Here is a 57671-nt window from a genome sequence, read left to right as displayed (position 1 = left end):
ACTCCAACCGGAACGGCGCTTCAACGGGCACGTCCTCGGCCTCGGCACGCAGCAACAGCTCCAACGAGGCGTCCGCGGCCTCGAACGACCAACCCTCGGCCTCCAGCGCCTTCACCTTCTTCAACACACTGGAAGCCGCCTCGGGCTTGCCCGCGAGGTCCACCCCGAGTTGTGCGCCCTTGAGTTCGAGACTCGCCCGGCCCGCCATCTCGGTGACCAGCACGCGCATGTCATTGCCCACCACGGCAGGGTCGATGTGGTTGTACAGCAACGGATCGACCTTGATGGCGCTGGCGTGCAACCCCGCCTTGTGCGCGAACGCGGACGCCCCCACATAGGCCTGGTGCGTGTCGGGCGCGATGTTGGCGATCTCGGCGAGCGCGTGCGCGGTGCGGGTCAGCGCGGCGGCACCGCCTTCCGGGAGCACCGGCATCCCGAGCTTGGCCACCAGATTCCCCGCCACCACGAACAGGTCCGCATTGCCCGCACGCTCGCCGTAACCGTTGGCCGTGCATTGCACGTGTGTCGCTCCGGCCTGCACGGCCGCGATGCTGTTGGCCACCGCGCAGCCCGTGTCGTCCTGGCAGTGGATGCCGAGCCGCAACCCGGTGCGATCGGCCACCTCGCGGACAGTCTCCGCGATTCCCAGCGGAAGCTGGCCGCCGTTGGTGTCACACAGCACCACCACGTCGGCACCCGCCTGCCCCGCCGCGTCGAGGATCCGCAACGCCGTGTCCGGGTCGTACGCGTAGCCGTCGAAGAAGTGCTCGGCGTCCACGAAGACCCGCCGCCCCTCCGAGACGAGGAACGACACCGTGTCCCGCACCATCGCGCACGCCTCGTCGACGTCCACGCGCAACGCGCGCTCGATGTGCCGCACGTCCGATTTCGCCACCAGTGTCACCACCGGGGCCTGCGAGTCCAACAGAGCCCGAACCTGTGGGTCCTCGGTGACGGCCAGGCCCGCGCGCCGAGTGGAACCGAACGCCACCAACACCGCGTGCCGCAACGTCAGCTCCCCCGCGGCCGCACGCGCGAAGAACTCGGTGTCCTTCGGCATCGCGCCCGGCCACCCGCCTTCGATGAACCCGACACCGAGATCGTCCAACAGCCGGGCCACGGCGAACTTGTCGGCGATGGAATACGAAATACCCTCGCGCTGGGCGCCGTCACGCAGCGTCGTGTCGTACAGATGGAATTGATCGCCGAGCGGGGTACCTGCAGGTTCCGTGCGACTCACGGTGTCTCCTTGTGACGATGAACGGACCAACAAAAAAGACCCCTCGCGGCATGCGAGAGGTCTGCGCGTCGGGTACTGGCCTTGGCAGTACTACCCGACGCGCCTGCCGATAATGATCACGCGAGAGGTGGTCACGTCCGTCATCCTGCCACAGACACTCTCTGCCACGGCATCAAGGCCGTCCGTGGTCCCGAGGTTCGTCGCTTCGCCCGGTGCTGCGCCGTTCCGCCCCGGTCTCCTCGGCGTAACCGAGGTCCTGGCCCTCGACTCGACCGACGAACGTGCCGCTGTGTCCGGGACCGGTGGACGACGGGTTGTCGCCACGCTCGTCACCGGGCCTGCCGCCTGTGGCGCGCGCTCGCGACACGGCGGGATCGTCGGCGGCGTCGGCTTCCGGCGCACTGGAGGACACCGGTTCCCGACGCCCCAGCAGTTTCTTCAACCAGGTGCGCATACGCCCCGGGTACCACTGGAGGCCGTGCCCGAAAACAGTGGACACGGCCTTCTCCGGTGAGCGGTCAGCTCACCTGGCGGGTGTTGGAGGAGACGAGCGCGGCGAGCCGGTCGCCGATCGCCTGAGTGCTGCCCGGCGAGTTCTGGTCCCGGGTCGCGAGGTCGAACGCCACCGACGCCTCGATGCGGCGCGCGGCTTCCCTCTCTCCGAGGTGGTCGAGCAGCAGCGAGACGGAGAGCACGGCCGCGGTGGGATCGGCGAGGTTCTGTCCCGCGATGTCGGGAGCGCTGCCGTGCACGGGCTCGAACATGCTCGGGTTGCGGCGCGTGATGTCGAGGTTGCCGCTGGCCGCCAGGCCGATACCACCGGTGACGGCGGCGACGAGGTCGGTGATGATGTCGCCGAACAGGTTGTCGGTGACGATGACGTCGAACCGGCTGGGGTCGGTCACGAGGTGGATCGTCGCGGCGTCCACGTGCGAGTACGCCACAGTCACGTCGGGGTGCTTCAGCGACTCCTCCTCGACGATCCGCGACCACAGCGAACCGGCGTGTTCGAGGACGTTCGTCTTGTGCACCAGGGTGAGGTGTTTGCGCGGACGTCGCTCAGCGCGTTCGAAGGCGTCGGCCACCACTCGGCGGATACCGAATGCCGTGTTGACACTGACCTCGGTGGCGATCTCCTGCTCGGTGTCCTTGCGCAGAAGGCCCCCGTTGCCCGCGTACGGCCCTTCGGTGCCCTCGCGCACCACGACCATGTCCACCTCTCCCGGGGAGGCGAGGGGACCACGCACGCCCGGGTAGAGGCGGCCCGGGCGAAGGTTGACGTGGTGGTCGAGTTCGAAGCGCAGACGCAGCAGCAGACCACGTTCCAAGATGCCGCTGGGCACACTCGGATCACCGACGGCACCCAACAGGATGGCGTCGTGCTGGCGGAGTTCACTCAACACCGACTCGGGCAGCAATTCACCCGTGGCATGCCAACGAGATGCGCCGAGGTCGTACTTGGTGATCTCGGCATTCGGCACGACCTCGGTCAGCACCTTCAGCGCCTCGGTCACGACCTCAGGCCCGATCCCGTCACCGGGGATCACAGCGAGCCGCATCCACACACCTCCGTCAGTCAGGCACCCGGCGCTCCGGAAGCCCATCCGCGATCGAACTCCAGCGACGGCAGGTTACCGTTCGTGGATAGAACGTCGAAGCACGACCACCCATATGCTGCAGTCAAGCCGACATCTCGTCACTCGATCGTGTCACATGGACCACCGAAGCAAGCGCTTGAAAGCAGTGCATTTCACCACGGCGTCTCACCCACCGCTCCGGTCGATCCCGTTGTTCCATAGTGGAGCCCCGAGGACCCTCGGCACCCACATACACATGCGGCCGACCCCACCGGCTCTCACACTCGGGTCGCGATGGGGTCGGCCGCCGACGGACTCACGTCACTCGAAGTTGACCGCGCGGATCATCCTCGCGCCGACGGTGGCACCGATCGGTTCCAACATGTGACTGTTCACGGCGCGGTCGACACGCAGCAGCATCACCGCGTCGGAACGGTCGGTGGTCTGACTGATCTGCGCCGCCTCGATGTTGATCCCCGCCTCGCCGAGGAGCGTGCCGACCCGGCCCATGATGCCCGGGCGGTCCGGGTACTCCAGCAACAGCATGTTGCCCTCGGCGCGGATGTCGAAGTGCCGCCCGTTGACCTCGATCAGCTTGTGCACGTCGTCCTTGCCCGTGACCGCACCCGACACCGAATACGAGCTGCCGTCGGCGTGCACGGTGCGCACGGTGACCTGGCTGCGGTAGTTGGTGCTCTCCGGCTGGGTGGACACGTTCACCTGCACACCGAGCTCCTCGGCCAACCGCGGCGCGTTGACGAACGTGACCTGGTCCTCGACGACGCTCGAGAACACTCCCCGCAAGGCGGCGAGCTGGAGCACGCTGATGTCCTCGCTGGCCAGTTCACCGCTGGCGACCACGGAAACCGACGACGGGGCCTTGGCGCTGAACGCGGAGAGCACCGTGCCGAGCTTCTGGGTGAGCCCCAGGTACGGCCGCACCTCTTCGCTGACGGCCCCGCCGATGACGTTGACGGCGTCGGGCACGAAGTCGCCGCGCAACGCCAACAGGACGGAACGTGCCACGTCGGTGCCCGCCCGGTCCTGCGCCTCCCGCGTGGAGGCGCCGAGGTGCGGTGTGACGACGACGTTGGGCAGTTCGAACAGCGGGCTCGACGTCGTGGGTTCCTCGACGAACACGTCGATACCCGCACCCGCCACGCGGCCCTCACGCAGCGCTTCGGCCAGGGCGTTCTCGTCGACGAGACCACCGCGGGCGGCGTTGACCACGAGCACGCCGGGCTTGACCTTCGATAGCGCCGTGGCGCCGATGAGTCCCTTGGTCTCCGGCGTCTTCGGCAGGTGGATGGTGATGATGTCGGCGCGCTCCAGCAACTCGTCCAGCGACACCAGCTCGGCACCCAGCTGCGCGGCCCGCGCGGCGGAGACGTACGGGTCGTAGGCGAGCAGCTTCGTGTCGAACGCGGCGAGCCGCGAGGCGACGAGCTGGCCGATCTTGCCGAAGCCCACGACACCGACCGTCTTGCCGGACAACTCCGTGCCCGTGAACGCGCTGCGCTTCCACTCACCGCCCCGCAGGCTCTGGTCGGCGGCCGGGATGTTGCGGGCCACCGACAGCAGCAGCGCGACGGCGTGTTCGGCGGCCGACACGATGTTGGAGGTGGGCGCGTTCACCACGAGCACGCCGTGTTCGGTGGCCTCGGCCACGTCGACGTTGTCGAGGCCGACCCCGGCGCGGGCGACGACCTTGAGCTTCGCGGCCTCAGCCAGGACCTCCTTGTCGACCTTCGTGGCGGATCGCACCAGGAGCGCGTCGGCCTCCTTCACCGCTTGCAACAGCGCGGGACGGTCCGTTCCGTCCACGTGCCGGACCTCGACCTCGTCACCGAACACGCTGACTGCGGATGGAGCGAGTTTCTCGGCGAGGAGAACGACGGGCTGGCTGGAATTGCTCACGATGCGCCTTTCGTCTCATAGAAGATTGGGGCCATTGCAGACGCGCTCACTGGCAGGCCACGACACTGTGTCCTCGGGTTTCGAAGTCTAGACCCGAGAAGCCCCTGAATCGCAATGCGTCCATGGAAGGAGTTGGGCACAGCGGTGTGAGCGCTGGGTGATCTTCGCAACGCAACCGCGGTGCAACCGCATCACAGACGCCCGGAGAGAACGTGGCCCTGCGCCTGTGCCCTTTTCAGTTTCGGCGATCGAACTCCCCGTCCCTCACTCCAAGGAGAAAGGCATCCCATTCGGACGGCGTGAAGACCAGGACCGCGCCGTCGGAGCCCGCGCCCTGACGCAACACCGCATAGGTGGTGGTGTCGCTGTGAGTGACGAAGGCGTATTCCAGTGCGCTGCCGGCCCGGTCGTCGCGGGGAGACCCGGGGAGCCGATGCCAGCTCACCGAGGAAAGGTCGAGTTCGTCGCGGACGAGAAATTTGTCGTCGATATCGCGGGGGTCGTTCCTCATGGGGGGCCACGGTAAGACATCCCCGCCGTTTCCGAAGAGCGTGTTCGACAGGAGATCCCCGGGGGCCACTGGCCCCCGGGGATGAGTATTGCCTGGTCAGGCGGTCTCGGTGATCGGCCGGTCCACCCAGGACATCAGGCCGCGGAGCTTACGACCAGTTTCCTCGATCGAGTGCTTCTCACCCGCCTCCTGCAGCTTGGTGAAGTTCGGACGGCCCTTCTCGTCCTCGCCGACCCATTCCTTGGCGAAGGTGCCGTCCTGGACCTCGCGCAGGATCGCCTTCATGTTCTCCTTGACCTCGGGCGTGATGACCCGCGGGCCGCGCGTGAGGTCGCCGTACTCGGCGGTGTCGGAGATCGAGTAACGCATGCGTGCGATGCCGCCCTCGTACATAAGGTCGACGATGAGCTTGAGCTCGTGCAGCACCTCGAAGTACGCGATCTCCGGCGCGTAGCCCGCCTCGGTCAGCACCTCGAAGCCGGTCTGCACGAGAGCGGACGCGCCACCGCACAGCACGGCCTGCTCACCGAACAGGTCCGTCTCGGTCTCCTCGGCGAACGTGGTCTTGATGACGCCGGCACGGGCACCGCCGATGGCCGCTGCGTACGACAGGGCCAGCGCCTGCGCGTTCCCGCTCGGGTCCTGCTCGACCGCGATCAGGCACGGCACACCCTTGCCGTCCACGAACTGCCGGCGTACCAGGTGCCCCGGGCCCTTGGGGGCGACCATGGCGACGTCCACATTGGCGGGAGGCTTGATGAGGCCGTAGCGGATGTTGAAGCCGTGCCCGAAGAACAGAGCGTCGCCGTCCTTGAGGTTCGGCGCGACGTCCTGCTCGTAGATGCTCCGCTGCTTGGTGTCCGGGGCGAGGATCATGATGAGGTCGGCCTCGGCGGCCGCCTCGGCGGTCGTGAGGACACGCAGACCCTCTTCCTCGGCCTTGGCCCGCGACTTCGACCCCTCGGGAAGCCCGATGCGGACGTCGACACCGGAATCACGCAGGCTCAACGCGTGCGCGTGGCCCTGACTTCCATACCCGATCACGGCGACTTTACGGCCCTGAATGATGCCGAGGTCGGCGTCGGCGTCGTAGAAGATTTCGACTGACATGAAGTGTGGTACTTCCTTTCGATTGAAGAACTGGGCAAGCGGAGGGCGTCAGCGGGCCGCCGTCGCCGTGATGGAGCGGGCGCCCCTGCCCACCGCGACCATGCCCGACTGCACAAGTTCACGCACGCCGTAGGGCTCCAGCATGCGCAACAGTGCGTTGATCTTGTCGCTGGTTCCCGTGGCTTCTATCGTCAGCGCCTCCGGGGACACGTCGACGACCTTGGCTCGGAAGAGCTGCACGGTCTCCAGCACCTGACTGCGCACCGTGGCGTCGGCCCTCACCTTCACGAGCAGCAGTTCACGCTGCACCGACTGCGCAGGGCTGAGCTCCACGATCTTGATGACATTGACCAGCTTGTTGAGCTGCTTGGTCACCTGTTCGAGTGGTTGTTCCTCGACGGCGACCACGATCGTCATCCGGGACACCTCGGGGTTCTCCGTGGGCCCGACGGCGAGGGATTCGATGTTGAAACCACGGCGGGAGAACAGACCGGACACCCTGGCGAGCACGCCGGGAACGTTCTCCACCAGGACGCTCAGAGTATGGTGGGTCATGGACGCGCGTGCTCCCTCCGGTCGTTGGTGCTCAGTGTTCGCTCCGTTCGCTTCACGGCACTCATTGCGACACCTCGTCGTCGTCGAACAGAGGCCGGATCCCTCGTGCAGCCATGATCTCGTCGTTGCTCGTTCCCGCCGCCACCATCGGCCAGACCTGTGCGTCCTTGCCGACGACGAAGTCGATCACAACAGGACGGTCGTTGATCTCCATCGCCCTGCGGATGACGTCGTCGACCCCGTCCCTGGTCTCACACCGCAGCCCCGCGCACCCGAGTGCCTCGGCGAGCAACGCGAAGTCCGGGATGCGGTGCTTGTGGGTGCCCAGGTCGGTGTTCGAGTAACGCTCGGAGTAGAACAGGTTCTGCCACTGGCGCACCATGCCGAGGTTGCCGTTGTTGATGACGGCGACCTTGATGGGCAGGCCTTCGATGGCGCACGTGGCCAGTTCCTGGTTGGTCATCTGGAAACAGCCGTCGCCGTCGATGGCCCACACCTGAGTGTCAGGCTGGCCGAGCTTGGCGCCCATCGCGGCCGGGACGGCATAGCCCATCGTGCCGAGACCACCGGAGTTGATCCACGTTCTCGGCTTCTCGTACTTGATGAACTGTGCCGCCCACATCTGGTGCTGCCCGACCCCGGCCGTGTAGATGGCGTCGGGGCCCACGAGCTGTCCGATGCGCTCGATGACGTACTGCGGGGCCAACGTTCCGTCGGACGGCCACTCGTACCCGGCGGGGAACGTCTTCCGCCACGAGTCGAGCTGCGCCCACCATCCGGACAGGTCCTCGGTCTCCCCGTTCGCGGCCTCGACCTTCACCGCCGCGATCAACTCGGTGATGATCTCGGCGCAGTCACCGACGATCGGCACGTCGGCCTTGCGGTTCTTCGAGATCTCCGCCGGGTCGATGTCGGCGTGCACGACCGTAGCCTCGGGGGCGAACGTGTCCAACCTGCCGGTGACCCGGTCGTCGAACCGCGCGCCCAGCGCCACGAGCAGGTCCGCCCGCTGCATGGCCGCGACCGCCGCCACCGAGCCGTGCATGCCCGGCATACCCAGGTGCTGAGGGTGGGAGTCGGGGAACGCACCGCGCGCCATCAGCGTCGTCACCACGGGGATACCGGTGAGCTCGGCCAGCTCCCGCAGCTGCTTCGAGGCCCTGGCTTTGAGCACGCCGCCGCCGACGTAGAGCACCGGGCGCTCAGCCTGCCTGATCAACCGCGCGGCTTCCCTGACCTGCTTGCCGTGAGGGCGCAGTGTCGGCCGGTAACCGGGCAGCCGCACCTCCGGCGGCCACGCGAACGACGTCGTCTCCTGCAACACGTCCTTGGGGATGTCCACCAGGACCGGGCCCGGACGTCCGGTGCTGGCCAGGTGGAACGCCTCGGTGATCACCCTGGGGATGTCGGCCGGGTCGGTGACCAGGAAGTTGTGCTTGGTGATCGGCATGGTGATGCCGCAGATGTCGGCTTCCTGGAACGCGTCACTGCCGATGAGCGCACGGGTCTGCTGCCCCGTGATGGCCACCACGGGAACCGAGTCCATGTAGGCGTCCGCCAGCGGCGTCACAAGGTTGGTCGCACCGGGGCCCGACGTCGCCATGCACACGCCGACCTTGCCGGTGGCCTGCGCATAACCGGTCGCCGCGTGACCCGCGCCCTGCTCGTGCCGCACGAGGACGTGCCGGACCTTCGTGGAGTCGAGCAAGGGATCGTACGCGGGGAGAATCGTGCCACCGGGAATGCCGAAGACCGCCTCTACGCCGATGGCCTCGAGAGACCGCACGAGAGACTGCGCGCCCGTTACCCGAACGGGTGTACCTGTGGGGGGCGCGGGCTTGGGGCGGGGTCCGGAGTGGCCGGGCGACACCGAATTCGGTGTCGACTCGGCGGTGGTGTCCGATCGCGAGGTGGCGCTTGTCATCGGTTCTCGCCTCGTGAGTGTCGGTTTGTGGTTGGTCGGGGTTTTCGGTTGTCTCATCGGTGGCAGAAGAGCACTCGATACGCCGCTTACGCATTAAAAAACCCCCGCCGACCATGAGTGGTCGCACGAGGGTCGCGCGTCGACGCAGAGACTTCCCCTACGCGTCGACGCGCTGGGGAAGTACGAGAGCAATCTGCGGTGTCACGACCACGACGTTAGTCACTTCAGACGAGAAGTGTCAACTCTGCGGGATAGTGATCCCGGATACTGGACTCTCCGACAGTCGGACGGCCCCAGATGGCACCACCTTCGAGCTGCGGTGCACCATCGAAGTGTGGTGGGAGGAAGGCAGGAACCGACTATGACCTCGACGACCCCGACAGCCCCGGCGACTTCGACGCAGACAGCGCAGACAACGCAGACAGCGCAGCGCGACGGCCATGTTCACGGCCCTATCCACGACGGGGACACGGACACCGCTCGGCAAGGGAAGAGGGCCGTGTTCCGCATCCCGGGAACCGCACTGATCGGCGTACTGATGCTCTTCATGTGCATGTTCCCGTTCGCAGCGGGCCTGCCTTACCTACTGGTACTGCTGCTCGTGCCCATCGTGCTGGCCGTGTGGATCATCCGCACCCGCACCGACGCCACGGAGAAGGGTCTCACCGTGCGGACCCTGCGCAGCACCCGCGAGCTGCCGTGGGAGTCGATCAAGGGCTTCACCATCACCCCGAAGTCCACGATCATCGCGGTGCTCGACGACGACACCACCGTGCCGTTGCCCTCCGTGCGTACCCGCCACTTGCCGGTGCTGTCGCTCGTCAGCGGCGGCCGGATCCCCGACCCGTCGGGCGTGCTCGACCGGACCGAAGAGGACGAAGAGGACCCCGCCGGCTCCGACGGCTCCGACACCGAGTCCGCCAAGTCCGACGCCGGCTCGGGCGGAGGCGAGAGCGACCGGAGCACCTCCGGCACCGAGCGGACGGCCGAGTAGCGGGGCGCCGACCGGCGGCGGTACACCGACAAGGCGGGCGTACGCTTGAAATATGCCTGCTCTCCGCTCCCGAACCACGACCCACGGCCGCAACGCCGCGGGAGCTCGCTCCCTGTGGCGTGCCACCGGTATGACCGACAGCGACTTCGGCAAGCCGATCGTCGCCATCGCCAACTCCTACACCCAGTTCGTGCCGGGACACGTACATCTCAAGGACCTCGGTGACGTCGTCGCCGAGGCCGTGCGTGAAGCCGGCGGCGTGCCCCGCGAGTTCCACACCATCGCGGTGGACGACGGCATCGCCATGGGGCACAGCGGAATGCTGTACTCACTGCCCTCCCGCGAGATCATCGCCGACTCGGTCGAGTACATGGTCAACGCTCACCAGGCCGACGCGCTGGTGTGCATCTCGAACTGCGACAAGATCACCCCGGGGATGCTCAACGCCGCCATGCGGATCAACATCCCGACGGTGTTCGTCTCGGGCGGCCCCATGGAGGCCGGTAAGGCCGTGGTCGTCGACGGTGTCGCGCACGCACCGACCGACCTCATCACAGCCATCTCCGCGTCGGCCAACTCCTCGGTCGACGACGAGGGGCTGTCCATCGTCGAACGCTCGGCGTGCCCGACGTGCGGTTCGTGTTCGGGCATGTTCACCGCCAACTCGATGAACTGCCTCACCGAGGCTCTGGGGCTGTCGCTGCCCGGCAACGGGTCCACACTGGCCACCCACGCCGCGCGGAGGGAGTTGTTCACCGACGCCGGACGCACGGTGGTCGAGCTGGCCCGACGCTGGTACGAGAACGACGACGAATCGGCGCTGCCGCGTTCCATCGCGAGCAAACAGGCTTTCGAGAACGCCATGGCGCTCGACATGGCGATGGGCGGTTCCACCAACACCGTGCTGCACATCCTCGCCGCCGCACAGGAAGGCGAGATCGACTTCACTCTCGACGATATCGACCGCATCGGGCGCGAAGTGCCGTGTCTGTCCAAGGTCGCGCCCAACTCCGACTACCACATGGAGGACGTGCACCGTGCGGGCGGCATCCCCGCCATCCTCGGCGAGTTGCACCGCGGCGGGTTCCTCAACGCCGACGTGCACGCCGTGCACGCCTCCTCCTTGGAGGAATGGTTGTCCACGTGGGACATCCGGAGTGGTTCCGCATCGGAGCGCGCTCTCGAACTCTTCCACGCCGCGCCGGGCGGGGTGCGCACCACGGAGGCGTTCTCCACGAACAACCGGTGGTCGTCGCTCGACACCGACGCGGAGAACGGCTGCATCCGCAATGTCGCGCACGCCTACACCGCCAGCGGTGGGCTCACCGTGTTGCGCGGCAACCTCGCCGAGAACGGCGCCGTGATCAAGTCGGCGGGTATCGACGAGGAGCTGTGGCGTTTCTCCGGCCCCGCACGGGTGGTGGAAAGTCAGGAGGAAGCCGTCTCGGCCATCCTCAACAAGGAAGTGCAGCCCGGCGAGGTGATCGTCGTCCGCTACGAGGGTCCGGCCGGCGGCCCGGGCATGCAGGAGATGTTGCATCCGACCGCGTTCCTCAAGGGCGCGGGCCTGGGCAAGGTGTGTGCGCTCATCACCGACGGCCGCTTCTCGGGCGGATCGTCGGGCATCTCGGTGGGGCACATCTCCCCCGAGGCCGCCGCGGGCGGCAACATCGGCCTGGTCGAAAACGGCGACGAGATCCTCATCGACGTGCACGAGCGCAAGCTCGAACTGCTCGTCGACGACGAGGTGCTCGCCGAACGAAGGGCCAAGATGGAGGCATCGGAGCGGCCCTGGCAACCCGCCGAACGGGAGCGGCCGGTGACCGCCGCGCTGCGCGCCTACGCGCGTATGGCCACGTCCGCCGACACCGGCGCCGTGCGTAACCCCGACAAGTGATCAGGTGGGGGGGCGAAAGCCGGTCGTGCTTTCGCCCCCCACCGGTCAACGGAACAACAGGATGGCGGCGGCCGAAGTGGCCGCCGCCAACACCAACGCCGCCAGGCCGAACGGCCACGGCCTGCGGCGCCACGGTGTGTTCTTGTCGATCGCGATCCGACCCGCCCCCGTGAACAGCAACGCGAACGCGGTGAACGCAATGAGCAGGTCGAACTCGAAACCGCCCGTAGCGGCGAAGAACCCGCTGTCGAGCTTGCCGTAGACCGCGTTGGCCATCACGCCGAGCACGGCGGCGGCGCCGAGAGGCGTGAAGAAACCGAGTACCAGCAGCGCGCCGCCACCGACCTCCGCCAGCGCGGTCACCCATGCCAACAACGTGGTGGGGCCGGTGAAGCCCATCGACGTGAGCGCCTGCGCGAACCCATCGGTACCGGGTCCGTCGAACAGGCCGAACTTCTGCAGCCCGTGAGCGATCATCAACCCGCCGAGCGAGATCCGGAGCACGAACAGACCGAAGTCGATCCCGCCGTGCAACTGTTCGGCCGGGCGGTCGCCGTCTGAGCCCGTGCGGGCGCCGAACGGCTCCGCGGCGGTGGAGCCGCCGGTGCCCGACGTGTCGGCGAGGAAAGCCGCTGTAGGGCCGTCGGAACCGTCGTTCGCGTGGTGCGCGCTGTGAACCGTCATGCGCAGTCAGCGTAGAGTAATCACCGATTTCGATCTTCCCGAAACGGGAACCGAAGCCGCGGTCAGCGCGTCACATCTGAAAGCTCGTCGACCGACTGGGGGATGCACCATGCCGAACGGCGGCGGACATCATGTCGAGCCCGCGGAGCTGCGAGGCTGCGCGGACCTGCTGGGCCAGCAGGCGGACCATCTCGCGGCCATCGGCCGCCATGCCACTGAGAAGGGCGGCGACACCAGCGGCTACACCGGACTGCTGGCCCTGCTCGCGCCCGTGGTGACCGGTGTGGTCGGCCTGTACGCCGACACACTGGACTTCGCCAGCGGCAAGATGGGCGAGGTCCGCGACAACCTTCTCACCGCGGCCGACACCTACGAAGCCCGCGACGAGGCGTCGAAGGCCGAGATGGACCGGCTGGGCAGCCTGGTCGACGGCGCCGGTGACGTGACCGTGGGGAGCGCCTGATGACGGCGGCGTACAGCGAAGTCGAGAAGCCGCTGGATCTGCTCGGCGAAGAACCCAAGCCGTCAGGCGGTTCGGTCGAGGACGCGATCAACGACGCCGGAATCCAGGTGCAGGCCGTCAACTGGGTGTGGCAGAAGGTCGTGGGCCAGGACCTCGTGTCCTCGATCATCACGCCGATCACCGGCGACTTCGAGAAGATCGGTCTCGCCGCGGCGCAGTGGGACAACGTACGTAAAGCGCTGCAGGCGGTACGCAAGAACATCAACGCCGGGGCGGAGGAGTTGCAACCGTCCTGGTCGGGCCCGGCCGCGGAGAGTTTCTCCAATCTGATCAGTGTCACCTGGACCGTGGGGCTGGAGGCCGACGCCCAGGCCGCGAGGTTGATCGGCGTAGCGCTGAGCAAGGTGGCCGACGGTTCCAAACGCGCCTGCGATCAGGCACTGAAACTGATCGAGAAGCTGGTCAACAAGCTGATCGAGGCGGCGGCGATGCTGCCGATCCCGGTGGTCGGCTGGGGCCGGGCGGTCAAACTCGTCTTCGACGGCATCCAGATCTACAACGCCATCATGGACTTGATCGAGGGCATCAAGTCCATGATCGAGGGCGCTAGTGAGGTCATCAAAGGCATCGTGGCGACGGGCACCGCACTGTCACAGTTGGGCAGTGCGGACAGCATCAGCGACGTGATGAACGTCGCAACCGACGTGCACGAAGGCGTCACCCAGATCAAGGACGGCGCGAGCCAGGTCAAGGACGGCGCGACACAGGCGTCCAGCGCGGCCGGCGATCTCCGCACCTCGACCTCCAGCGCGTCGGAGAACGCACGTGGGCTCGCCGACGAACGCGCCAGCGCGCGGGAACAGAACACCACCTCCAGCAGCAGCAACACCGACACCTCCACGTCCGGCACCGGCAACGGAAACCGACCCGGCAGAAGTAACGCGCTGCAGAACTCCGGTGGCGACGGCGAGAGCCCAGCACGGCCACAGGATCCGGAGACCACCCGCACACCGGAACAGAACCGGGTCTGCGAGAACGATCCCGTGGACGTGTCCTCCGGTGAGGTCGTGCTGAGCCAGACCGATGTCGAACTCCCCGGTGCCTTGCCGCTGGTGATCAAACGCACGCATGTGTCGTCCTACCGTGCGGGTCGCTTCTACGGCCGTTCCTGGGCGTCGACGTTCGATCAACGGCTGGAGTTCGACGACGACGGCGTCGTTTTCGTCGCCGACGACGGCATGATCCTGGTCTATCCCGAGGTCCCCGAAGACGGCGAAGTACTTCCCGTCACCGGCCCGCGGTGGCCCTTGGCCGCCACGACCGATGGCTGGTGCGTCACCGACCGCACGTCCGGTCAGATACTGCATTTCGCGGCGGGAGACAATCCCGTTCGCCGGTTGACCGCTGTCACCGATCGGAACGGCAACCGCTTCGACCTCGATCGCAATGCCATCGGCTGTGTCACCGCCGTCCGGCACAGCGGCGGTTACCACATCGAGGTCGACACCGAGCGAGACCGCATCACCGAACTGCGGCTTCGCCACAGGGCCGAGGCAGCGGCCACGACCTGTCTGGTCCGCTACCGCTACGACGATGCCGGCCTGTTGACCGAAGTGGTCAACTCGTCCGGACGGTCTTTGCGGTTCTCCTACGACGACCAGTCCCGGCTCGTCCGTTGGACCGATCGAAACGGACACTGGTACCACTACTTCTACGACGACGCCGGCCGTTGCGTCGCCAACCACAGTTCGAGCAAGTACCTCAGCGGCACGTTCGCCTACGACACCGATAACCGGATCACCCGGTTCACCGACGCTCTCGGCCACAGCACCGTTTACCAGCTCGACGCCAAGGGCAACGTCATCGCCGAGACCGACCCGCTCGGACACACCACGACCAGTGAGTGGGACGAACACAACAGACTGGTCTCCCGCACCGATCCGCTGGGCCGCACCGTCAGCTACACCTACGACGACGGCAACCTCACCAGCGTCAGCGGACCGGACGGGACACAGTCGCGCGCCGAGTACAACGAGCTGGGACTGCCCACCGTCGTGGTCGACCCCGACGGTGCGTTGTGGCGACAGTCCTACGACGACCGCGGAAACCGGGTATCGCTCACGGACCCGACCGGTGCGACGACCCGCTACTCCTACGACGAGCGGGGCAACGCGACCGCCGTCACCGACGCGCTCGGCCAGACCCGCCGTATCGACTACAACCCCGCCGGATTGCCGCTCACGGTGACAGACCCCTCGGGGGCGACACGTCGCTTCGAACGGGACCACTTCGGACGCATCACAGCGATCATCGACGAAGTGGGTGCCATCACGCGGTTCGGCTGGACCGTCGAAGGCAAACGGGCGTGGCGGACCCAGCCGGACGGCGCCACCGACCGCTGGGAATACGACGGTGAAGGCAACGAGATCGCGCACGTGGACCCCTCGGGCCTGACGAGGCGGACCAGCTACACCCAGTTCGACCTCCCCGCCTCCGTCACCGACCCGGACGGCAACACCCTCACCTACACCTACGATCCGTTGCTCCGCCTGATCGCGGTCACCAACGCACACGGCCAGACGTGGCGCTACGAACGGGACGCCGCGGGCAACGTGGTGCGCGAGATCGACTACGACGGCCGGGAGATCCGCTACTCCTACGACGAAACCGGGCAGTTGACGAGCAGGGTCAACGGCGCGGGAGAGACGACCACGTTCCGCAGGGACGCCTCCGGCCGGGTCGTCGAACGGCGCGCCCAGGACAGGGTGTCGACCTTCGAGTACGACCCGATGGGCAGGATGCTGTCCGCGACCAGTCCCGACGCCACCGTGCGCTACCAACGAGACGCGCGTGGTCGAGTACTCAGCGAGCAGATCAACGGCCGCACGGTGACGTCTCGTTACGACGCGCTGGGAAGGCGGGTCCACCGCCGCACGCCGGCCGAAATCGAGAGCACGTGGTCCTACGACGCCCGAGGGTGTCCTCGGGAACTCCGGATGGCGGACCGGGTGATCACCTTCGGTTTCGACGGGGCGGGCCGTGAGATCGAACGCCGACTCGACAACGGCGCCACGATCGCACAGCAATGGGATCGCAACGGCCGCCTGATCGACCAATCGATCTCGATCGCCGACGGAGCACCGACAGTGCCCCCGCGCTACCGGTTGCTGCAGCAACGGTTGTACCGCTACGGGCCGGACGGCTCCCCGCAGGCCGTGGACGACAAATCCACCGGCACGGTCCGGCTTCAGCTCGACAGGACCGGGCGCGTGAGGCAGGTGACCGGCCCGGACGGGCAGGAACGGTATTCCTACGACAGCGCGGGCAACATCCGGGACGCGAGCTGGCACACCCCGGGCGGTCACGGCCAACACTCGTATGCCTACGACGGCACCAGGCTGACCGCCGCGGGCAACGTCCGATACACCTACGACCAGCAGGGCCGCGTCATCGCCAAGGTGCGGCACGAAGCGGGTGGTACGGCGCTTCGGTGGCGCTACAGCTGGAACGCCGAGGACCGTCTGGAGGAGGTCGTCACACCGGACGGCTCTCGCTGGCGCTACCTCTACGACGCTCTCGGCAGGCGCGTCGCCAAGCACAAGCTCACCCCCGACGGCTCCACCGTCGTGGAGCGCACGGAGTTCGTCTGGGACGGCGTGCGGCTCGCAGAGCAGATACTCGCGGGCGTCGACGCGACGACGTGGGAATGGCATCCTCGCCGGTTCCGGCCCCTCACCCAGATCCGGCGCCGGTTGTCCCCCTCGCAACAACAGTGGGTCGGCGGCGACTTCCACGCGGTGATCACCGACGGCATCGGCACGTCGACGGAGCTGCTGGACGGCTCCGGCAACCTCGCGTGGCGCAGCCGCACCACGCTCTGGGGGAAAACGGTCATCAAGCACCACGGCACCGCGTCGACGCCGTGGCGTTTCCCCGGCCAGTACAGCGATCCGGAGACCGGGCTCCACTACAACTACCACCGCTACTACGACCCGGACACCGGACGCTACGTCTCCCCGGACCCGCTCGGGCTCAAACCTTCCCCGAATCACTACGCATATGTGGTGAACCCGCTGCGGTGGCTCGATCCGCTCGGGCTCATGAGTTGTGGTGACGACGCGGTGACCCTCTACCGCAATGTCGACGGCAGAGAGTTCGACGCGATCGCCGAAACCGGCCGCTTCGAATCCGGAGGCGGTAGTTCGGAAGGCAAGTGGTTCGCGCTCAACGGTGAACACGCCGACCGGTGGGGGGAAGTGCTCAACCAGGGCGACGGTGTGACGATGGAGACCAACGTCCCGCCGTCCGTGGTCGACGACCTGCACCGTCACCCGGGCGACAACCTGGACGGCATCGGGCCCGCCGTGTACGCCGACGCCGATCAGCTCGAGCAGATCAACCAGCAAAGCGATGGAATCAGAATCTGGGAAGGTAAAGGCGGACATGCTTGAAAACATCGAGAACCCGCTCGCCCTCGCCACCGTGACATGGCTTTCCCCCGAGCAGGGCGGGCGGCGTTCCGGTCCTCCGTCGGCCCCGGTCTATGCGTCGACGACGACGTTTCGGACCGGCGATGCGGTCGAATCGGAGCCGGGTTGGCCCGCCACCGACCCCAGAACCGTCAGCGTTCTGTTGCAACGGGTCGATTCGACGCCGCAGACCACCGAGGTCGCCAAGGTCGGCTTCCTCGCCCCCGACCTGGCTCGGCCGTACCTCCACGAAGGCGCTGAGCTGGTCATCCTGGAGGGGCCGAAGCAGGTCGCCCACGCCGTCATCACCGAGGTACTGATCGAGGACGAGCAAGCATGACGCGACTAGGCACGCGGCGCGCGCATCCTGCGCGGCCTCGCCGCGCAAGCTCAGCGGACCGCCTGTCCAGCACCCGGTGCACGAAGCGATCGCGATGATCTCTCGGACCGAACGGGCCGAGCTGTTCAAGACGGCGGGCATGACTCTGCTCGGCGAGGCGTGGGAGGTCGCGGGCGTGACGCCGGAAAACGCCACCCGTTCGGTCATACACCTGGATGTCCGACCGGACGTCCGAGTCGATCACGAGACGGCGGACAGCGTGGCAAGGACCGAGCGAATCTGGTGGGACATCGCCCGTGACGTCGGCGTGCTCACCGACGACGACGCCTTCTACCTCAGCCCCACCTGCCCGGGCGCGTTCAGGTTGCCGTGGGCCCGGGTCCGCACCGCGGTACACGGCGGGTTCCTCCGCGCGCTGTGGGCGGAATTCGGCTCACTGGAATTCGTCGCCGTCTGTCCCACCGGCTCGGCGGTGGTCGGCGTGTTCGAAGAAGAAGGCGAGAACTGGATCGTCACGTCAAGCAGTCGACCCTGACGCTCACTCGTCCCGGTGTCGACTTCGACTCGTTAGGGGTTCATCATGACCGGTCCCGATCTTTCCCGGAATCCGCAGATCGCCGCGGCGATGGCGCAGCTCGAACAAGCGGAACTCGGACTCGACCGCAGTATCAGCAAGGCCAAACAGCTGGAAACCAAGATCCCGAAGAGCGGGCTGTCTCAGCAGGACATCGAGCAGATCTCCGAACACGCCCGCAGCAAGGACGCTCCCAAGGAGCTGCGTGAGCTCCAGGCCCGGATCGACAAGGGCGATCTGTCCTGGAACGACATCGCCGCCGGCCGTTTCCTCGACGATCCGCAGGTCCGCAAGGCGCTGGAAGGCGGCGTCGAGGGCATGCGCCAGGCGTACGTGATGATCCAGGAGGGTCACGCTCTCGACGACATCATCGAACCAGGCGGCCCGCCGTCGGCGATCACGTCCGAGTCCGACTCGACTCCCAGGCCCACCCGTGAGGGTGGCGACCCGGACGACGACGACTACTTCGACGGGCCGGTGCTGCGCTGACGATCGGGCGATCCGCACGGCCACGGCGACTTCTCCGCCGCAGTCGAGGTCGAGCCGGGGCGGCTTGTCAGTGCCCGGGGCGACGAGTGTCCTGCCGCGCGGATCGCTTCCCACCGCACAGTACCGCAAGCGCCGAGGTCGGGGCGTCACTTCGAATCGACGTTGCTCAGTACTCGCCCCGGACGAGGTTGTTCGGCAACTCGCCCAACACGTACCGTTCGATCTCCGCCGCCGCGACCACATAGGAACGTCGGCGCGCATCGACCACCGCGCCACCGACGTGCGGGGTGATGACCACGTTCGGCAGTTCCCACAGCGGATGGTCGTCCGGCAGCGGCTCGGGGTCCGTGACGTCCAATGCCGCCTTCAGCCGTCCCGACTCCAATTCGGCCAGCAACGCGGCGGTGTCCACCACCGCTCCCCGAGAAGCGTTCACCAGTAAGGCCCCGTCGGGCAGGGCTCCGAGGAACTCCGCGTCGACCAGTCCCCGTGTCCGCGACGTCAGCGGCACCAGCAGCACCACGATGTCGGTGTCGGGCAACAACTCAGGCAGGTCCTCCACGCTGTAGACCTCGCCGCGGGCCGACATTCCCACCATCGTCACCCACGCGTCGAACGGCTCCAGCCTGCACCGCAGCTGGTTGCCGACATCGCCCGCGCCCACGACGAGGACCCGTTTGCCCTGGAGCGTGTCCGCGGTGAGCCGGGACCACCGCCGCGCCCTCTGCGCTTCGGCGAACTCCGGCAGTCGCCGACACCACGACAGCAACACCGCCATCACCCACTCGGCCGTACTGCCGCCGTGTGCGCCACGACAGGTGGACAACAACACACCCTCCGGAAGGGCCTCCGACCAGTCCTCCGCTCCGGCCGACAACAACTGGATCAAGCGCAGCCTGGGCATCGCGTCGAGCAAGGGGAGCACATCAGCGGCTCGGGCACCGGGGATCAGCACCTCTGCCTCGGCGGCCTCCGCGGGCAGCGGCTCGGTGAGGCCGTATCGCACCGGGCGTACCCCGGCCACCTCCGACAACGCGGTCATGCCGTCGTCGTCCGGAACGAGAACAGTGATCGTCACACATCCATAGTGGCCGATTTCTCCCGCCCCGCTTACCGGAGGTTCACGTACGACACCCTAGGCTGAGCAACTGTGCGCAGCGCAGCTCCGAGACGCTCGTGGCCAGTAGCCGTCATGGCCTGTGCCGCGCTGGGACTTGCGGGATGTGCCGAATTCGACGATTCGACCGCCGCCACCGACTGGCGCGCCGCGCCCGAACTGACGGCCGAGGCCGGGCCTCAACCACAACTTCCGGAGGCGGATTCGCCCCCCACGCCCGACGACCCGTCCACGTCGACGACCCCTTTGCCACCGCCCGACGGCTGCACCGACTACGACAAGGCGGTCATCGCCACCTGTCTCGACACCGTGTCGGCCGTGGCGGCGCTGCCCTCGGACGGCTCCAGCATCACCGCGCTCGCCGGTGAACGACGCAGCGGCCGGGTGTTCCTCGTCGGAACCGACGGAGAGCCCCGCGAGTTCGCCACCCTCGACGTCGAGGCCACCGGAGACGGCGGACTGACCGGGCTCGCCCTCTCCCCCACCTACGCCGAGGACGGTCTCGTCTTCGCCTACATCACGACCGCCACCGACAACCGGGTCGTGCGGTTCGCCGAAGGGCAGCCAGCCAAGCCCGTGCTCACCGGCATCCCGAAAGGGGCCGACAACAATAGGGGCGCCCTGTTGGCCGACGAGGACGGTTCCCTGCTGGTCGCCACCGGAGACGCCGGTGACTCCGGCGCCGCGGCCGACAGCGAGTCGCTGGCGGGCAAAGTCCTGCGCATCGACCCCTCGGGAAAGCCCGCCGAGGACAACCCGAAGGCCGGTTCGGCCGTGTACGCCAGCGGCTTGCACGCCCCCGGAGGGATGTGCCGCGCCGCGGACGGCTCCCGGCTGTGGGTCACCGACCAGGCCGAGCGAGAAGACGCGGTGCATCGCCTCGAATCCGGCGCCGAACTGACCACACCGGTATGGACGTGGAAGGACCAGCCGGGGGTCAGTGGCTGCTCGGACTGGACCGACACGCTCGCCGTGTCCACGGAAGAAGCGGGCAACGTCCAGAACCTGCCGCTCACCGAGGACGGCTCGGTCGGGGGCGAACCCCAGATCACGCTGGACGGTGAGAACGGCACCAGCTACGGCCGCATCGGCAGCCTCGATCAGGTGACGCAGGACGTCGCCATCGCGGGCACGGTCAACAAGGTCGGTGGGGAGCCGGTGTCCAGCGACGACCGCGTGGTGCTCATCGTCCGCCAGCCCGCTTCCGGTTCCGGTCGCGACTGACGGCCGCACGCACGTCGAACAAAGCGCCCACGAGCGACGCCAGCACCGCCAGGGCACCGAGATACCGACCGATCGCGGCCTCGAAGGTCACCCCGCTCACGTCGAGGAACGCACGCTGCTCCGCACCGAACTGCCAGTCGACGAACACCCAGGCCAACACCGTCGCGCAGGCGGCCACCCCGGCGGCGATCAACCACAGTTGCGGCAGACCACTCGCCCGTAGCGTGGGCCGCTGCCCGAACACCACGACGCCGATCCCGGACACGGTCACCAACAGCGGCGCCAACCAGCCGAAGAACGTCGCCTTCCACACCGAACGGGAGACGTCCTCGGTGGGCAGCTCCGCCAGCGCGGCACTCACCTCGGGGTTGGCGGAACTCAGCTGCGTCCACGGCAGGAAAAGCGACACGACGGCGAGCAGCCCGGCACCGAGGCCGAGCCACTCCCGCCATGACACCCGAGCGGGCGACCATCCCGACTTCTGGTGGTCGCGCGTCGACACGGTCAGGCGCCGACCCTTTCCAGGACCAGCTCCCGGACGCGCTTGGCGTCGGCCTGGCCTTTCGTCGCCTTCATCACCGCGCCGACGATGGCACCTGCGGCTTGCACCTTGCCGCCGCGGATCTTGTCGGCCACGTCCGGCTGAGCGGCGAGAGCCTCGTCGACGGCGGCGATGAGCGCCGAGTCGTCAGAGACCACCTTGAGACCGCGCTGCTCCACGACCTCGTCGGGTTCGCCCTCGCCGTCCAGCACGCCCTGCACGACTTCACGCGCGAGCTTGTTGGTCAACTCACCGGAGTTGACGAGCTCGATCACACGCGCCACCTGCACGGGGGTGATCGGCAGTTCGCCGAGTTCCACCTCGCGGAGGTTGGCCTGCTGGGTCAGGTACTGCACCCACCAGCTGCGGGCCTCGCCCGGCTTGGCTCCGGCCTCCACCGTCGCCGCCACGAGATCGACGGCACCGGTGTTGAACAGGTCGCGCAGTTCCTCGTCGGTGAGGTTCCACTCCTTCTGGATGCGCTTGCGGCGCTCCCACGGCAGTTCGGGCAGCGTCTTGCGCAGCTCCTCCACCCATTCGCGCGACGGCGCGACGGGCACCAGGTCCGGTTCGGGGAAGTAGCGGTAGTCCTCCGCGGCCTCCTTACGGCGGCCGGACGAGGTAGTGCCGTCAGCCTCCTGGAAGTGGCGGGTCTCCTGCGTCACGGTGCCACCCGCGGCCAACACGCCCGCCTGCCGCATCATCTCGTACCGCACGGCCCGCTCGACGCTACGCAACGAGTTGACGTTCTTCGTCTCGGTGCGGGTCCCGAACTCGGTCGCGCCCTTCGGCTTCAGCGACACGTTGGCGTCACACCGCAGCGAACCCTGGTCCATGCGCACGTCGGAGACGTCCATGGCGCGCAGCAGGTCACGCAACGCCGCCACATACGCCCGCGCGACCTCCGGCGCCCGCTCCCCCATGCCCTCGATGGGCTTGGTGACGATCTCGATGAGCGGCACGCCCGCGCGGTTGTAGTCCAGCAGCGAATGCTCGGCACCGTGGATGCGGCCCGTCGCGCCTCCGACGTGCAGCGACTTGCCGGTGTCCTCCTCCATGTGGGCCCGCTCGATGCCCACACGCACGACCTCGCCGTCGTCGAGCACCACGTCGAGGTAGCCGTCGAACGCGATCGGCTCGTCGTGCTGCGAGGTCTGGAAGTTCTTCGGCATGTCCGGATAGAAGTAGTTCTTCCGGGCGAACCGGCACCACTCGGCGATCTCGCAGTTCAGCGCCAACCCGATCCGGATGGCCGACTCGACCGCCTTGCCGTTGACCACGGGCAGCCCACCGGGAAGCCCGAGGCACGTGGGGCACACGTGCGTGTTCGGCTCGCCGCCGAACTCGTTCGGGCAGCCGCAGAACATCTTGGTCTTCGTGTTGAGCTCGACGTGCACCTCGAGCCCGAGCACCGGGTCGTAGGACTCGACGACCTCGGCATAGTCCATCAGGTCGGCAACAGTCGTCACTTCGCCGCCGCTCCCTTCAGCTCAGGCATCTTGTCCAGCACCGACCCGCGGGCCACCTCGTAGGCCGCGCCGACGCGGTACAGGCGCTCGTCGGCCAGAGCCGGCGCCATGATCTGCAACCCGACCGGCAGACCGTCGTCGGACAGGCCGCTGGGCACGCTCATCGCCGCGTTACCCGCGAGGTTCGCCGGGATGGTGCACAGATCGGCCAGATACATCGCCAGCGGATCGTCCGTGCGCTCCCCCAGACGGAACGCGGTGCTGGGGGTCGTCTGCGAGACCAGCACGTCGACCTGCTCGAAAGCGGCCGTGAAGTCGCGCGCGACCAGCGTGCGCACCTTCTGCGCCGAGCCGTAGTAAGCGTCGTAGTAGCCCGCCGACAACGCGTACGTGCCCAGCATGATGCGGAGCTTGACCTCGGGACCGAACCCGGCCTCGCGCGAAGCCGACATGACCTCTTCGGCACTGCGCTCGCCGTCGTCGGCCACCCGCAACCCGTACCGCATGGCGTCGAACCGGGCGAGGTTCGACGAGCACTCGCTCGGGGCAATCAGGTAGTACGCGGGCAGGCTGTAGGAGAAGTTCGGGCACGAGACCTCGACGACCTCCGCGCCCAGCTCCCGCAACTGCGCCACGGCCGCCTCGAACGACGCCAGCACACCGGCCTGGTAGCCCTCGCCGGACAGCTCACGCACCACACCGACCTTCACACCCGACAGGTCGCCGTTGCCGCCTTCCCTGGCCGCCTGCACCACCGAGGGAACCGGCGCGTCGATCGAGGTGGAGTCGAGCGGGTCGTGACCCGCGATGACCTCGTGCAGCAGAGCCGCGTCGAGCACCGTGCGCGCACACGGGCCGCCCTGATCCAACGACGACGAGAACGCCACCATTCCGTAGCGCGACACCCCGCCGTACGTCGGCTTGACCCCGACCGTGCCGGTGACGGAAGCGGGCTGGCGGATGGAACCACCCGTGTCCGTGCCGATGGCCAACGGCGCCTCGAACGCGGCGAGCGACGCGGCCGACCCACCACCCGAACCGCCGGGGATCCGCTCGCGATCCCACGGGTTACGAGTCGGGCCGAACGCCGAGTTCTCGGTGGACGACCCCATGGCGAACTCGTCCATGTTGGTCTTGCCGAGAATCGGCACACCCGCCTCGCGCAGCTTGCGCGTCACCGTCGCGTCGTACGGGGGAACCCAGTTCTCCAACGTCCGCGAACCGCAGGTCGTCGGCATGTCACGCGTGGTGAAGGCGTCCTTCAACGCCAGCGGCACACCCGCCAACGACGAGTCGGGCCGCTCACCGGCGGCCAGGCCGACGTCCACAGCCCGCGCCGCAGCGAGCGCGCCCTCGGCGTCGACGTGCAGGAACGCGTGGACATCGGAGTCCACCTCGGCGATCCGGTCGAGATGCGCCGTGGTCACCTCCTCGGCGGACACCTCACGCGAATGGATCTTCTCCGCCAGCTCGGCGGCGGACAGCCTCGTCAGATCGGTCACTGCTCTTCCCCAAGAATGCGCGGCACCCGGAACCTGCCGTCCTCCACAGCCGGAGCACCCGACAGCGCTTCCTGCTGGCTCAGCCCCGGCCGCACCTCGTCGTCACGGAAAGTGTTGGTCAACGGAACAGCGTGCGTCATGGGCGGAATGTCGTCGGACGCGACCTCACCGACCTTCGCCACCGCGTCCAGAATCTGGTCGAGCCGACCGGCGAAGACATCCAGTTCTTCCTCGGTGACGGCCATTCTCGCCAGCTTGGCCAAATGCGCGACCTCGTCGCGGGAAATTTTCGACACGCGGGCGACTCCCGGGGTGTTCTCGATTCTCAACTCAGACGTTGCCGATTCGGGTGTTACCCAAGGCAGTCTATGGCCTGCGGAGCCGTTCGCTCGTCTCGGGTCCAGCCCGATGGCGACTACCCACACAAGAGTCCGAACTGTCACAATCATCGGTCGGTGAACGCGCAAGCATGAGAGGTGAGGACGCTGGCCGAGGAAAGGGGTTTACGTTGTCTTTCCTGATCCGGGTCCAACTCCCGGACAGTCCCGGCACTCTCGGCGCCGTGGCCAGCGCCCTGGGCATGGCGGGAGCCGACATTCTCAGTGTCAACGTCGTCGAACGCGGCAACGGTGTCGCGATCGACGATTTCGTGGTCGAGCTTCCCGCCGGTCGATTGCCCGACACGCTCATCACCGCCGCCGAGAGCGTCGACGGGGTCGAAGTCGACGCTGTGCGGCCGTACGCGGGTGTCCTCGACACACACCGGGAACTCGAACTCGTCGAGGCGATCGCCTCCCAGCCCTCGTCCGGGTTGGAGCTGCTGGCCGACGGTGTCCCCCGGATCGTACGAGCCGGGTGGTCGATCGTCGTACAGGCCGGCGACGGTGACAACGGCGACAAAGGCGGCAACGGCATCACCCGCCTGGCGTCCTCCACCGCCGCACCCGAGGCACCGTTGGGTGAGCTGCCGTGGCTGCCGTTGGAGCACGCCACGGTGCTGGACTCCGAGGCGCCCTGGGTGCCGAAGATGTGGCGCGAGCTCGGCACCGAACTCGCCGCCACGCCCGTGGGCAGGCCCGAACGGGCGCTGCTCGTGGGCAGGCCGGGAGGTCCGATGTTCCGTGCCGCCGAGGTCGCCCGACTGGCTCATCTCGCGGGCATCGTGGCGGTGGTCCTACGGGACTGACCACCTCGGCCACGCCGTGTCCGCAGCCTGTGTAGTCGTGTCCGCAGCTCTCGTAGCCGTGTCCGCAGCCTGTGTAGTCGTGTCCCCGACTTGAGACATACCGGTCCGACGGGAAAGAACCGAACGAACGCCGCGTACCGTCATGCGCTGATGCTCCGTACCGACCCGTGCGACGACCGCGCCCGCCAGGTTCAACAGTTCCTGGCCGTTCCCGTGCTGGCCGCCGCGCTCGTGTCCGTACCCGCCGTCTTCCTCGCCACCACACCCGGCCTCACCGGCGTGATCGGCAAAGTACTCAACTGGCTGTCCCTCGCCGTGCTGGTGAGCGAGTCCGCCACGCTGCTGTGGTTCAGCGGCAGCGTGCGACTGTTCGTGCAGCGCTATCGGGCCCAACTACTGATCGTGGCGATCACCGTGCCCGCGGTGGTGTTCGTCGTCGGCCCGACACAGGTGTTGCGGCTTCTGCTGGCACTCGGGGCGTTCCGCATCTTAAGTGTGCGAAGGATTCTGCGTGCGGGCCGCGTGATCGTGCACCGGGCGGACCTCGACGGTCGGCGGGGCCGATGGGTGTTGGCCGGGATGAGCGCCGCGGCGGTGGTGTTCGCCACCATCGTCCTGGCGAACCCCGAATCAGGAAGCCGCAAAGTACTCGCGTGGGTGGTCGATCACCTGGGGGCGGGCGGAACGGCGGTGGCCGGTCTGGGGATAGCGATGATCGTCCTGGTCATCGTCGTACTGCTACGCAAAGACACTCGCGGCTGACCCGCCGTCACAGATCCTTGACGTACGCCATCAACAAAAGGCCCGAATCGGTGTGCCAGTCACGAGAGGGCGCGCGGGTGAACCCGAGCCGTTCGTAGAGCCGGTGCGCCGTCGTCATGCTGGTGAGGCTGCACAACACCATGCGCGACGCGCCGCGTTCGTGGGCGAGGTCGAGCGCCGCTCTGGTCAGCGCCTCCCCCACGCCCCGTCGTCGTGCATGCGGCGCCACCGCCACCATTCGTAACTCGGCCTCGCCGTCCTCGCACATCTCCACCAACGCGGATCCGGGCTCGGCCAGGGTGGCCGTACCCAACAGGGAACCCTCCCCGTCCACGGCGACGAGGAGTTCCGCGTGCTCGGCCCGGCGTGCCGTGTCCCGAAGTGATCGCGAGTACCGTCGGCCGTCCTCGTGATCGAGGTGACCGCTCGCCCGATACGCGGCCACCGTCAGCTCCCCCACCTCGGGAAGTTCCTCGGGACGAGCCGCGCGCACCTGGATATCACTCACGATGTCGTCCTCCCTCGTCCTCGGGCTTCTTGGTTTCCTCGGACATCTCGGTCACCGCTAAGGGCATGGGTGTACGCCGGCTGCGAACACACGTGCACAAAGTGCGGACACGACGACACAGGCTGCGGACACGATGTCAGTCGTCGGTTTTCTCGGCCACCTCCGCGGCGGCCTCCGGGCCGCGCTCCAGCAGCACCCGGAAACCTTCCTCGTCGAGCACGGGGACCTTCAACTGCACGGCCTTGTCGTACTTCGAGCCGGGCGCATCGCCCACCACCACGAACGCCGTCTTCTTGGACACCGAACCGGCCGCCTTGCCGCCGCGCGCCATGATGGCTTCCTTGGCCTCGTCCCGGGAGAACTCGCGCAGCGTACCGGTGACCACGATGGAAAGCCCCTCCAGATTCCGAGGGATCGACGTGTCGCGCTCGGCCTCCATGCGCACTCCCGCACGACGCCACTTCTCCACAACCTCGCGGTGCCAATCGACCGCGAACCACTCGCGAACGGCCTTGGCGATGGTGGGTCCGACACCGTCGACCTCGGCCAGCCGTTCCTCGTCGGCCGCATCGATCGCGTCGATGGAACCGAACTCGCGCGCGAGCGCCTGCGCGGCCGTGGGGCCGACGTGCCGGATCGACAAGCCCACCAACACCTTCCACAGCGGACGGTCCTTGGCGGTGGCGAGGTTGTCCAACAGGCGCCGACCGTTGGCGGACAACTGTCCCGACTTGGTGACGAAGAAGTCGACCCGCAGAAGCTTTTCCTCGTCGAGGTCGAACACATCGCCCTCATCGGTGATCACACCGGACTGCAGCAGGGCGCCCGCCGCTTCGTAACCGAGGACCTCGATGTCGAAAGCGCCGCGTCCGGCGAGATGGAACAACCGCTCCCGCAACTGCGCGGGACACGACCGCGCGTTCGGGCAACGGATGTCGACGTCGCCCTCCTTCTCGTACGCCAGCCGCGTACCGCACTCCGGGCAGTGGGTGGGCATCACGAACTCGCGTTCGGACCCGGTGCGCACGTCCACGACCGGACCGAGCACCTCGGGGATCACGTCCCCGGCCTTGCGGATCACCACCCGGTCACCGATGAGCACGCCTTTGCGTTTCACCTCCTCGGCGTTGTGCAGGGTCGCCATCGCCACCGTGGACCCGGCGACCTTCACCGGCTCCATGACCGCGTACGGCGTGACACGTCCGGTGCGGCCGACATTCACCCGGATGTCGAGCAGTGTCGTGTTGGCCTCCTCCGGCGGGTACTTGTAGGCGACCGACCACCGGGGCGCGCGGGACGTAGTGCCGAGCCTGCGTTGCAACGACACGTCGTCGACCTTGACGACGACGCCGTCGATCTCGTAGCTCGCATCGTGTCGGTGCTCGTCCCAGTAGCGGATGAACTCGATCAGCCGCTCGGTGGAATCGATCACCTTGCTGTACGGCGAGACGGGCAGTCCCCACGCCGCGAGCGCCTCGTACGACTCGGACTGCCGCGCGGGTTCGAAGCCGACGCGCTTGCCCAGCCCGTGACAGACCAACCGCAACGGCCGACTGCGCGTGACCTTGGGGTCCTTCTGCCGCAACGACCCGGCGGCGGCGTTACGCGGGTTGGCGAACGGGGCCTTGCCTGCCTCCACGAGCGCGGCGTTGAGGTCGGCGAACTCCTCCACCCGGAAATACACCTCGCCGCGCACCTCGACCACCTCCGGCACGGGGAAGCGGTCGGTCGCCGTCAGCCGCTCGGGCACGTCCTGCACCGTGCGCACGTTGAGGGTGACGTCCTCGCCCGTCCTGCCGTCGCCCCGGGTGAGGGCGCGGGTGAGTCTGCCGTTCTCGTACAGCAGGTTGACCGCGAGCCCGTCGACCTTCAGCTCGCACAGATACCGCGTGCTGCCGCCGATCTCCCGCTCGACCCGATCGATCCACGTCCTCAACTCGTCGAGGTCGAAGACGTTGTCGAGGCTGAACATGCGCTCCAGGTGGTCGTGTGCGTTGAACTCCGTGGAGAACGTGCCGCCGACGCTCTGGGTGGGTGAGTCGGGCGCAACGAGCGCGGGGTGTTCGGCCTCCAGCCGCTCCAGCTCGCGCACCAACCGGTCGAACTCGCCGTCGGAGATCGTGGGGGCGTCCAGCACGTAGTAACGGAACTGGTGCCCGCGGATCTCCTCGACCAGCGCACCGTGCCGTTCCCGCACTTCCGCGGGAACGTCCTGGATGTCCTCGACGTGTGCGGCCTCCGCCGTCGCCTCTCGGTCGCTCTCGGCGACCGAGGCCAGTTCTTCGCTCGCCGTCAGGTCCTCGCTGCTCACGACGAGCAGCCTAGTCAGCCCCACCGACATCGCCGGTCAGACCGCGCACCAGGTCGCGGAGTTCACCGAGGCTGATGGTGCCCTGTGGCTCGACGGTCGCCGTCTCCACGCGCCGCAGCCGCTCACCCGCGAGCCGCTCACCCAGGGTGGCGTCGAGCGGCAGGAACGTCAGGGCGGTGCGCTCGGACTCGGCGAGGTCGGGGAACTCGGGGTGATACACGGCCACGTCGACGACACCCTCGTCCTCGTCCACCTGGGCGACCACGCGCACGTCGGCGAAGTTCAGCCGACGTGTCCCCAGGTTCACGGTGACCCCCGCCGGATCGGGTACGGGGGGAACGGAGTCGTGGTACTCCCAGATCGCGTCGTCGGGCGGCGCGGCGGCCTTCCACGCGTCGGTGTAGGGACGCAGCGCGGGGTCCTCCTGCCCACTGATCACGAGCGCGTAGAGGGCGCGCCGACCACGTTCGAGGGAGAACTGGAGGTTCGGGTGCACGCGCGCCACCGCGTCGCACAACAGTGTCTCGGCCGCCTGTGGATTGCCTTCACCGAGCGCGGAGCTGACATCGGGCAGCACGTCCTGCCAGTGGCGCCAGAATTCGGCGGCCGCGGTCTCCGGGTCGGACGGCACGGGTTGCTCGGGCCACGGGGTGCGCGGGTCGGGTGAGTCGGGCACCCCCTCGGATGTGCCGGACTCGTTTCCTGTGCGCTGCCGGGGACGTCGGCGGAACAGTCGCATGTTCGCCACTACTACCAGTCTTCGGGCGGGTCGATGAACGCTTTGCCGAGATCCCGGGTCAGCGACAGCGCCTTACGCAACCACTCCCCCGTGGCGCCGGCGAGTCCACACGCGGGAGTGGGCACGACACGTTCGGCGAGGGTGGAACGGGCGAACCCGAGCCTGTCCACGAGGTCGAACGCCGGACGTGCCAGCCGTTTCAACTCGGGCCGCTCGGCGGGGGCGTGGCCGGGGACGAGCCCCAGCAGGAACGTGACCTCGGCGTCGTAGGCCTCGCCGATCTCGTCGAGCAGCTTGCCCGGGGCACCGTCGAGCAGGGTCGCGTCGAACGAGATGGCGTCGGCGCCCGCCGACCGCAGGAGCCCGACGGGAGGGCGGTGGGCACAACAGTGCACGACGACGGGACAGCCCGTGGCGGAACGGGCGGCATCGACGACACCGGCGAGGATCTCCCGTGCCCGCGGCTCGGACACCGCGGCCACGGTGCCGTAACCGGAGGGCGTGGGCAACGACCCGGCCAACACGTCCGGCAGAGTGGGTTCGTCGAGCTGGACCACCACGCGGGCGCCGGTGCGCTCGGCCAGCTCGGCCACGTGGGCGGCCAGACCTTCGGCCAGTGAGTCGGTGAAGTCCCGCAGCGCGCCGTGGTCGGTGAGCACCCGGTGCCCCCGCACCAGTTCGACACCGGCCGCCAGGGTCCACGGCCCGGCGAGCTGTGTCTTCACCACCGAGGGAGCGCTTCGTTCGGCCTCCTCACCGAAAGCGTCGACGTCCCAGCGCAACAGGTCCACGGCACGCCGATGGTGACGTCCCGGCTTCGCGGTGACGCGGTAACCCGACGGCACGACCTCCACGGCGAGATCCACGAGCAGCGCGGCGGTGCGGCCGATCACGTCGGCGCCCACGCCGCGGTCGGGGAGTTCGGGAAGGTGCGGGAATTCGGGGAGTTCACCGAACACGACAGCGGCAGCCTCTCCCGTGTCGGTGCCCGGCATCGAGCCGATCCCCGTGGCCGCGCCTGTCGGCCACGGAAGCCGTGTCCCGTCTGTCTCACCACTGGTCACGCTCTCGATTGTGCCGCCGCCCACCCGCCCGGGCAGTGGCGGGTCCACCCGGTTCACCACCCGAATCGCCGGTCGCCGCGGCGGGTCGGTGTGCCGTACCTTCGAAGTGTCCACGGTGCTTCGCACAAAAACGCGCTGTGCGAAAGGAAGCAGGGGAGGTGAGTCACGTGAGAGTGGCGCTGGCGCAGACCGACTGCCGACTCGGCGACGTGGAGGGCAACCTGGCCGACGCCGAACGCATCGTCAAGGAGGCGGCCGAACAGAAGGCCGACCTGGTCGTGTTCCCGGAGTTGAGTCTCACCGGCTACGCGTTGGGGCAACTCGCCGACGACATCTCGTTGTGGCCGGACGATCCACGTCTTGCCACCTTGTCGCGGCACGGTCCGGACGTGGTGATCGGGCTGCTGGAGGACGGCCGTATCCGCAGGCACAACTCGGCCCTGTACCTGTCCGGCGGCGAACTCGTGCACAACCATCGCAAGCTGTACCTGCCGAACTACCTCGTCTGGGAGGAACGCAAGCACGCCAATCCCGGGCAGCACATGCGAGCGTTCGACACCCGGCACGGCAGGTTCGCCACGCTGGTCTGCAACGACGCCTGGCAGCCGATGTTGCCGTGGCTGGCCGCCCAGGACGGCGCGGAGCTGCTCATCGTCCCGGCCAACAGCGCGGCGAAGCCGACCGGCGGTTCGTTCGAACCGGCCGAGTACTGGCACGACCTGCTCACGTTCACCGCGCGCATGCAGCAGTGCTGGGTGGTGTTCGTCAACAGGGTGGGCCACGAGGCCGGGGTCCGTTTCTGGGGCGGCTCTCGGGTGCTCGACCCGTGGGGGTCCGTGGTCGCCTCCGCCCCCGATTGGGAGGAGTCGCTCACGGTGGTCGACGTGGACCTCGACACGGTGCGCAAGCGGCGTCGCGAGATCCCGTTGCTGGCCGACGCGCGGATGGGTCTGTTGCGGCGCGAGCTGGAACGGCTGATCAACGAGAGCGGCGACGACTGACGGCCGACAAAGGATGAGCAAGCGCTCAGTGAGGTAGCTCTCACCGACCTCCTGTTCACAGCGGGAACCTGGTCTCATCACCGCATGCAACCGCTCGAGGAAGGTGTTCGGCCCTGGACCGAGCCGGGGATCTACCAGGTGGTCCCCGGCGTCTACCGCATCCCGCTGCCGATGCCGAACGACGGCCTGAAAGCGGTCAACGTCTACGCGCTGACCGACGGTGACTCGCTGGTGCTGGTCGACTCGGGCTGGGACCGACCCGAGGCCCACGCCCAGCTGGAAGCCGCGTTGGCCGGCCTCGGCGCGGGACTGGGCGATGTCCGAGAGTTCCTCGTCACGCACGTCCATCAGGACCACTACACGTTGGCGGTGGCTGTGCGTCGGAAACACGGCACGCCGATCGCGCTGGGCGAGCGGGAGAACGCGACGCTGACCGCCCTGACCGAGCCGGGCCGGGTGCCGATGGCCGACCAACTGCCGCTGCTGAGCAGGGCGGGCGGCCGACCCGTGCTCGAGGCGCTGATCGAGGCGTTCGGGTCCGCACCGTCAAACTCGGAGCGGGATCCGTGGGAGGAGCCCGACGAGTGGTTGGCCCCCGGACAACGCGCCGTGCCGGGCGGTCGACACCTCGACGTGGTCCACACCCCCGGGCACACGGCGGGACACGTCGTGTTCGCCGACGCCGAAGCGGGCCTGCTGTTCACCGGTGACCACGTGCTGCCGCACATCACCCCGTCCGTGGGCTTGCACGCGGCGCCCGTCGAGCTGCCCCTGCGGGACTTTCTCGACTCGTTGCGGCTGGTCCGCTCGATGCCGGACGCCCGCATGCTCCCCGCACACGGTCCCGTCTCCCCCAGCGTGCACGCCAGAGTGGACGAGCTGCTGCGCCACCACGACCGGAGGCTCGACGAGATCGCGGCGACCGTGGCCGACGGTGCGCACACAGCGTACGAGGTCGCGCTGCGACTCACCTGGACCCGCCGCGCACGGACTCTGACCGAATTGGACCCCTTCAACCAGGCGCTGGCGGTCCTGGAGGTCGCCACGCACCTGGATCTGCTCGTGACTCGGGAAGCGGTGACCGCCACCGACGAAGACGGTCTACGTCACTACGCCCTCTGAGCCCTCTGAACCCTCTGAACCTTCTGAGTCCTCTGAGTCCTCTGAGCGCCCCTCGGACGGCCGCCCGGCGGGAGCGAATCGTTCCCTCAGTCGCCGCTTGAGGATCTTTCCGGACGCATTGCGCGGCAGCTCGTCGACGAAGTGCACGGCCTTTGGCACCTTGAAGCTCGACAGCGACTTCCTGGCGTGGTCGATCAACTCGTCGGCGTCGACGTCGTCGACGTCGCCTTCGGGGCCCTTGGGAACGACGACGGCGGTGACGGCTTCGATCCACTTGTCGTCGGGCAGACCCACCACCGCCACCTCCGCCACCTTGGGATGCGTGTAGAGGGCGTCTTCGACCTCTCGCGAAGCCACGAGCACACCACCGGTGTTGATGACGTCCTTGATGCGGTCCACGACGTAGAGGTAGCCCTCGGCGTCGATCCGCACCAGATCGCCGGAGTGGAACCAGCCGTCGCGGAACGCCTCCTCGGTCTCCTCGGGCTTGTTCCAATACCCCGTCGCCAACTGCGGCGACCGATACACCACCTCGCCCTGCTCACCGGGTGCCACATCGTTGCCGTCGGGATCCACCACCCGCAGTTCCACGAACAACGCGGGTCTGCCCGCCGAATCGGGGCGCTCGTCGTGTTCCTCGGGGCGGAGTACGGCGGCCAGCGGTGCGATCTCGGACTGCCCGAAACAGTTGTAGAAACCCAACCGCGGCATCGCTTCGCGCAGGCGGTTCAGCACCGGCACCGGCATGATGGACGCGCCGTAGTACGCCTTGCGCAGCGCCGACAGGTCGTAGCTTTCGAAGTCGGCGTGGTTGGCCAACGCCACCCACAGCGTCGGCGCCGCGAAGAACGCGCCATGCCGGTCGGCGGCGAGCCTGCGCAGAACCTCGGTCGGGTCCGGTGTCTCCAACACCGTGTTCGTGGCGCCCACAGCCAGCCAGGGCAGAAGGAACACGTGCATCTGCGCGCTGTGGTACAGCGGCATGACATGCAGTGGCGCGTCGTCGGCCGACAGGTCGAGATCCACGATGCAGGACAGGTACTCGTGCACCAGCGCCCGATGCGTCATCATCGCGCCCTTGGGCCGCGACGTGGTTCCCGAGGTGTAGAGCAACTGGGCCAGGTCGGTGTCGGAGACCTCGACGTCCAGCTCGGACACCTCGTCTTCGCGGCCCTCGCGTGCCGCGTCGAGCAGGCTGTCGTCGGCGTCACGCAACGCCACCACCCGCTCCAGGTCCACTCGTGCGTCGCCGATGGCGTCCGCCAGGCCGGGGTCGGAAAGCGCGATGCGACTACCGGACTGCTCCAGCAGGTATGCCAGTTCGGCACCGGTCAGGTTGTAGTTCACGGGCACGTGGACCAACCCGGCGCGGGCACACGCGAGGAACCCGAGCAGGTAGGCGTCGGAGTTCTTCCCGTAGGCGGCCACCCTGTCACCGTGTCGCAGTCCGAGCGACAACAGGTGCGCGGCCGCGCGGGTCACGGCGGCGTCGAGCTCACCGTAGGTCCACTCCCGATCGCCGAACCGCACGGCGATGCGGCGTGGGTGTCGTGCGGCGCTGCGGCGCACGATGTCGGCGACGGTGCTGGAACGGACAGCGGTCATCGGCGTCCTCCGAGGCGATCATGATGTGGTCGCCATTACACGCGAAGCAGTCGAGGATGTCGAGAGGCGAGCGCCGCGAGCAGCAGTACACAGGAGGCCGCCACGGCGGGCAGCATCGGCCCGGGCAACCAGGTCAGCGCCGCGACCGCCACCACGGTAGTCACGGCCACCAGCCCGCTGCGGGCGAACCAAGCGAGAGCGAGTCCGCCTACGAATAGCAGCGCAGCACCCGAGGGCAACACATCCGAGGCCCCGAGCAACGCGAGCGACGACGCCAGTGCCGCGAACACCACCGCAGCGAGCCACCGACCGTGCCCCTGTCCCAAGTACGCCCAGCCTCCCGCCAGCACGGTGAGGCCGAGACACCACGCCAGGACGGTGAACCAGCCCTCGCCGGATTCCACAGCCATCGCCATGCACGCGATGCTGAATACGAACACGAGGGGAACACCGAGCCCTACCGCCACGACCCGCCACCACGGCTTCTTCTGCCGATACCAGAGCAGCAGCACGAGCCAGCAGACGATCGCCGCGTAAAACCAGTACTCGTTGGAGGTCCCGAGCATGAGCGACGAGTGCTGAGCGGCCGACAGAACCTGCACGCCGGATTCTTCGTGTATGCCGGTGGCACTCATATCCCCGACGTACATGAAGTATCCGTATCCATCCTCCTCGCCGAAGGCGGGCGGTACCGGACCGAAGGCGGGCGGTACCAGGGTGGGCGCGACGAGTAACTCGACCACCGCGCCCAGCATCAAAGCGGCCAGCGCCATCAGCGGAAACCACACACCCCGGCGCGCTTCCGTGGAAGCCGTGCTCCTTCGGGGAAGCCAGGCATGGAGGCGTCGGAATTCCCGCCATAGGCGGAGATGTCGGGAGACGATCGCCGCGCCCAACAGAGCGGCGGCGGAGACCACAACAGGAAGCGTCGGTCCGGGCAACCAGGCCAGCGCCGCGACCGCGCTCGCAACCGACACGCCCGCGAGCACGCTGCGTGTGAACCACACCAGAGCAGCCCCGCAGAAGAACACGACCGAAGCGTCGACGGGCGACACGAACGACACCAAAGGCAGTCCGGCGGACACGAGGAGAGCACCCGAGACCATCCTCCCCAACCACCGACCCCAGCCGGAACTCACCCACGCGTACCCACCGGCCAGCAGCCCCAGGACAAGCACGGAAGTGACGGCGGTGAACCCGGGCAGGTCCACGACCACGAAGACCAAGCCCACGAGGCAGACCAGCGGAGCCGCGACGGCGAGCACGGCGAGCTTCCACCACGGCCACTCCCGGGACTTCCCGCGGCGGGCCCGCCACCCGTACCAAGCGACGACCGCGAACCAGGCGACGGCACCCGCGATCAGCCAGTACCCGTGGGGGGCCCGGGGCACGACTTCGAGCGGGTCGGTGGACAGGAACTGAAAGCCCGACGGAGTCGGGTCCATTCCGAACACCGCCTTGAGCTCCATCACCGGCGGGCTCACGAACCGCTCGGGCAAGCCGGTCGGCACCATGGCGGGCGCGACGAGTGTCGCGACCACACTGCCCAGCACCACGACTCCCAGTGCCGCCAGCGGGAACCACATGTTCCGGCGAACTTCGGTGGAGGTCATGAGAACGAGATCCGATCAGACGGCGCCGTGGCCCCGTCGTGAGTGGCCATGCGGTGCACGTACGTCCACTTTCAACCGGCGACCGACCTCGGTCCGGGATGGCAAGCGACGACGGAAACGGTGTCGCGGTAAGCGGATGACATCGCTGTTCTCCGGTCGGTGGGCAAGGTCGAGCCGATCATGACATGGAACACAAACGGGGACAGAGGGGGGTGATCGTCGCACCCGAGAACCGGTGAAACATGAGAAGACCGCCACGATCTCCGAGTGGAGTGACCACGCCGACAACACCCTGTGGCGAAGACCACCCGAACTGTGTCAGGCCTGTGCCCGCGGGAACGGTGCTCGACGAGGTGCGAGGTTTCCCACGCCAGCGGCGAACACCCTCGATCCCGCTTCCAGGACGCGTCCTCACCGGTCCCCGCACCCCACCGGACCACCGCTTCGAAAACGTGTGGCATCGAACCGTCGTCCGGCCCGCCCGCCGGCACCATCGACGGTCGCTTCCGCGCGGACTGCGTCGAATCCCGCCTCACCGACATCGAGCACCGTCGACGGGAATCGTCTGTCACGGCCGAACCGCCCGCGGCGGGCGTCGGAGAGTCAGGCCGTGGCCGCGATCTTCGCGCTGCCCAGCACGATGTCACCCGCGGCGGCGTCCTCCCGGTACAGCACGACGACCTGTCCCGGCGCCACGCCGCGCAGCGGTTCACGCAACTCCACCACGACCCGGCCGTCCACCACCTCGGCCACCGCGGGGGCGGTGCTGCCGTGTGCACGCACCTGCGCCACACACTCGGTGGGACCCTCCAACGGCTTCCTGCTCGGCCAGATCGGCCGTTCGCCCTCGATGCGGCTCACCGCGAGCCTCTCCCCCGAACCGACCTTCACGGTGCCGGACACGGGCTCCAGCGAGAGCACGTACCGGGGCCTGCCGTTCGGGGCGGGCGCGTCGATGCCCAGGCCCTTGCGCTGCCCCACGGTGAATCCGTGCACCCCCGTGTGCTTGCCGAGCACGGCCCCCGTCTCGGCGTCCACGAGATCGCCGGGCCGCTGACCGAGCCGCTTCTCCAGAAACGACTTGGTGTCACCGTCGGGGATGAAGCAGATGTCGTGGCTGTCCGGCTTCTGGGCCACGGGCAACCCGCGCTCGGCGGCCTCGGCGCGCACGTCCGGCTTGCGCGAGTCACCGAGCGGGAACATCGCATGCCGCAACTGATCCGGCGTCAGCGACGCGAGCACGTACGACTGGTCCTTGTTCTCGTCGGCGCTGCGACGCAGTTCGGGGACACCGTCCACCACGGACAGGCGCGCGTAGTGCCCCGTGCACACGGCGTCGAAGCCCAACGCCACCGCCTTCTCCAGCAACGCCTCGAACTTGATCTTCTCGTTGCAGGTGACGCACGGGTTGGGCGTGCGGCCCGCGGCGTACTCGCCGACGAAGGTCTCCACGACCTCCTCGGTGAACCGCTCGGCGAAGTCCCACACGTAGAACGGGATACCGAGGATGTCGGCAGCGCGCCGCGCATCGTGGGAATCCTCGATGGAACAGCAGCCCCGGGAGCCGTTGCGCAGCGTGCCAGGTTTGGCCGACAGCGCCAGATGCACCCCGACCACATCGTGGCCCGCGTCCACGGCCCTGGCGGCGGCGACCGCCGAGTCCACTCCCCCGCTCATCGCGGCCAATACCCGCACCGCCTACACCTCCTGCTCAGTTCGGGTCTTACGCATGCCGGACAGGCCCGCCTGTCGCGCGCGGGCGACCACGCCGCCGATCTCGGCGGCCAACGCGTCGATGTCGGCCTGGGTGGACGTGTGCCCCAGCGAGAACCGCAGCGAACTGCGGGCCGACGCCGCATCTGCGCCCATCGCGAGCAACACGTGACTCGGCTCGGCCACCCCGGCGGTACAGGCCGAGCCGGTGGAACACTCGATGCCCTTGGCGTCGAGCAGCATCAGCAGGCTGTCCCCCGCGCACCCGGGGAACGTGAGGTGCACGATGCCGGGCAGTCGGTCGGTGGAGTCCTGCGGCGGACCGTTGAGCACCACGTCGGGCACCTCGGCGCGCACGGCCGCGACGAGGTCGTCGCGAAGCTTGGTGAGCCGTTCGACGTGCTCGTTGCGCCGCTGCACGCTGATCCGCACGGCCGTGGCCAACGCGTGGATGCTCGGCACGTCGAGCGTGCCCGAACGGACATCCCGTTCCTGGCCGCCGCCGTGCAACAACGGCACGCACGGGGTCTCCCGTCCCAACAGCAGCACCCCGGCGCCGTACGGGCCGCCGAGCTTGTGCCCGGTGAGAGTCAACGCGCCGACACCGCTGGCACCGAAGTCGATGTCCACCGCGCCCATGGCCTGCACCGCGTCGGTGTGCACGGGTACGTCGTACTCGGCGCACACGGCGGCCAGCGCGGGCAGCGGGTTGATCGTGCCGACCTCGTTGTTGGCCCACATCACCGTGGCGAGCGCCACATCGTCGGGGTTCTCCTCGATCGCGGCCCGCAACACCTCGGGTCGGACCTGGCCGTGTTGGTCGACCTCCAGCCAGGTCACCTCGGCGCCCTCGTGGTCGGCGAGCCATTGCACGGCGTCCAGCACCGCGTGGTGCTCCACCGAACCGGCGAGCACCCGGCGGCGACGCGGATCGCTGCGACGGCGCGCCCAGAACATGCCTTTGACGGCGAGATTGTCACTCTCCGTGCCTCCGGCGGTGAAGATCACTTCCGAGGGACGTGCGCCCGTCGCCTCGGCGACGCACTCACGGGCCTCCTCCACCACGCGCCTGGCTCTGCGCCCCGACGAATGTAACGACGAGGCGTTGCCCAGCGTGGACAGCGCTTCGGTCATGGCCTCGAGGGCCTCGGGGACCATCGGGGTAGTGGCCGCGTGATCGAGATAGGTCATCGGTTCTCAAGGGTAGTCGCGCGACGAAGGCTGTGGCTGCGGCACCTCTTCCGACCCGTCCGCCGACGGAACGGTGTTCGTTCTCAGGCCCCTACCGGCGAGCACGGAACCCAGCACGGCCACCGCCGCGAGCGTGCCGGCCAGCACGGCCACGGCCACCGAGGGTTCCCGAGCGCTTCCCAACACCCCGAGCAACACCCCTCCCGCGCCGATTGCAAGCGCCGAGGTGATCCAATCGCCCAGTTGCATGGCCGAGGTGTTGAACCCTCGTTCCGCCACCGGGGACAGTCGCAGGAGCAACACCGACAGCGATGGCATCCCGAGCCCCATACCCGCGCCCCCGCACGCCGACGCGGCGAACGCCACCCACCCGGGCGCACCACTCCAGGCCACGACGACGAACAGCGCGAGCCCCACGGCCACGAACACGAACGCCGCCTTCAGCAGAGCCGCCCTGCTCCAGTCGGGATTCCTGCCCTGTACCGCCGAGGCGGCCGACCAACTCAACGCGGCGACGGTCAACGGCAGGCCCGCCAGCGCGGGACTGTAGCCGTGCACCTGTGACAACGTCAGCGGCAGATACGACTCGAACCCGGCGAACGCCCCGGCCAGCAATGCGCGGCTGAGCACCACGGTCGGCAGACCGGAACGACCGGTGAGCGTGCCCGTGGGCAGCAGTCGACGCAGCGACACCGCCACGACCACGAAGGCGACGGCGCCGTAGGCGAGGGCGGTCATGGAGGGGTGTTGGGCCGCCCACATCAGGACCGCGGTGGCCACCGCCACCGCCACCGCCGACGGGACACTCGCTCGACGCCCGGCCGGGTCCGGGGTGTGGGCGGGCAGTCCCCGCACCACCGGGACGAGCAGCCCCATGCCCAACAGCAACAACGGTACGAGGCCGAGGAACACCCAACGCCAGCCCACGGTCTCGGTGATCAGGCCCGCGACCGACGGCCCCACGACGGCGGGCAGCACCCACGCCGCCGCGTTCGCCGCGTAGATGACGGGACGCTCCCGGTCGTCGTACACCAGCGCGATGAGCAACGACGTCGCCACCATCAGCGTCCCGGTGCCGAATCCCTGCAGCGCCCGACCCGCCAGCAGCACCGCCATGGTCGGTGCCGCCCCGGCAGCCAGCAGGCCCGCGAGGAAGAACCACGGCCCCACCAGCAACGACAACGTCGGTCCCCGGCGGTCACACACCCTGCCGGACAGCACGGTGGCGGCCACGCTGGCGACGAGGAACGCTGTGAACGGCCACGAGTAGAGGTCACCACCGTCCAGGTCGGCGACCATGGTGGGCATCGCCGTGGCCACGCCCATGTTCTCGAACGCGAGCAACGTGACGACGAGCAGCAGACCGGCCGTGGTGAGCCGGTGTTCGGGGCTCCACAACACGCTACGGCGCCGCCGACGGGTGTGTGTCATGACTGGAGAGTCTGCAACCTCCACCGAACTGGATATCCAGCGCGGTGTGACGCAATCGCTCCGCCGCGTCAGAATGGCGTCGTGGTGAGAACGATCGACTGGGACACCGACGCCGTGGTGATCATCGACCAGACGGCGCTGCCCACGACCTTCCGCACGCTGCGGTTGGAGACGGTGGACGACCTGATCGGGGCGATCCAGCGACTGGCCGTGCGAGGCGCGCCCGCCCTCGGCGCCGCCGGAGCGTTGGGCGTGGCACTGTCCGCCCGCAGGCACGGCACGGAGTCGGAACAGGCTCTGGCCACCGTTCGTGCCGAGGCCGATCGGCTCGCCCACGCCCGCCCCACGGCGGTGAATCTGCGGTACGGCGTGGAGCGGGCGCTGGCCGCCCTACCGCGAGGAGCCGACGTGGTGCTCACCGACGCGCTGGCCGTGCTCGACGAGGACGAGCGCGTCAACTGCGCGGCTTCCCGGCATGCCGCCGACCTCCTGCTGCGCCGATGCCCCGACCGTCCGCTGCGCGTGCTGACCCACTGCAACACCGGGCGCCTGGCCACGGTCGCCTGGGGTACTGCGCTCGGCACCGTCCGGCATCTGCACGCTGACGGCCGGGTGGAACACGTGCTGGTCGACGAGACCCGGCCGCTGTTGCAGGGTGCGCGGCTCACCGCGTGGGAACTCGCCGACGAGGACATCCCCTACCGCGTGTTGCCCGACAGCGCCGCGGCGGCGGCGATGGCCCGCGGCCTGGTGGATTGCGTGGTGGTCGGCGCCGACCGGGTGGCCGCGAACGGCGACACCGCCAACAAGATCGGCACCTACGGACTGGCCGTGGCCGCCGCTCACCACGACATCCCTTTCGTGGTCGTCGCAACGGAGTCCACTCTGGATCGTTCGCTGCCGGACGGCGGGGGCATCGTCGTCGAGGAGCGCGCAGCCGAGGAGATCACGCAAGTCGCGGGTGTGCCCGTGGCGCCCGAAGAGACGCCCGTGTTCAACCCGGCCTTCGACGTCACGCCAGTGGAGCTGCTGACCGCCGTGGTGACCGAGAACGGCGTCCTGGCCACCGACCGGAAATAATCGGTCGAACGCGATCCGGCGCTTTTCTAGGCTGCCGCGCATGACCGCCCCTCCGCTGCGCCCCGTACTCGCCCGGCTGTCCCTCACCGAGCGACCGGTGACGAAATTCGAGACCGGGTCGCTGCCGGTGTATGCCGTGGGCGACGAGCTGGTCCTGAAGTTCTACCCCGCCGAGGACGCCGACGAGGCACGCGTCGAGGCCATCGCACTCGACGTGCTCGGCGGTCGGAGCTCGGGCCGCGCAACTGGAGCGAGTTCGTGCGCACGCGGCGCGAGGCCGTGGTGGACCACCACCGGGAGCAGGAACTCGCGCCGGAATGGCTGGAGCGCATCCCGGACTTCCTCGACTCGGTGGACCTGGCCACGCCGCCGCCGGTGTTGCTGCACACCGAACTGCTGCGCGAGCACGTGCTCGTCCGCCCGCAGGGCGAGCGCTGGACCGTGTCCGGCCTGCTCGACTTCGAACCGTCGATGCTGGGCGCCGCCGAGTACGAGTTCGTGGCCGCGTCGGTGTACCTGGTGGGCGGCGAGGAGACCCTGTGGCGGGGATTCCTACGCGGATACGGTTACGCCGACCACCCCGGCGAGGAGTTCGCGCGCCGCTGCCTGGCCTACACGCTGCTGCACCAGTACTCGTCGTTGCGCCGATACTTCACCTGGATGCCTGAGTCCGGGCAGCGGTCCTTCGACCAATTGGCCCGGCTCTGGTTCGGGTAGTGACGGGAACCGCACCGACCGGGCTCCACGACGTGGGAAGATGGGCGGATGCGACAGATCGACACCGACCGGAACCTCGCGAAGACCATTCTCGGCGAGTTGAGAGGCGCGATCGTCAGCGGGGAACTCGTGCCGGGAACCCTGTACTCGGTGCACGATCTCGCCGCCCGCCTCGGTGTGTCCCGCACACCCGTGCGGGAAGCGCTCATCCAGTTGGCCGAACGGGGCATGGTGCGCTTCGAACGCAACCGGGGCATCCGCGTGTTGCAGACGTCGTTGCACGACCTGGAGGAAGTGTTCGCGATCCGGCTGCTGCTGGAGGTGCCCGCCACGTACCGGGCGACGAGCCAGGGCACACCGGGGTTGGTGACCGACCTTCGCGCCCATCTCGACGCCATGCGGCGAGCCGCCGAGACTCACGACGAGACCGAGTTCATGACAGCGGACCGGCGATTCCACGAGGCCATCAACGTCGCCTCGGGCAACCTGCGCTTGGCCCGCTATGTCGATTCGTTGCGCGACATGGTGTTCCTACGCGGAACGTCCACTGTAGACAGGAGTCGCGGGTTGTCCGACATCCTCGCCGAGCACGAGGAGATCGCCGAACTCGTCGAGCAGGGCAAGCCCTCGGAGGCGGCCGAGGCCATGCGGCGACACCTGCTCACCACCGCCCGGCTCATCATCGCCCAGGAGTCCGCCGAATCCGGTGAGTCCGTGCCCCCGGTGTCCTACGACTGGACCCGGCTATCGGGCTGACAGTTCCCACACCATTCCCGCGAACCATCCCCGCGGCCCCACCTTGACGAGTGGCATGCCACATGCCACTCTCGGGTGCCTGCCGACCGCTCACCGGGGAGGGTCCATGACCGTCTATGTGCATGAAACCGTGTTCACCTGGGGCGCGACCCCACTGAAGTTCGGGGCCGGGGCCGTCGACGAGATCGGTTACGACCTCGCGCGACAGGGCGCCCGACGGGTATTGCTCATCACCGACCCCGGAATCGTGGCCACCGGAGTCCCCCAACGGGTCGCCGACGCCGCCGAGGCCGCGGGCCTCACCGTCGAGATCTACGACGGTGTGCGCGTCGAACCCACCGACGTCAGCGTCCTCGACGCCGTCGAATTCGCCCGTCAGTCCGAATGGGACGGATTCGTCGGGGTGGGCGGTGGTTCGGCCATCGACACGGCCAAGGCGGTCAACCTGCTCACCACCTACCCGGCGGACCTGTTCGACTACGTCAACAAGCCCATCGGCGCCGCGAAGGCCCCACCCGGGCCGCTCAAGCCCCTCGTCGCCGTGCCCACCACCGCCGGAACGGGGTCAGAGACCACGCCGGTGTGCATCATGGACTTCCTCGACCTCAAGGTGAAGTCCGGCATCAGCCATCCCGCGCTGCGGCCGACCATGGCCGTCATCGACCCGCTGCTCACCCTGTCGATGCCGCCCCGTGTCACGGCCGCCAGTGGCATGGACGTGCTCTGCCACGCCCTGGAGTCCTACACCGCCAAACCGTTCCACTCCTTCCCCCGACACACCCCCGAGAACCGGGTCGCCTACAACGGCGCCAACCCCATCTCGGACACCTGGACAGAGAAAGCCCTCCACCTGCTCGCGCGGTCCTTCCGCAAGGCCGTGCTCAACGGCGGCGATTTGGAGGCACGCACGGACATGATGCTGGCCGCCACGTTCGCGGGCATGGGCTTCGGCAACGCGGGCGTGCATATCCCACACGCGTGCGCCTACCCGATCGCGGGCCGGGTGCGCGACTACCGGCCCGCCGACTACCCGCAAAAAGAGCCGCTCGTACCGCACGGTGAGTCGGTGGCGCTGACCGCGCCCGCCGCCTTCCGGTTCACGTTTCCCACCGATCCCGCCAAGCACCTGCACGCCGCGCGCATCCTCGACCCGGCGACGTCCGAGGATCTCGACCCGCGCGAACAGCTGCCATCCGCGTTAGCCTCGCTGATGCGGGACATCGGCTTGCCCAACGGGCTCGGCGGTGTCGGCTACGACACTTCGGACGTGCCCGACCTGGTGGAGGGAGCCATGAAACAACAGCGCCTGCTGGCCGTCGCGCCCCGCGCAGTGCGCGAGCACGACCTCGAAGCGATCCTCCTCGACTCCCTCGAGAACTGGTGATCTCCGTGTCGACGCTCGCCGAGGACCTCGCGCGTGCCGTGTCGGGCGAGGTGGACGACAGCACGGCCGCGCGCGCGATGTTCAGCATGGACGCGTCGAACTACCGGCACGTGCCGTTGGCCGTGGTGTTCCCCCGCACCGCCGAGGACGTGGCGGCCACCCTGCGGGTGTGCCGCGAGCACGGCGTTTCCGTGACGGCACGGGGTGCGGGCACCGGTATCGGTGGCCAGGCCCTCGGCGAGGGGGTCGTCCTCGACTACAGCCGCCACCTCGACAAGGTATTGGAGGTCGACCCCGAACGGCGGATCGCGCGCGTGCAGCCCGGGGTCGTCCTCGACACTCTGCGCGCGGCCGCCGCGGAACACGGGCTGACATTCGGTCCGGACCCCTCCACCCACAGCCGCTGCACCCTGGGCGGCATGCTCGGCAACGACGCGTGCGGCCCGCACTCGGTGGCGTGGGGCCGCACGGCCGACAACGTGGTGTCGTTGGAGGTACTCACCGGCGACGGCACACGGCTCACGGTCGGTCCGAAAGGGGAACTCTCCGGAGAACCCGCCGACCGCGTGGCCCGCATCCGCGACGAGTTGCACGAGCTGGCGCAGAACAATCTCGCCGTGCTGCGCACCGAGTTCCCCGAACTGCCCAGGCGGGTGTCCGGCTACGCGATCGACGCGCTTCTGCCGGAGAACGGTTTCGACGTCGCCCGAGCGCTCGTCGGCACGGAGGGCACGTGTGTCCTGCTGCTCGAAGCCACCGTGCGGCTCGTCCCCGCTCCCGCCGCGCGTGCGCTCGTGGTGGCGGGTTTCGTCGACGACGTCGCCGCCGCCGACGCCGTCCCGTCGGTGCTGCCGCACCGTCCGCTCACCGTGGAGGGCATGGGGGCCGACCTCATCGAGTCCATGCTCGTCCGAGGACGCCGGCCCGCGGCTCTCGACGCGCTTCCCGAAGGGCGCGGCTGGTTGTTCGTCGAAGTCGGGGGCGACGACCCCGCCGACGCCCGACGTAACGCGGAGACCATGGCCCGGACTTTGGCTCGCGAGACCGCCGCCGCCACCTCCGTGGCTGCCGAACCGGGACAGCAACGGCAGCTGTGGTCCATTCGGGAGTCCGCGGCGGGCATCGCCACGCGGATGGCCGACGGCTCCGAGGCGTGGCCGGGCTGGGAGGACGCCGCGGTGGACCCGAAACAGCTCGGCTCCTATTTGCGCGGCTTTCGTGACCTGCTCGCCTCTTACGGTCTGCGTGGCGTGCCGTACGGGCACTTCGGTGAGGGCTGCGTCCACGTGCGCATCGACTTCGACCTCCTCAGCGAGGAGGGTGTCCGCACGTTCCGGCGGTTCCTCATCGACGCCGCGGACCTCGTCGTCGCCCACGGCGGTTCGCTGTCCGGTGAGCACGGCGACGGACAAGCCAGGGCCGAGTTACTGCCGCGCATGTACTCGCAGAAGGTGCTGCGCCTGTTCGAGTCGTTCAAGGCGATCTGGGACCCGGACGACCTGTTGAACCCGGGCAACCTCGTCCGTCCCCGCCCGCTCGACGCGGACCTGCGCTTCTCCGGGCCGACGAGGGACCTGCCGATCACCCTGCGGTATCCACACGATGGCGGCAGCCTCGCCACCGCGACCCGACGCTGCGTGGGCGTGGGCAAGTGCGTCGACACGTCCACCGGGGTCATGTGCCCGAGCTACATGGTCACTCACCGCGAGGAGCACTCCACCCGCGGCCGGGCACGCCTGCTGTTCGAGATGATGCGCGGCGAGACCATCACCGACGGGTGGGACTCGACCGAGGTCCGCGACGCCCTCGATCTGTGCCTGGCGTGCAAGGGCTGTCTGTCGGACTGCCCGGTCAATGTGGACATGGCTTCGTACAAAGCGGAGTTCCTGCACCACCACTACGCGGGCAAGCTGCGGCCGGCCAGTCACTACTCGTTGGGTTTCCTGCCACTGTGGGCACGACTGGCCTCGCTGGCACCGGGCTTGGTCAACGCGGTTCTCCGCTTCCCCGCCGCCGCACCGGCGAAACGACTCGGCGGTATCGCCGAGGAACGCCAACTGCCCACTTTCGCCCGCACCACGCTACGGCGAGCGTGGCGCCGCAAACCTCGGCGCGGCACCAAAGACCGTCCCCGAGTGATGTTGTGGCCGGACACATTCACCACCTACTTCGCTCCCGAGGTCGGCGTGGCGGCCACCCGGGTACTCGAACACGCCGGATTCGACGTCGTCCTGCCCCGTTCGTCGGTGTGTTGCGGGCTGACCTGGATCTCCACGGGCCAACTCGACATCGCTCGACGCGTATTGCGCCGCACCCTGCGGGTGCTGGCGGAACCCATCGAGTCAGGCACACCCATCGTGGGATTGGAACCGAGCTGTCTGGCCGTGTTGCGGCACGACGTGCACGATCTACTCCACACACAACCGGTGCCCGCGTTGACACTGGCCGAGTTCCTCGACCGCCACGCACCGGATGTTGAGTTCGGTGAACTCAACGTTTCCGCCATGACCCAACAGCACTGCCACCAGCATGCGGTGCTCGGGCACGAAGCCGACGAGCGCGTGCTGCGCAGGGTCGGTGTGGACAACCGAACGCTCGACTCGGGCTGTTGTGGACTGGCGGGCAACTTCGGTGTCGAACGTGGACACTACGAGGTGTCGGTGGCGGCCGCCAACCGTGTTCTCGTGCCCGAGGTGGAAGCGGCGAGCCCGGACACACTGGTACTCGCCGACGGGTTCAGCTGCCGCAGTCAGATCGGCGAACTCACCGGGCGCCGGTCGCTGCACCTGGCGCAGGTGCTGGACCGGGCACTGGCCACACGCCCCGAACAGTGACCAAGAGCGATCAAGGCTGTCCTCTTTGTCTATCTCCCGCGCCCGAAAGCGTGAGATCCCACTCACATCTTTGCAACATATGGGTGCCAGAGGGTTGAATTATGGACAAACGGCCGGTACAGGAGCCGGCCGCAGAGGCAAGGAGGCAGGGGTGCCTCAGGGCGGCAACGACACTCAGCACAACGAGATCGAATTGAACCACCGTGAACGCGCCACGCTGCAGGCCGTGGCGGAAGGCGTCGCGGAGATCACCTGCAGTTCTGTACCCGACCTCTTCGTCGACGGCCTGGCGTGCTGCGACCAGGCCACCGCGGGCCGGCTTGCCCAGGCCGGCCTCATCGCACCCGCCTACTCCGGTAGGCCCGACGAACGCGTCCCCGCCGTACTCACCGACGCGGGCAAACGCGCGTTGCAGGACACGCCGGCCCTCGCGGGCCGCTGACGGCGAGTCCTGTCGGGCCATGTCCCACCAGCCCCCTGGAGCGAGAGCGGAAAGCGGGCTAGCAAGACACGGCCCAACCCCGTGAACGTGTCCGCGCCCTGCGAGCGCGCAGCACGCGCGCAGGGCGCGGACACGTGACTCGTGACACAGCAGCACGGCGACACGGCGGACGCCGAGCCGAAAAGGGCCCCCAGCGCCACCCTCCACCGAGGGTTCGAGCCTCGTTACGCTCCGACACCGGACACCGCCGTCAGGAACCGACCCGGAACGCCGGGATACCCGTCACCGCCTGGCCGACCGACAGGGCGTGCATCTCCTCCGTTCCCTCGTAGGTGAGCACGGTCTCCAGGTTGGCGGCGTGCCGCATCACCGGATACTCCAGCGAGATCCCGTTGGCTCCCAGCATCGACCGCGCGGTCCGTGCCACGTCGAGTGCCGCGCGCACGTTCGCGAGCTTGCCGAAACTCACCTGCGTGTGGTGCAGCGCGCCGGAGTCCTTCAACCTGCCGAGCTGCAACGCCACCAAACCAGCCCGATTCACCTCGACCACGAGGTCGGCCAGCTTCCGCTGCGTCAACTGGTACGCCGCCAACGGCTGCCCGAACTGCCGCCGCGTGGTGGTGTACTCCAACGCCGTCTCATAACACGTCCGCGCCGCGCCCACAGCGCCGAAGACGATCCCGAACCGCGCCTCGTTGAGACACGACAGGGGTCCACGCAGCCCCGTCACGCCGGGCAACACGGCGTCGGAGGGCAGCCGCACACCATCAAGCACCAGTTCCGCCGTCAGCGATGCCCGCAGCGACAGCTTCCGCGTGATCTCGTTCGCCGAGAAACCGGGCGTGTCGGTGGGTACGACGAAGCCCCGTACTCCCTCGTCGGTCTGGGCCCACACCACGGCGACGTCCGCGACGGTGCCATTGGTGATCCACATCTTGGTGCCGTCCAACACCCAGTCCTCGCCGTCCCGCCGAGCGTGCGTGCGCATCGACGACGGGTCGCTTCCCGCGTCGGGTTCGGTGAGCCCGAAACAGCCGATCTCCTCCCCCGACGCCAGCGTCGGCAGCCACCGCCGCTTCTGCTCCTCACTGCCGAACCGGTGAATGGCGTACATCGCCAAGGAGCCCTGCACGGACACGAAACTGCGCAGCCCCGAGTCGACGGCCTCCAGCTCCCGGCACGCGATGCCGTACGCCACGGCGGAGGAACCCGCACACCCGTAGCCCGTCAGGTGCATTCCGAGTATGCCCAATCGGCCGAAGCTCTTCGCCAAATCCCGCGCCGGTAGTGTCGCTTTTTCGTACCAATCCGTGACTTTCGGGGCCAGTTCTGTCACCGCGAATCGACGCACGGTGTCGCGGATGTCGCGTTCCTCGTCCGTCAACGCACCGTCGACGTCGAGGAAATCTGCGGGGCGCGAATCTTTCTCAACCATGCCGACAACCCTACCGCTCGACCATTCACGCAGGTCAAAAAGCCAAGCACGGAGGGAAGGCACAGAATCGCACCCGTCGTCAATCCTGTTTTCTGTTATTCATATAACACACCGAAACTATTTGGTTGCACCACCGAGTCGCATTACCGTCGTAAGACCGGCAAACCCGGAATAACCATTCGCGCACCGAATCCGCCAGCGACAGCGTGGGGCGGTTTTACGTGGACCGCGCAATGCTCTACCACCGCACAACGCCGTGTGGTCATCCGATGTGTCTGTGGCCCTCCGCAATGAAGCGGAGCGGCGAAATCGCACTTTCCTGATCCGACCGTCGCGCCTCGGGCCGGCCGGTAGCCCCAGCGCGCCATGTCGCGCCGCACGATTGGCTTCACATGGCCCGGTCGTGCCGAGCAAGAGAAGGGCCACCAGCCGTGACCCATCCCGTACAAGCCGTCGACGGGCCTGTACTACGAGCAATACGAGCACGGCGCCTGTGGCGTGGCCTTCGTCGCCAACGGTGCGCGGCTCATCGTGCTGTCCGACCGGGGTGTGGACGCCGAACACGCGCCGATCCCGTCGCTGCTGCTCACAGGCGCGGTGCACCACCATCTGGTGCGGGAGAAGAGCCGCACACAGGTGAGCCTCGTGGTCGAATCGGGCGATGCGCGCGAGGTGCACCACATCGCGTTGCTCCTCGGCTACGGCGCCGCGGCCGGGGTGGACACCTACCTCACCGGGCGGAACATGCTGCCCGCACCGATCGACTCCACCGATCGGCCGATCGTCTGACACGCGCGGCGGTGGCGGCTGAACGGCGCAAACGTAGAATTTCATCCGCGACCACAGCGCGAATACCCCGATGTCGGCAAGAATGTCCGACCATGATGAACGATCCGAGGCGGCGGGTCACCGAATTCGTGGCCGATCGACTGGAGGTGGGGGCTACGCTTCTGCGTAGCTACGGCCGCCGCGCACGGGGCGGGAGACGGACACTCGTCCTGGGCGGAGTCCGGTCGGGCAAGTCGCGGCACGCCGAACAGCTCATGTCGGGCTACCGCTACGTCACCTACGTGGCGGGTAGCGCTCCCCCGACCGACGACGACCCCGAGTGGGCGGCGAGGGTGGACGCCCACCGCGCACGCAGACCCGCTCACTGGCGCACGGTCGAGACGATCGACATCGCGGCCACGCTCAGGGCGGCGACCGCGCCGACGCTCATCGACTGCCTCGGTACGTGGCTCACCCGCGTGCTGGACGAGGTGGGTGCCTGGGAGCAACGTCCCGGCTGGCAACGCGCGGTGGATGAGCGGTTACAGGATTTCGTGGACGCGTGGCAGAACACGTCCGTGCCCGTGGTGGCGGTGAGTAACGAGGTCGGTTCCGGTGTCGTTCCCGACACCCACGCCGGTCGCGTGTTCCGAGACGTCCTGGGCGCGTTGAACACCGCGGTGGCGGCGGGATCGGATTCGGTGCGGCTCGTCGTGGCGGGCCGGGTCGTGTATCTATAGCTGGGTGAGGGAAACAGTGAGATCGATCGAAATCCCCCTACCCGATGAAGGGGTCGAACGGGAAGCACGTCGGCGACTCGACGGGCTGGTCAAGCCTGTCGGCGCGCTCGGCAGGCTTGAGGAGCTCGCCGCGTGGCTGTGTGCCGCCCACGGCAGTGTGCCGCCGCGTCCCCTGGACGACGTACGAGTGGTGGTGTTCGCGGGCGACCACGGCGTGACCCGCCCGAAACCGGGCGCCCCGGGTGTCTCGGCGTACCCCCGTGAGGTCACCGCGGCCATGCTGCGGACGTTCCTGTCGGGGAAAAGCGGTGTCACCGTGCTGGCCCGCCAGGTCGGCGCACGGGTACGGGTACTCGACATCGCGGTGGACGTCGATCTCGAAGACGTCCCCTCCGAGGTGCGGGCGTTCAAGGTACGGCACGGTTCCGGTTCCATCGACACCGAGGACGCGTTGGAGCCGGGCGAGGCCGAGCGTGCGTTCGCGGCCGGGCGTGCGGTGGCCGACGAGGAGATCGACGCCGGGGCGCAGGTGCTCATCCCCGGTGACATGGGCATCGGCAACAGCACGGTGGCGGCGGCGCTCGTCGCGGCGTCCCTCGGTCTGCCCGCGAACGAGGTCGTGGGCACAGGCACGGGGGTGGACGAGGAAGGTCTCGCGCGGAAGCTGGCGGTGCTCGACGCCGCACTGGCTCGCGTGGGTGACCGCGCCGAGGAACCGATGTCCCTGGTCACCGCCCTCGGCAGTGCGTGCGCCGCAGCCACGGCCGGGTTCGTGCTCCAGGCCGCGGCGCGCGCGACGCCGGTGATCCTGGACGGCGTGTTCTCCTGCGCAGCGGCGCTCGTGGCCCGCGACATCGCCCCCACCGCCACGAAATGGTGGCTGGCCGGTCACCGTTCCACGGAGCCCGCGCAGAGCCACGCGCTCAAGGCGCTGGGGCTGGAACCGGTCCTGGACCTCGGACTGCGACTGGGCGAGGGCAGCGGCGCGGTGCAGGCCGTCCCGGTGCTCCGCGCGGCCAGGGCGGCGCTCGCTGACATGGGCGACCTCGCCGACCTCACGTGAGCCGCGCGATGCCGCCTGTGCGTGACGGCTTACGCATGGCGATCGGCACGTTGACGGCGTTGCCGATACCTCCGCCGCGGCTCGTCGACCGCAGGGTCGCCGCCGTCGCGATGGCAGTGGCACCACTGGCCGCGCTGCCCCTGGCCGGGATGGCGGCACTCACCGTCCTCGCCGGTGCGTGGCTTGGTCTGCCGCCGCTGGTGTCGGCGGTGGCCGCGGTCGGCGTGGTCGCGCTCGGCAGCCGGGGGCTGCATCTCGACGGGCTCGCCGACACCGCCGACGGACTGGCCTCCTCGTACGACCGGGATCGGGCCCTGGACATCATGCGCCGGGGCGATGTGGGACCGACCGGTGTCGTGACGCTGGTGCTCGTGGTCTCGGCACAGATCGCCGCGCTGGCCGGAGTCTCGACGGAAGACCCGAACGTCGCGGCCACCGCCGGTGCCGCGGCCATCGCCGTGGTGGCCGGGCGAAGCGTTCTCCCGTTGTGCTGTGCGCGCGGGATACCGGCGGCGCGCCCCGAGGGCCTCGGCGCCGCCGTCGCGGGCACCGTCCACCCGGTGGTGGCCGTGATGGTCGCGGTCTTGGTCGGTGCCGCCGCCGTCGTGACCACTTCGGTGATTCCCGGAGTCCCGTGGTGGAAGGGCGCGCTCGCGGTCGTACTGAGCTGGGCCGCCGCGGCAGTACTGCTGAGTCACACGGTGCGCAGGTTCGGCGGTCTCACCGGTGACGTCCTGGGCGCGTGCGTCGAGACCACGACACTGGTGTCGCTCGTGGTGCTCGCCTCCTCCGGCCTCGGCCTGCCGTGAGGACACCACAGGACACCACAGGACGCCACGCGACGAAGCGCCACCGTCTACCGTCACCCTCCAGCACACCTCGGGGAAGGTGAACGACCACTCCGGAGGGTGACTCGTGGACCTCGGACATCACGCGACTACGGCTAGCGTGAAAATCGATGAATTCCGCCATCTCGGCGCGTTCGGCCGCTCCGGACGACGTTCCCGGCGCCCGGGCCGCGACAGCGGCACAGTCCCGAACCAGGCTCCGGCGGCGGTCGGCGGCCGTCGCCGGGCTGGTCGCGGCATTGTGCGCGCTCGTGTTCCCGTTCCTTCCCGTGGCGCAGGACACGGCGCACATCACCTGGCCGACCGGCGGAGACACCACTGCCGTCAACGCGCCACTGGTCGGTTACCGGGCCCTGGCCACCCGGGCTGAGGTGCCCTGCGCCACCGTGCGTTCGCTCGACTCCCGCACGGACGGCTCCGCGCTGTTGCTCGCCACCGTCCCGTCCGCCCGAGCCGACAGCGGCGTGGGGCTGCGACTGTCCGTTCGTGACGGTGAACTCGTCGCCTCCCTCCGAGGTGAACAGGTGGCACGCCGAGCGCTGCCACAACAGGGATGCGGGGTGGGTTTCCACTCCGACGCGGGCAACACGACACTCACCGTCGGGGACACGACCGTCTACCGCACGGACGACGACGTTCGGCCCCGGATCATCGGTGTCTACTCCGACATCGACGGCGACCGGGACCCCGCGACCGGACTCGCCGTCTCGATCACCCCCGACACGCGGTACCAGTCCTCACCCACCACGGTGAAAACCGGGATCGCGGTACTCGGCGCCCTCGCGGCTTTCGTGTGCTTGTTCTCCGTGCGCCGAGCCGATGCCGTGTTCGGTCGCCGCGCACCCCGCCGGACCACCGGTGGGCGGTGGAGGCCTACCGGACGCGACCTCACGGTGGTCGGAGTGCTCGGGGCCTGGGTGTTCATCGGGCCGGTCACATCCGACGACGGCTACATCCTCACCATGGCCCGCGTCGCCGAGGACGCCGGCTACCTCACCAACTACCACCGCTGGTACGGGTGGCGGAAGCGCCGTTCGGCTGGTTCTACCACGTCTACGAACTGATGGCGCACGTCAGCGTGGTGCCTCCGTGGATCCGACTGCCGTCGTTCCTGCTCGGTGTGGTCAGCTGGCTGCTGATCAGCCGAGAGGTACTGCCCCGGCTGGGAGCGCCCGTACGGAGCAGCCGGGCGGCCGGTTGGGCCGCCGCAGCGGTCTTCTGCGTGTGGTGGCTGCCGTACAACAACGGTGTCCGGCCGGAACCGGTCGCGGTGCTCGGGTCGCTGCTCGCCCTGTGCGCGGTGGAACAGGCCCTCGCCACGCGCAGGCTGCTGCCCGTGTGCCTCGGCGTGGGCGCGGCCGCGTTCACCTTCGCCGCCACACCCACCGGACTGATCGCCGTGGCTCCGTTCCTGGTGGCGGCCGGCCCCCTGCTCCGCCTGCTGCGGGAACGCACCCGCCACGGAGGGACGGCCGCCCTCGCCCCGATCGCCGCGTCGGGGCTGTCGGTGTTGTTCGTCGTGTTCGCGGACCAGACGTTGGCGAGCGTGTCCGCAGCCTGTGCAGCCGTGTCCGCAGCCTGTGCAGCCGCGCCGAGTTCCTCACCCCGTCACCCGCCCCGCACGGCCGAAGCGAATCGGCACGCCAGTTCGGGATGTCCCGCCCAATGCAGGTGTAGATACGATGCGTGCAGCGTGGGCGAGGCGAATCCCTCGCTGCGGCCCTCCCACTCCCACGCAGGGTCCGGACCGTGCCGAGGCTCGACGCTGGTGAGGTGGAACTCGTGTCCTCGCACCGTCAGCCCCCGCGATGTCGACACCGAGTCCGTGGGCGCTGTCGCGTCGCGGTAGCCGAGAGCCCCGCCATCCGTCGTCCTGGCCACCGCGTCCAACGCGCCCACCATCGGCGCCCCGTCGAACTCGCGGCACAGGTACAGCAGACCCGCACGTTCGGCCGCAACCGGGAGGCCCTTCTCGATGGCCGTCGCGACACGGTGCCGCAGTGCGGCGTTGTCCGAGAGCGCCCCCACACGTGTCTCGGGGAAACCGCCTCCGAAGTACAGGCCCGCACACGCCTCAGGCAGCGTCTCGTCGCGAGTGGGATCGAAGTCGACCACATCGATTCCCGCCGCGTCGAGCAGTTCGACGTTCTCGGTGTAACGGAACGTGAATGCCGGGTCCGAGGCCGCCGCGACCACGAACCGCCGTGCGCCGGGCCGTACGTGGTCGGTCGGGTTCCACGCCCGCACGGTCAGAGGCGGCGCCGATCGCGCTACCCGGACCACCGCGTCGAGATCGATCCCGGCGGCCACCCAGTCGGCCAGTCCGGCCACGAACCGCTCGGCGTCGGCCTCGCGGTCGGTGTCCGAAGCATGCCCGGGCTGCCGCGCCCGGTCATCGTGGGGCAACACTCCCAGCACCGGGATGCCGGTCGGTTCCAGCGCCTCGCGGACCTCCTCCTGGTGCGGCCGCGAGTCGACCTTGTTGAGGATCACGCCCGCCAACCGCACCTCGGGGTCGTATCGGGCGAACCCCAGCACCGACGCGGCGACACTGCGGCTGGCCGTACTCGCATCCACCACCAGCACCACCGGCGCGCGAACGAGTTTGGCGACGTGAGCGGTCGAGGCATACCCCGCGGTGCCGAGCACGCCGTCGAACAATCCCATCACGCCTTCGAGGACGGCGATGTCGGCGGTACGGGCGCCGTGGAGCAGCAACGGCGCTACCCGGTCCTCTCCTTGGAGGAACGGATCCAGGTTGCGCGGTGGAAGGCCGGTCGCGAGCGCGTGGTAGCCGGGGTCGACGAAATCCGGGCCGATCTTGTGGCCGGACACGGCCACATCCCGGGCCCGCAGTGCCGCCATGAGTCCCGTGGCGACACTGGTCTTGCCGTGGCCCGTGGCCGGTGCGGCGATGACGATCCTGGCGACCATGGTGTCCCTCCGGTGCTCTACCCCGCCATGATCACGCTACGGGCAGCGCCACCGTCGCCGCACACGTGGTCGCCCGCGCCGACCTGCTCGCACCGGACGGCCCGACTACGGAACCCCCTGTCTGACCTGCACGTAGTCCAGCCGGTGTTCGAGCACGGCGCCTTCGGGCAGGTCTGCGACCAGTGCCAACAGCGAGTCGGCCAGCCCGTCCACGTCGACGATGTCGTAACCCTGTTCCTCCACACTCGACCGCAGCACCATGACGTAGTCGTCGCGGCTGATGCCGTGCAGGGTGCGCACCATGGCCGTGGTGGTGGCGCGATGGGACGACAGTCCCGCGAACCCGCGCCCGCATCCGCAGCCGCCGTCAGGGTCGTCGCGGTCCTTCGCGCAGGTCGGCGCGATCCACACGAGTTCACCCTCGACGCACCAGTGGTAGTCGTTGTCCCGGAAGCCCTGTGTCGCCGATGTGGCCACCAGTGCTTTCACCATCGCTTCCTCCCGGTGTGTGCTGCCGTGGTGTCCATTGCCTATCAGCGGAGTCGGACAGAAAGGGGCCACCGGGCGCGTGTCCCGGGCGGTGAGGAATCGAATTCATCCGGTCGGGTACCCGGGTGGGCTTCCTGCGAACACTACGAACACACGGCGCCGCGTGAGGCCGAACCCACGAGCCGCGCGTACTTGCCCAGCACACCCCGGTGAGGGATCTCCGGCGGTTGCCAGCCTTTTCGACGCCACGTCAGTTCCGCGTCGTCCACCGACAACTCCAGCGTCCTCGTCGACAGGTCGGCCACGATCGGATCGCCGTCGCGGACGAACGCGATCGGTCCGCCGTGGGCGGCTTCGGGCGCAATGTGGCCGATGCACAACCCGGTGGTACCTCCCGAGAAACGACCGTCGGTCAACAGCAACACGTCACGGCCCAGGCCCGCCCCTTTGATCGCTCCCGTGACGGCCAGCATCTCCCGCATTCCCGGCCCGCCACGCGGTCCCTCGTTCCTGATCACCACGACGTCGCCCGCGGACAGTTCGTTCAGCGCCGCCATCGCCGCCTGCTCGCCGTCGAACACGCGGGCCCGCCCCTCGAAGCGGGCGGTGTCGAAACCGGCGCTTTTCACCACTGCGCCCTCGGGGGCGAGGTTGCCGTGCAGGACGGTGATCCCGCCGGTCGGGTGGAGAGGATCGTCGAGTGGACGCACGACGGTTCCGTCGAGGTCGGGCGGGGCGATCTCCGCCAGGTTCTCCGCCACCGTCCGTCCGGTGACGGTGAGACAGTCGCCATGCAACAGTCCCGCGTCGAGCAACGCTCGCATCACCACCGGCACTCCGCCGACCCGGTCGACGGCGGCCATCACGTACCGTCCGAAAGGCTTGACGTCCGCCAGGTGTGGGACACGGTCGCCGATGCGGGAGAAGTCGCCCAACGACAACGACACCCCGGCCTCGTGGGCGATCGCCAGCAGGTGCAACACGGCGTTGGTTGAACCACCGAAGGCCATCACCACCGCGATGGCGTTGTCGAACGCCTCCTTGGTGAGGATGTCTCGGGCCGTGATCCCCGTGCGCAACAACTCGACGACGGCTTCCCCGCTGGCGCGGGCCGCGACGTCCCTGCGGCGATCGGCCGACGGTGGGCTCGCCGAGGACGGCAGCGCCATTCCCAGCGCCTCCGCCGCGCACGCCATCGTGTTGGCCGTGTACATGCCGCCGCACGCACCCTCGCCGGGACACACGGCGCGCTCGACCCGTTCGACGTCCTCGGCGCTCATCAGCCCACGGGAACACGCGCCCACGGCCTCGAACGCGTCGATGATCGTGAGCTCCCGA

49 protein-coding genes and 1 pseudogene (1 of these 50 running past the window's edge) are annotated in these 57671 nt (G+C 68.5%); 23 read left to right on the top strand and 27 right to left on the bottom strand.

From position 1 onward, the window contains the following. From cimA to M7H19_RS07850, 8 genes are all read right to left on the bottom strand, one after another. Nucleotides 1-1240, bottom strand: partial view of a citramalate synthase gene (gene cimA / locus M7H19_RS07885; protein ID WP_298178937.1) — the 5' portion only. The gene continues 422 nt to the left of window position 1, outside the view; 1240 of the gene's 1662 nt are visible here — the first part of the coding sequence; its start codon is at nucleotides 1238-1240; its stop codon lies off the left edge, out of view. Between the two features lie 172 nt (nucleotides 1241-1412). Continuing rightward, nucleotides 1413-1694 (bottom strand): hypothetical protein, encoded by a 282-nt coding sequence (locus M7H19_RS07880; RefSeq protein WP_298178988.1) that lies wholly within the window; start codon nucleotides 1692-1694, stop codon nucleotides 1413-1415. Nucleotides 1695-1758: 64 nt separating this feature from the next. Next, a complete protein-coding gene (locus tag M7H19_RS07875; RefSeq protein ID WP_298178935.1) occupies nucleotides 1759-2799 on the bottom strand; it encodes a 3-isopropylmalate dehydrogenase in 1041 nt (346 codons plus the stop codon). A 339-nt stretch (nucleotides 2800-3138) separates the two neighbouring features. Beyond that, complete coding sequence (serA, locus tag M7H19_RS07870) at nucleotides 3139-4734, bottom strand: phosphoglycerate dehydrogenase (protein WP_298178933.1); 1596 nt, start codon at nucleotides 4732-4734, stop codon at nucleotides 3139-3141. A 235-nt stretch (nucleotides 4735-4969) separates the two neighbouring features. After that, complete coding sequence (locus M7H19_RS07865; RefSeq protein ID WP_298178931.1) at nucleotides 4970-5245, bottom strand: DUF397 domain-containing protein; 276 nt, start codon at nucleotides 5243-5245, stop codon at nucleotides 4970-4972. A 96-nt stretch (nucleotides 5246-5341) separates the two neighbouring features. Then, the gene (gene ilvC / locus M7H19_RS07860; protein WP_298178928.1) at nucleotides 5342-6355 is read right to left on the bottom strand and encodes a ketol-acid reductoisomerase; all 1014 of its coding nucleotides are present in this window, start codon (nucleotides 6353-6355) and stop codon (nucleotides 5342-5344) included. A gap of 48 nt (nucleotides 6356-6403) precedes the next feature. Continuing rightward, nucleotides 6404-6910 carry an acetolactate synthase small subunit gene (ilvN, locus tag M7H19_RS07855; RefSeq protein ID WP_298178926.1) on the bottom strand — a complete coding sequence of 169 codons (507 nt, stop codon included), beginning with the start codon at nucleotides 6908-6910 and terminating at the stop codon, nucleotides 6404-6406. A gap of 61 nt (nucleotides 6911-6971) precedes the next feature. Then, nucleotides 6972-8834, bottom strand: coding sequence for an acetolactate synthase large subunit (locus tag M7H19_RS07850; protein ID WP_298178924.1), 1863 nt, complete (start codon nucleotides 8832-8834; stop codon nucleotides 6972-6974). 499 nt (nucleotides 8835-9333) lie between these two features. Between M7H19_RS07850 and M7H19_RS07845 the strand changes: the two genes are divergently transcribed. After that, the gene (locus M7H19_RS07845) at nucleotides 9334-9828 is read left to right on the top strand and encodes a PH domain-containing protein (RefSeq protein ID WP_298178922.1); all 495 of its coding nucleotides are present in this window, start codon (nucleotides 9334-9336) and stop codon (nucleotides 9826-9828) included. A 52-nt stretch (nucleotides 9829-9880) separates the two neighbouring features. Continuing rightward, entirely contained in the window at nucleotides 9881-11725 is a 1845-nt protein-coding gene (gene ilvD / locus M7H19_RS07840) for a dihydroxy-acid dehydratase (protein WP_298178919.1), read from the top strand. A gap of 45 nt (nucleotides 11726-11770) precedes the next feature. Here the strand turns inward: ilvD and M7H19_RS07835 are convergent, their stop codons facing one another. Continuing rightward, nucleotides 11771-12409 (bottom strand): DoxX family protein, encoded by a 639-nt coding sequence (locus tag M7H19_RS07835; protein WP_298178916.1) that lies wholly within the window; start codon nucleotides 12407-12409, stop codon nucleotides 11771-11773. A gap of 109 nt (nucleotides 12410-12518) precedes the next feature. Here M7H19_RS07835 and M7H19_RS07830 point away from each other — a divergent pair, with 109 nt between their 5' ends. The 5 genes from M7H19_RS07830 to M7H19_RS07810 all read left to right on the top strand — a co-directional run bounded on the left by M7H19_RS07830 (nucleotide 12519) and on the right by M7H19_RS07810 (nucleotide 18744). Next, complete coding sequence (locus M7H19_RS07830) at nucleotides 12519-12872, top strand: type VII secretion target (protein ID WP_298178913.1); 354 nt, start codon at nucleotides 12519-12521, stop codon at nucleotides 12870-12872. Beyond that, entirely contained in the window at nucleotides 12872-17323 is a 4452-nt protein-coding gene (locus tag M7H19_RS07825) for an RHS repeat-associated core domain-containing protein (protein ID WP_298178911.1), read from the top strand. Before M7H19_RS07830 ends, M7H19_RS07825 begins: the two co-directional genes overlap by 1 nt. After that, nucleotides 17316-17681: a hypothetical protein gene (locus M7H19_RS07820; RefSeq protein ID WP_298178908.1), complete on the top strand. Its 366-nt coding sequence runs from the start codon at nucleotides 17316-17318 to the stop codon at nucleotides 17679-17681. Before M7H19_RS07825 ends, M7H19_RS07820 begins: the two co-directional genes overlap by 8 nt. Before the next feature lie 94 nt (nucleotides 17682-17775). After that, nucleotides 17776-18216 (top strand): hypothetical protein, encoded by a 441-nt coding sequence (locus M7H19_RS07815; RefSeq protein ID WP_298178906.1) that lies wholly within the window; start codon nucleotides 17776-17778, stop codon nucleotides 18214-18216. Between the two features lie 45 nt (nucleotides 18217-18261). After that, nucleotides 18262-18744 carry a hypothetical protein gene (locus M7H19_RS07810; protein WP_298178904.1) on the top strand — a complete coding sequence of 161 codons (483 nt, stop codon included), beginning with the start codon at nucleotides 18262-18264 and terminating at the stop codon, nucleotides 18742-18744. Nucleotides 18745-18910: 166 nt separating this feature from the next. Here the strand turns inward: M7H19_RS07810 and M7H19_RS07805 are convergent, their stop codons facing one another. Then, nucleotides 18911-19822, bottom strand: coding sequence for a 2-hydroxyacid dehydrogenase (locus tag M7H19_RS07805; RefSeq protein ID WP_298178900.1), 912 nt, complete (start codon nucleotides 19820-19822; stop codon nucleotides 18911-18913). A 114-nt stretch (nucleotides 19823-19936) separates the two neighbouring features. Here M7H19_RS07805 and M7H19_RS07800 point away from each other — a divergent pair, with 114 nt between their 5' ends. Further along, nucleotides 19937-21085: a PQQ-dependent sugar dehydrogenase gene (locus tag M7H19_RS07800; RefSeq protein ID WP_298178899.1), complete on the top strand. Its 1149-nt coding sequence runs from the start codon at nucleotides 19937-19939 to the stop codon at nucleotides 21083-21085. Here the strand turns inward: M7H19_RS07800 and M7H19_RS07795 are convergent. The 4 genes from M7H19_RS07795 to gatC are packed head-to-tail and all read right to left on the bottom strand — an operon-like array spanning nucleotide 21045 to nucleotide 24893. Next, nucleotides 21045-21587, bottom strand: coding sequence for a hypothetical protein (locus M7H19_RS07795; RefSeq protein ID WP_298178896.1), 543 nt, complete (start codon nucleotides 21585-21587; stop codon nucleotides 21045-21047). The two genes, M7H19_RS07800 and M7H19_RS07795, sit on opposite strands and share 41 nt — an antisense overlap. Before the next feature lie 2 nt (nucleotides 21588-21589). After that, nucleotides 21590-23095: an Asp-tRNA(Asn)/Glu-tRNA(Gln) amidotransferase subunit GatB gene (gene gatB / locus M7H19_RS07790; protein ID WP_298178894.1), complete on the bottom strand. Its 1506-nt coding sequence runs from the start codon at nucleotides 23093-23095 to the stop codon at nucleotides 21590-21592. Beyond that, complete coding sequence (gene gatA / locus M7H19_RS07785; RefSeq protein WP_298178892.1) at nucleotides 23092-24597, bottom strand: Asp-tRNA(Asn)/Glu-tRNA(Gln) amidotransferase subunit GatA; 1506 nt, start codon at nucleotides 24595-24597, stop codon at nucleotides 23092-23094. The genes gatB and gatA overlap by 4 nt, the downstream gene beginning before the upstream one ends. Continuing rightward, on the bottom strand, nucleotides 24594-24893 hold the full coding sequence (gene gatC, locus M7H19_RS07780; RefSeq protein WP_298178889.1) for an Asp-tRNA(Asn)/Glu-tRNA(Gln) amidotransferase subunit GatC: 300 nt from the start codon (nucleotides 24891-24893) through the stop codon (nucleotides 24594-24596). The genes gatA and gatC overlap by 4 nt, the downstream gene beginning before the upstream one ends. A 212-nt stretch (nucleotides 24894-25105) precedes the next feature. Here gatC and M7H19_RS07775 point away from each other — a divergent pair, with 212 nt between their 5' ends. Next, nucleotides 25106-25783: an ACT domain-containing protein gene (locus M7H19_RS07775; RefSeq protein ID WP_298178886.1), complete on the top strand. Its 678-nt coding sequence runs from the start codon at nucleotides 25106-25108 to the stop codon at nucleotides 25781-25783. A gap of 150 nt (nucleotides 25784-25933) precedes the next feature. Further along, nucleotides 25934-26545, top strand: a complete 612-nt coding sequence (locus tag M7H19_RS07770; protein WP_298178884.1) for a hypothetical protein — start codon at nucleotides 25934-25936, stop codon at nucleotides 26543-26545. A gap of 7 nt (nucleotides 26546-26552) precedes the next feature. On the opposite strand, the gene M7H19_RS07765 is transcribed toward M7H19_RS07770, so the two are convergent. The 4 genes from M7H19_RS07765 to M7H19_RS07750 form a co-directional block, all read right to left on the bottom strand. Then, nucleotides 26553-27053 (bottom strand): GNAT family N-acetyltransferase, encoded by a 501-nt coding sequence (locus tag M7H19_RS07765; protein WP_298178881.1) that lies wholly within the window; start codon nucleotides 27051-27053, stop codon nucleotides 26553-26555. A 136-nt stretch (nucleotides 27054-27189) separates the two neighbouring features. After that, the gene (gene ligA / locus M7H19_RS07760; RefSeq protein ID WP_298178879.1) at nucleotides 27190-29364 is read right to left on the bottom strand and encodes an NAD-dependent DNA ligase LigA; all 2175 of its coding nucleotides are present in this window, start codon (nucleotides 29362-29364) and stop codon (nucleotides 27190-27192) included. A 10-nt stretch (nucleotides 29365-29374) separates the two neighbouring features. Beyond that, on the bottom strand, nucleotides 29375-30112 hold the full coding sequence (locus M7H19_RS07755) for a hypothetical protein (protein WP_298178877.1): 738 nt from the start codon (nucleotides 30110-30112) through the stop codon (nucleotides 29375-29377). Nucleotides 30113-30114: 2 nt separating this feature from the next. Continuing rightward, nucleotides 30115-31167, bottom strand: coding sequence for a methionine synthase (locus tag M7H19_RS07750; RefSeq protein WP_298178875.1), 1053 nt, complete (start codon nucleotides 31165-31167; stop codon nucleotides 30115-30117). A gap of 167 nt (nucleotides 31168-31334) precedes the next feature. Between M7H19_RS07750 and M7H19_RS07745 the strand changes: the two genes are divergently transcribed. Both M7H19_RS07745 and M7H19_RS07740 read left to right on the top strand, forming a co-directional pair. Then, nucleotides 31335-32168 (top strand): nitrilase-related carbon-nitrogen hydrolase, encoded by an 834-nt coding sequence (locus M7H19_RS07745; protein ID WP_298178985.1) that lies wholly within the window; start codon nucleotides 31335-31337, stop codon nucleotides 32166-32168. 84 nt (nucleotides 32169-32252) lie between these two features. After that, nucleotides 32253-33290 carry an MBL fold metallo-hydrolase gene (locus M7H19_RS07740; protein ID WP_298178872.1) on the top strand — a complete coding sequence of 346 codons (1038 nt, stop codon included), beginning with the start codon at nucleotides 32253-32255 and terminating at the stop codon, nucleotides 33288-33290. Here the strand turns inward: M7H19_RS07740 and M7H19_RS07735 are convergent. From M7H19_RS07735 to M7H19_RS07715, 5 genes are all read right to left on the bottom strand, one after another. Next, nucleotides 33270-34895, bottom strand: coding sequence for an acyl-CoA synthetase (locus M7H19_RS07735; protein WP_298178869.1), 1626 nt, complete (start codon nucleotides 34893-34895; stop codon nucleotides 33270-33272). The two genes, M7H19_RS07740 and M7H19_RS07735, sit on opposite strands and share 21 nt — an antisense overlap. A gap of 35 nt (nucleotides 34896-34930) precedes the next feature. Beyond that, nucleotides 34931-36508 carry a hypothetical protein gene (locus M7H19_RS07730; protein ID WP_298178866.1) on the bottom strand — a complete coding sequence of 526 codons (1578 nt, stop codon included), beginning with the start codon at nucleotides 36506-36508 and terminating at the stop codon, nucleotides 34931-34933. Nucleotides 36509-37111: 603 nt separating this feature from the next. After that, on the bottom strand, nucleotides 37112-38203 hold the full coding sequence (gene mnmA / locus M7H19_RS07725; RefSeq protein WP_298178863.1) for a tRNA 2-thiouridine(34) synthase MnmA: 1092 nt from the start codon (nucleotides 38201-38203) through the stop codon (nucleotides 37112-37114). A gap of 3 nt (nucleotides 38204-38206) precedes the next feature. Continuing rightward, entirely contained in the window at nucleotides 38207-39412 is a 1206-nt protein-coding gene (locus M7H19_RS07720) for a cysteine desulfurase family protein (RefSeq protein ID WP_298178861.1), read from the bottom strand. 6 nt (nucleotides 39413-39418) lie between these two features. After that, nucleotides 39419-40843, bottom strand: coding sequence for an MFS transporter (locus M7H19_RS07715; protein WP_298178858.1), 1425 nt, complete (start codon nucleotides 40841-40843; stop codon nucleotides 39419-39421). A gap of 81 nt (nucleotides 40844-40924) precedes the next feature. Here M7H19_RS07715 and mtnA point away from each other — a divergent pair, with 81 nt between their 5' ends. From mtnA to M7H19_RS07685, 6 genes are all read left to right on the top strand, one after another. Continuing rightward, the gene (mtnA, locus tag M7H19_RS07710) at nucleotides 40925-41923 is read left to right on the top strand and encodes an S-methyl-5-thioribose-1-phosphate isomerase (RefSeq protein ID WP_298178854.1); all 999 of its coding nucleotides are present in this window, start codon (nucleotides 40925-40927) and stop codon (nucleotides 41921-41923) included. A 258-nt stretch (nucleotides 41924-42181) separates the two neighbouring features. After that, entirely contained in the window at nucleotides 42182-42640 is a 459-nt protein-coding gene (locus M7H19_RS07705; RefSeq protein WP_298178849.1) for a phosphotransferase, read from the top strand. 48 nt (nucleotides 42641-42688) lie between these two features. Next, nucleotides 42689-43396, top strand: coding sequence for a GntR family transcriptional regulator (locus M7H19_RS07700; RefSeq protein ID WP_298178848.1), 708 nt, complete (start codon nucleotides 42689-42691; stop codon nucleotides 43394-43396). 106 nt (nucleotides 43397-43502) lie between these two features. Continuing rightward, on the top strand, nucleotides 43503-44780 hold the full coding sequence (locus M7H19_RS07695) for a hydroxyacid-oxoacid transhydrogenase (RefSeq protein WP_298178846.1): 1278 nt from the start codon (nucleotides 43503-43505) through the stop codon (nucleotides 44778-44780). After that, a complete protein-coding gene (locus tag M7H19_RS07690) occupies nucleotides 44777-47614 on the top strand; it encodes an FAD-binding and (Fe-S)-binding domain-containing protein (protein WP_298178843.1) in 2838 nt (945 codons plus the stop codon). Before M7H19_RS07695 ends, M7H19_RS07690 begins: the two co-directional genes overlap by 4 nt. Before the next feature lie 151 nt (nucleotides 47615-47765). After that, entirely contained in the window at nucleotides 47766-48056 is a 291-nt protein-coding gene (locus M7H19_RS07685; protein ID WP_298178841.1) for a hypothetical protein, read from the top strand. A 250-nt stretch (nucleotides 48057-48306) separates the two neighbouring features. Here M7H19_RS07685 and M7H19_RS07680 read toward each other — a convergent pair whose 3' ends face one another. Continuing rightward, a complete protein-coding gene (locus M7H19_RS07680; protein ID WP_298178838.1) occupies nucleotides 48307-49491 on the bottom strand; it encodes an acyl-CoA dehydrogenase family protein in 1185 nt (394 codons plus the stop codon). Between the two features lie 498 nt (nucleotides 49492-49989). Between M7H19_RS07680 and M7H19_RS07675 the strand changes: the two genes are divergently transcribed. The 5 genes and pseudogenes from M7H19_RS07675 to M7H19_RS07655 form a co-directional block, all read left to right on the top strand. Further along, nucleotides 49990-50280, top strand: a complete 291-nt coding sequence (locus M7H19_RS07675) for a glutamate synthase central domain-containing protein (protein ID WP_298178836.1) — start codon at nucleotides 49990-49992, stop codon at nucleotides 50278-50280. Between the two features lie 92 nt (nucleotides 50281-50372). Next, nucleotides 50373-50999: a bifunctional adenosylcobinamide kinase/adenosylcobinamide-phosphate guanylyltransferase gene (locus M7H19_RS07670; RefSeq protein ID WP_298178832.1), complete on the top strand. Its 627-nt coding sequence runs from the start codon at nucleotides 50373-50375 to the stop codon at nucleotides 50997-50999. A 16-nt stretch (nucleotides 51000-51015) separates the two neighbouring features. Next, a complete protein-coding gene (cobT, locus tag M7H19_RS07665) occupies nucleotides 51016-52062 on the top strand; it encodes a nicotinate-nucleotide--dimethylbenzimidazole phosphoribosyltransferase (protein WP_298178830.1) in 1047 nt (348 codons plus the stop codon). 8 nt (nucleotides 52063-52070) lie between these two features. After that, nucleotides 52071-52871, top strand: a complete 801-nt coding sequence (locus M7H19_RS07660; protein WP_298178826.1) for an adenosylcobinamide-GDP ribazoletransferase — start codon at nucleotides 52071-52073, stop codon at nucleotides 52869-52871. Nucleotides 52872-53020: 149 nt separating this feature from the next. Next, nucleotides 53021-54459, top strand: a pseudogene (locus tag M7H19_RS07655) (arabinosyltransferase domain-containing protein); the annotation flags it as partial. Between the two features lie 59 nt (nucleotides 54460-54518). Here M7H19_RS07655 and M7H19_RS07650 read toward each other — a convergent pair. The 3 genes from M7H19_RS07650 to M7H19_RS07640 all read right to left on the bottom strand — a co-directional run. Continuing rightward, a complete protein-coding gene (locus tag M7H19_RS07650; RefSeq protein ID WP_298178824.1) occupies nucleotides 54519-55844 on the bottom strand; it encodes a cobyrinate a,c-diamide synthase in 1326 nt (441 codons plus the stop codon). A gap of 105 nt (nucleotides 55845-55949) precedes the next feature. Further along, nucleotides 55950-56336, bottom strand: coding sequence for a hypothetical protein (locus M7H19_RS07645; protein WP_298178822.1), 387 nt, complete (start codon nucleotides 56334-56336; stop codon nucleotides 55950-55952). Nucleotides 56337-56476: 140 nt separating this feature from the next. After that, on the bottom strand, nucleotides 56477-57671 hold a 1195-nt coding region (locus M7H19_RS07640; RefSeq protein ID WP_298178819.1), incomplete at its 5' end, for a dihydroxy-acid dehydratase.

It is taken from the genome of Saccharomonospora sp. (genome assembly GCF_027317685.1).
Lineage (GTDB): Bacteria > Actinomycetota > Actinomycetes > Mycobacteriales > Pseudonocardiaceae > Saccharomonospora.
The sequence above is the reverse complement of the archived record's forward strand: the minus strand, read 5'-3'. Positions and strand labels throughout refer to the sequence as shown.

Excerpts from the sequence above, each read along its gene's own strand:
- M7H19_RS07880 (WP_298178988.1), bottom strand. The coding sequence starts at position 1,694 with ATGCGCACCTGGTTGAAGAAACTGCTGGGGCGTCGGGAACCGGTGTCC.
- M7H19_RS07875 (WP_298178935.1), bottom strand. The coding sequence starts at position 2,799 with ATGCGGCTCGCTGTGATCCCCGGTGACGGGATCGGGCCTGAGGTCGTG.
- M7H19_RS07865 (WP_298178931.1), bottom strand. The coding sequence starts at position 5,245 with ATGAGGAACGACCCCCGCGATATCGACGACAAATTTCTCGTCCGCGAC.
- ilvC (WP_298178928.1), bottom strand. The coding sequence starts at position 6,355 with ATGTCAGTCGAAATCTTCTACGACGCCGACGCCGACCTCGGCATCATT.
- ilvN (WP_298178926.1), bottom strand. The coding sequence starts at position 6,910 with ATGACCCACCATACTCTGAGCGTCCTGGTGGAGAACGTTCCCGGCGTG.
- M7H19_RS07850 (WP_298178924.1), bottom strand. The coding sequence starts at position 8,834 with ATGACAAGCGCCACCTCGCGATCGGACACCACCGCCGAGTCGACACCG.
- ilvD (WP_298178919.1), top strand. The coding sequence starts at position 9,881 with ATGCCTGCTCTCCGCTCCCGAACCACGACCCACGGCCGCAACGCCGCG.
- M7H19_RS07835 (WP_298178916.1), bottom strand. The coding sequence starts at position 12,409 with ATGACGGTTCACAGCGCGCACCACGCGAACGACGGTTCCGACGGCCCT.
- M7H19_RS07830 (WP_298178913.1), top strand. The coding sequence starts at position 12,519 with ATGCCGAACGGCGGCGGACATCATGTCGAGCCCGCGGAGCTGCGAGGC.
- M7H19_RS07825 (WP_298178911.1), top strand. The coding sequence starts at position 12,872 with ATGACGGCGGCGTACAGCGAAGTCGAGAAGCCGCTGGATCTGCTCGGC.
- M7H19_RS07820 (WP_298178908.1), top strand. The coding sequence starts at position 17,316 with ATGCTTGAAAACATCGAGAACCCGCTCGCCCTCGCCACCGTGACATGG.
- M7H19_RS07815 (WP_298178906.1), top strand. The coding sequence starts at position 17,776 with ATGATCTCTCGGACCGAACGGGCCGAGCTGTTCAAGACGGCGGGCATG.
- M7H19_RS07810 (WP_298178904.1), top strand. The coding sequence starts at position 18,262 with ATGACCGGTCCCGATCTTTCCCGGAATCCGCAGATCGCCGCGGCGATG.
- M7H19_RS07800 (WP_298178899.1), top strand. The coding sequence starts at position 19,937 with ATGGCCTGTGCCGCGCTGGGACTTGCGGGATGTGCCGAATTCGACGAT.
- M7H19_RS07770 (WP_298178884.1), top strand. The coding sequence starts at position 25,934 with ATGCTCCGTACCGACCCGTGCGACGACCGCGCCCGCCAGGTTCAACAG.
- M7H19_RS07740 (WP_298178872.1), top strand. The coding sequence starts at position 32,253 with ATGCAACCGCTCGAGGAAGGTGTTCGGCCCTGGACCGAGCCGGGGATC.
- M7H19_RS07735 (WP_298178869.1), bottom strand. The coding sequence starts at position 34,895 with ATGACCGCTGTCCGTTCCAGCACCGTCGCCGACATCGTGCGCCGCAGC.
- M7H19_RS07730 (WP_298178866.1), bottom strand. The coding sequence starts at position 36,508 with ATGACCTCCACCGAAGTTCGCCGGAACATGTGGTTCCCGCTGGCGGCA.
- M7H19_RS07720 (WP_298178861.1), bottom strand. The coding sequence starts at position 39,412 with ATGACCTATCTCGATCACGCGGCCACTACCCCGATGGTCCCCGAGGCC.
- M7H19_RS07715 (WP_298178858.1), bottom strand. The coding sequence starts at position 40,843 with ATGACACACACCCGTCGGCGGCGCCGTAGCGTGTTGTGGAGCCCCGAA.
- M7H19_RS07700 (WP_298178848.1), top strand. The coding sequence starts at position 42,689 with ATGCGACAGATCGACACCGACCGGAACCTCGCGAAGACCATTCTCGGC.
- M7H19_RS07695 (WP_298178846.1), top strand. The coding sequence starts at position 43,503 with ATGACCGTCTATGTGCATGAAACCGTGTTCACCTGGGGCGCGACCCCA.
- M7H19_RS07680 (WP_298178838.1), bottom strand. The coding sequence starts at position 49,491 with ATGGTTGAGAAAGATTCGCGCCCCGCAGATTTCCTCGACGTCGACGGT.
- M7H19_RS07670 (WP_298178832.1), top strand. The coding sequence starts at position 50,373 with ATGATGAACGATCCGAGGCGGCGGGTCACCGAATTCGTGGCCGATCGA.
- M7H19_RS07660 (WP_298178826.1), top strand. The coding sequence starts at position 52,071 with ATGCCGCCTGTGCGTGACGGCTTACGCATGGCGATCGGCACGTTGACG.
- M7H19_RS07650 (WP_298178824.1), bottom strand. The coding sequence starts at position 55,844 with ATGGTCGCCAGGATCGTCATCGCCGCACCGGCCACGGGCCACGGCAAG.
- M7H19_RS07645 (WP_298178822.1), bottom strand. The coding sequence starts at position 56,336 with ATGGTGAAAGCACTGGTGGCCACATCGGCGACACAGGGCTTCCGGGAC.